This is a genomic window from Colwellia sp. MB3u-4 (genome assembly GCF_014077065.1).
Taxonomy (GTDB): Bacteria; Pseudomonadota; Gammaproteobacteria; order Enterobacterales; family Alteromonadaceae; genus Cognaticolwellia.
In genome coordinates, this window is sequence record NZ_JACGVE010000045.1 from 115344 (window position 1) to 173014 (window position 57671).

Annotated in this window: 54 protein-coding genes and 1 pseudogene (1 of these 55 only partly in view); 19 read left to right on the forward strand and 36 right to left on the reverse strand. The window is 37.4% G+C overall.

The genetic code is table 11. From position 1 onward, the window contains the following. Positions 1-41: 41 nt before the first annotated feature. From phaP to H4J61_RS01755, 3 genes are all read right to left on the reverse strand, one after another. Positions 42-596, reverse strand: a complete 555-nt coding sequence (phaP, locus tag H4J61_RS01745) for a TIGR01841 family phasin (RefSeq protein WP_182183110.1) — start codon at positions 594-596, stop codon at positions 42-44. 104 nt (positions 597-700) lie between these two features. Further along, positions 701-1165, reverse strand: a complete 465-nt coding sequence (gene phaR / locus H4J61_RS01750; RefSeq protein WP_310649792.1) for a polyhydroxyalkanoate synthesis repressor PhaR — start codon at positions 1163-1165, stop codon at positions 701-703. Positions 1166-1329: 164 nt separating this feature from the next. After that, complete coding sequence (locus tag H4J61_RS01755; protein ID WP_182135971.1) at positions 1330-3093, reverse strand: alpha/beta hydrolase; 1764 nt, start codon at positions 3091-3093, stop codon at positions 1330-1332. A gap of 309 nt (positions 3094-3402) precedes the next feature. On the opposite strand from H4J61_RS01755, the gene H4J61_RS01760 reads away from it, so the two are divergent. Further along, positions 3403-4620, forward strand: a complete 1218-nt coding sequence (locus H4J61_RS01760) for a polyhydroxyalkanoate depolymerase (RefSeq protein ID WP_182183112.1) — start codon at positions 3403-3405, stop codon at positions 4618-4620. A 306-nt stretch (positions 4621-4926) separates the two neighbouring features. Here the strand turns inward: H4J61_RS01760 and H4J61_RS01765 are convergent, their stop codons facing one another. Further along, a complete protein-coding gene (locus H4J61_RS01765; RefSeq protein WP_182135973.1) occupies positions 4927-5703 on the reverse strand; it encodes a 3-hydroxybutyrate dehydrogenase in 777 nt (258 codons plus the stop codon). Between the two features lie 479 nt (positions 5704-6182). Between H4J61_RS01765 and phbB the strand changes: the two genes are divergently transcribed. Both phbB and bktB read left to right on the forward strand, forming a co-directional pair. Next, the gene (phbB, locus tag H4J61_RS01770; RefSeq protein WP_182135974.1) at positions 6183-6905 is read left to right on the forward strand and encodes an acetoacetyl-CoA reductase; all 723 of its coding nucleotides are present in this window, start codon (positions 6183-6185) and stop codon (positions 6903-6905) included. A gap of 397 nt (positions 6906-7302) precedes the next feature. After that, a complete protein-coding gene (gene bktB, locus H4J61_RS01775) occupies positions 7303-8487 on the forward strand; it encodes a beta-ketothiolase BktB (RefSeq protein WP_182183115.1) in 1185 nt (394 codons plus the stop codon). Between the two features lie 358 nt (positions 8488-8845). Here the strand turns inward: bktB and H4J61_RS01780 are convergent, their stop codons facing one another. The 13 genes from H4J61_RS01780 to H4J61_RS01840 all read right to left on the reverse strand — a co-directional run bounded on the left by H4J61_RS01780 (position 8846) and on the right by H4J61_RS01840 (position 25249). Beyond that, entirely contained in the window at positions 8846-9646 is an 801-nt protein-coding gene (locus tag H4J61_RS01780; RefSeq protein ID WP_182183117.1) for a sterol desaturase family protein, read from the reverse strand. Further along, on the reverse strand, positions 9647-10324 hold the full coding sequence (locus tag H4J61_RS01785) for a CDP-alcohol phosphatidyltransferase family protein (RefSeq protein WP_182183120.1): 678 nt from the start codon (positions 10322-10324) through the stop codon (positions 9647-9649). Between the two features lie 11 nt (positions 10325-10335). Next, complete coding sequence (locus H4J61_RS01790) at positions 10336-10998, reverse strand: ATP-binding cassette domain-containing protein (protein ID WP_182183122.1); 663 nt, start codon at positions 10996-10998, stop codon at positions 10336-10338. Continuing rightward, positions 10995-12806, reverse strand: coding sequence for an ABC transporter permease (locus H4J61_RS01795; protein WP_182183125.1), 1812 nt, complete (start codon positions 12804-12806; stop codon positions 10995-10997). The genes H4J61_RS01790 and H4J61_RS01795 overlap by 4 nt, the downstream gene beginning before the upstream one ends. 3 nt (positions 12807-12809) lie before the next feature. Then, positions 12810-14171: an ABC transporter substrate-binding protein gene (locus H4J61_RS01800; protein ID WP_404852054.1), complete on the reverse strand. Its 1362-nt coding sequence runs from the start codon at positions 14169-14171 to the stop codon at positions 12810-12812. Between the two features lie 148 nt (positions 14172-14319). After that, a complete protein-coding gene (locus tag H4J61_RS01805; protein WP_182183127.1) occupies positions 14320-15153 on the reverse strand; it encodes a DUF547 domain-containing protein in 834 nt (277 codons plus the stop codon). Positions 15154-15158: 5 nt separating this feature from the next. Next, positions 15159-17336, reverse strand: coding sequence for an FAD-dependent oxidoreductase (locus H4J61_RS01810; protein WP_182183129.1), 2178 nt, complete (start codon positions 17334-17336; stop codon positions 15159-15161). A gap of 11 nt (positions 17337-17347) precedes the next feature. Beyond that, positions 17348-19693 (reverse strand): TonB-dependent siderophore receptor, encoded by a 2346-nt coding sequence (locus H4J61_RS01815; protein WP_182183131.1) that lies wholly within the window; start codon positions 19691-19693, stop codon positions 17348-17350. Between the two features lie 407 nt (positions 19694-20100). Continuing rightward, positions 20101-20268 carry a hypothetical protein gene (locus H4J61_RS01820; protein WP_182183134.1) on the reverse strand — a complete coding sequence of 56 codons (168 nt, stop codon included), beginning with the start codon at positions 20266-20268 and terminating at the stop codon, positions 20101-20103. Positions 20269-20417: 149 nt separating this feature from the next. Further along, positions 20418-21464, reverse strand: coding sequence for an OmpA family protein (locus H4J61_RS01825; RefSeq protein WP_182183136.1), 1047 nt, complete (start codon positions 21462-21464; stop codon positions 20418-20420). A 444-nt stretch (positions 21465-21908) separates the two neighbouring features. Next, the gene (locus tag H4J61_RS01830; protein WP_182183290.1) at positions 21909-22241 is read right to left on the reverse strand and encodes a YdbL family protein; all 333 of its coding nucleotides are present in this window, start codon (positions 22239-22241) and stop codon (positions 21909-21911) included. Between the two features lie 54 nt (positions 22242-22295). Next, entirely contained in the window at positions 22296-22478 is a 183-nt protein-coding gene (locus H4J61_RS01835) for a YnbE family lipoprotein (protein WP_182135985.1), read from the reverse strand. Between the two features lie 2 nt (positions 22479-22480). Further along, a complete protein-coding gene (locus tag H4J61_RS01840) occupies positions 22481-25249 on the reverse strand; it encodes a YdbH domain-containing protein (RefSeq protein ID WP_182183139.1) in 2769 nt (922 codons plus the stop codon). Between the two features lie 397 nt (positions 25250-25646). On the opposite strand from H4J61_RS01840, the gene H4J61_RS01845 reads away from it, so the two are divergent. Beyond that, positions 25647-26324 carry an alpha/beta hydrolase gene (locus H4J61_RS01845; RefSeq protein ID WP_182183141.1) on the forward strand — a complete coding sequence of 226 codons (678 nt, stop codon included), beginning with the start codon at positions 25647-25649 and terminating at the stop codon, positions 26322-26324. Between the two features lie 26 nt (positions 26325-26350). Then, positions 26351-26521 (forward strand): hypothetical protein, encoded by a 171-nt coding sequence (locus tag H4J61_RS01850; protein ID WP_182135332.1) that lies wholly within the window; start codon positions 26351-26353, stop codon positions 26519-26521. Between the two features lie 387 nt (positions 26522-26908). On the opposite strand, the gene H4J61_RS01855 is transcribed toward H4J61_RS01850, so the two are convergent. Further along, the gene (locus H4J61_RS01855) at positions 26909-27502 is read right to left on the reverse strand and encodes a DUF938 domain-containing protein (protein WP_182183144.1); all 594 of its coding nucleotides are present in this window, start codon (positions 27500-27502) and stop codon (positions 26909-26911) included. A gap of 54 nt (positions 27503-27556) precedes the next feature. After that, positions 27557-28684, reverse strand: coding sequence for a GNAT family N-acetyltransferase (locus H4J61_RS01860; RefSeq protein ID WP_182183146.1), 1128 nt, complete (start codon positions 28682-28684; stop codon positions 27557-27559). 189 nt (positions 28685-28873) lie between these two features. Here H4J61_RS01860 and H4J61_RS01865 point away from each other — a divergent pair, with 189 nt between their 5' ends. The 6 genes from H4J61_RS01865 (at position 28874) to H4J61_RS01890 (ending at position 33996) form a co-directional block, all read left to right on the forward strand. Beyond that, positions 28874-29230 carry a DUF2750 domain-containing protein gene (locus H4J61_RS01865; protein ID WP_182237225.1) on the forward strand — a complete coding sequence of 119 codons (357 nt, stop codon included), beginning with the start codon at positions 28874-28876 and terminating at the stop codon, positions 29228-29230. A 641-nt stretch (positions 29231-29871) separates the two neighbouring features. Continuing rightward, the gene (locus H4J61_RS01870) at positions 29872-30474 is read left to right on the forward strand and encodes a DoxX family protein (RefSeq protein WP_182183149.1); all 603 of its coding nucleotides are present in this window, start codon (positions 29872-29874) and stop codon (positions 30472-30474) included. A 345-nt stretch (positions 30475-30819) separates the two neighbouring features. After that, positions 30820-32253 (forward strand): COG3014 family protein, encoded by a 1434-nt coding sequence (locus H4J61_RS01875; RefSeq protein ID WP_182183151.1) that lies wholly within the window; start codon positions 30820-30822, stop codon positions 32251-32253. A 24-nt stretch (positions 32254-32277) separates the two neighbouring features. Continuing rightward, complete coding sequence (locus tag H4J61_RS01880; protein WP_259363055.1) at positions 32278-32754, forward strand: YcfL family protein; 477 nt, start codon at positions 32278-32280, stop codon at positions 32752-32754. An 18-nt stretch (positions 32755-32772) separates the two neighbouring features. Then, positions 32773-33375 (forward strand): penicillin-binding protein activator LpoB, encoded by a 603-nt coding sequence (gene lpoB / locus H4J61_RS01885; RefSeq protein WP_182183154.1) that lies wholly within the window; start codon positions 32773-32775, stop codon positions 33373-33375. A gap of 153 nt (positions 33376-33528) precedes the next feature. Continuing rightward, a complete protein-coding gene (locus tag H4J61_RS01890) occupies positions 33529-33996 on the forward strand; it encodes a glycine zipper 2TM domain-containing protein (RefSeq protein WP_182183156.1) in 468 nt (155 codons plus the stop codon). Between the two features lie 250 nt (positions 33997-34246). On the opposite strand, the gene H4J61_RS01895 is transcribed toward H4J61_RS01890, so the two are convergent. From H4J61_RS01895 to H4J61_RS01925, 7 genes and pseudogenes are all read right to left on the reverse strand, one after another. Further along, complete coding sequence (locus H4J61_RS01895) at positions 34247-34702, reverse strand: GNAT family N-acetyltransferase (RefSeq protein WP_182183158.1); 456 nt, start codon at positions 34700-34702, stop codon at positions 34247-34249. 275 nt (positions 34703-34977) lie between these two features. Continuing rightward, positions 34978-35343 carry a cupin domain-containing protein gene (locus H4J61_RS01900; RefSeq protein WP_182183160.1) on the reverse strand — a complete coding sequence of 122 codons (366 nt, stop codon included), beginning with the start codon at positions 35341-35343 and terminating at the stop codon, positions 34978-34980. A 310-nt stretch (positions 35344-35653) separates the two neighbouring features. Further along, a complete protein-coding gene (locus tag H4J61_RS01905; protein ID WP_182183162.1) occupies positions 35654-36001 on the reverse strand; it encodes a hypothetical protein in 348 nt (115 codons plus the stop codon). 1 nt (position 36002) lies between these two features. Continuing rightward, a pseudogene (locus H4J61_RS01910) lies at positions 36003-36446 on the reverse strand (DUF1304 domain-containing protein). Positions 36447-36856: 410 nt separating this feature from the next. Then, entirely contained in the window at positions 36857-37606 is a 750-nt protein-coding gene (locus H4J61_RS01915) for a type 1 glutamine amidotransferase domain-containing protein (RefSeq protein WP_182183165.1), read from the reverse strand. 107 nt (positions 37607-37713) lie between these two features. After that, positions 37714-38247, reverse strand: coding sequence for a Pycsar system effector family protein (locus tag H4J61_RS01920; RefSeq protein ID WP_182183167.1), 534 nt, complete (start codon positions 38245-38247; stop codon positions 37714-37716). 2 nt (positions 38248-38249) lie between these two features. Then, positions 38250-39197, reverse strand: coding sequence for an adenylate/guanylate cyclase domain-containing protein (locus tag H4J61_RS01925; RefSeq protein WP_182183169.1), 948 nt, complete (start codon positions 39195-39197; stop codon positions 38250-38252). A gap of 760 nt (positions 39198-39957) precedes the next feature. Between H4J61_RS01925 and H4J61_RS01930 the strand changes: the two genes are divergently transcribed. Further along, positions 39958-40137: a DUF6435 family protein gene (locus H4J61_RS01930; protein ID WP_182183172.1), complete on the forward strand. Its 180-nt coding sequence runs from the start codon at positions 39958-39960 to the stop codon at positions 40135-40137. 463 nt (positions 40138-40600) lie between these two features. Here H4J61_RS01930 and H4J61_RS01935 read toward each other — a convergent pair whose 3' ends face one another. Both H4J61_RS01935 and H4J61_RS01940 read right to left on the reverse strand, forming a co-directional pair. Further along, positions 40601-41383, reverse strand: a complete 783-nt coding sequence (locus H4J61_RS01935; RefSeq protein ID WP_182183174.1) for a ferredoxin--NADP reductase — start codon at positions 41381-41383, stop codon at positions 40601-40603. 537 nt (positions 41384-41920) lie between these two features. Continuing rightward, complete coding sequence (locus H4J61_RS01940) at positions 41921-42106, reverse strand: DUF6435 family protein (RefSeq protein ID WP_182137529.1); 186 nt, start codon at positions 42104-42106, stop codon at positions 41921-41923. Between the two features lie 366 nt (positions 42107-42472). Between H4J61_RS01940 and H4J61_RS01945 the strand changes: the two genes are divergently transcribed. Together H4J61_RS01945 and H4J61_RS01950 are read left to right on the forward strand one after the other, a co-directional pair. Beyond that, positions 42473-43105: a PolC-type DNA polymerase III gene (locus H4J61_RS01945; RefSeq protein WP_182183177.1), complete on the forward strand. Its 633-nt coding sequence runs from the start codon at positions 42473-42475 to the stop codon at positions 43103-43105. Between the two features lie 256 nt (positions 43106-43361). After that, a complete protein-coding gene (locus H4J61_RS01950; protein WP_182183179.1) occupies positions 43362-44405 on the forward strand; it encodes a zinc-binding dehydrogenase in 1044 nt (347 codons plus the stop codon). Here H4J61_RS01950 and H4J61_RS01955 read toward each other — a convergent pair. The 5 genes from H4J61_RS01955 to H4J61_RS01975 all read right to left on the reverse strand — a co-directional run bounded on the left by H4J61_RS01955 (position 44402) and on the right by H4J61_RS01975 (position 49175). Next, positions 44402-45130, reverse strand: a complete 729-nt coding sequence (locus H4J61_RS01955) for an ABC transporter substrate-binding protein (protein WP_182183182.1) — start codon at positions 45128-45130, stop codon at positions 44402-44404. The genes H4J61_RS01950 and H4J61_RS01955 overlap by 4 nt on opposite strands. Before the next feature lie 42 nt (positions 45131-45172). After that, the gene (ybaK, locus tag H4J61_RS01960) at positions 45173-45646 is read right to left on the reverse strand and encodes a Cys-tRNA(Pro) deacylase (RefSeq protein WP_182183185.1); all 474 of its coding nucleotides are present in this window, start codon (positions 45644-45646) and stop codon (positions 45173-45175) included. 100 nt (positions 45647-45746) lie between these two features. Further along, positions 45747-46337, reverse strand: coding sequence for a membrane integrity-associated transporter subunit PqiC (locus tag H4J61_RS01965; protein ID WP_182183188.1), 591 nt, complete (start codon positions 46335-46337; stop codon positions 45747-45749). Then, positions 46334-47995 (reverse strand): intermembrane transport protein PqiB, encoded by a 1662-nt coding sequence (pqiB, locus tag H4J61_RS01970; protein WP_182183190.1) that lies wholly within the window; start codon positions 47993-47995, stop codon positions 46334-46336. Before pqiB ends, H4J61_RS01965 begins: the two co-directional genes overlap by 4 nt. Next, positions 47985-49175: a paraquat-inducible protein A gene (locus H4J61_RS01975; protein ID WP_182183193.1), complete on the reverse strand. Its 1191-nt coding sequence runs from the start codon at positions 49173-49175 to the stop codon at positions 47985-47987. The genes pqiB and H4J61_RS01975 overlap by 11 nt, the downstream gene beginning before the upstream one ends. Positions 49176-49739: 564 nt before the next feature. Here H4J61_RS01975 and H4J61_RS01980 point away from each other — a divergent pair. Together H4J61_RS01980 and yeiP are read left to right on the forward strand one after the other, a co-directional pair. Continuing rightward, positions 49740-50657, forward strand: coding sequence for a M14 family metallocarboxypeptidase (locus tag H4J61_RS01980; protein ID WP_182183195.1), 918 nt, complete (start codon positions 49740-49742; stop codon positions 50655-50657). Positions 50658-50809: 152 nt separating this feature from the next. After that, positions 50810-51382: an elongation factor P-like protein YeiP gene (yeiP, locus tag H4J61_RS01985; RefSeq protein WP_182137537.1), complete on the forward strand. Its 573-nt coding sequence runs from the start codon at positions 50810-50812 to the stop codon at positions 51380-51382. Positions 51383-51462: 80 nt separating this feature from the next. Here yeiP and H4J61_RS01990 read toward each other — a convergent pair whose 3' ends face one another. From H4J61_RS01990 to H4J61_RS02000, 3 genes are all read right to left on the reverse strand, one after another. Beyond that, the gene (locus H4J61_RS01990; RefSeq protein WP_182137538.1) at positions 51463-52194 is read right to left on the reverse strand and encodes an EAL domain-containing protein; all 732 of its coding nucleotides are present in this window, start codon (positions 52192-52194) and stop codon (positions 51463-51465) included. 429 nt (positions 52195-52623) lie between these two features. Further along, positions 52624-54294, reverse strand: coding sequence for a gamma-glutamyltransferase (ggt, locus tag H4J61_RS01995; protein WP_182183198.1), 1671 nt, complete (start codon positions 54292-54294; stop codon positions 52624-52626). 477 nt (positions 54295-54771) lie between these two features. Beyond that, the gene (locus H4J61_RS02000; protein ID WP_182183200.1) at positions 54772-55287 is read right to left on the reverse strand and encodes an NUDIX hydrolase; all 516 of its coding nucleotides are present in this window, start codon (positions 55285-55287) and stop codon (positions 54772-54774) included. Between the two features lie 352 nt (positions 55288-55639). Here H4J61_RS02000 and H4J61_RS02005 point away from each other — a divergent pair, with 352 nt between their 5' ends. From H4J61_RS02005 to H4J61_RS02015, 3 genes are all read left to right on the forward strand, one after another. Further along, entirely contained in the window at positions 55640-55789 is a 150-nt protein-coding gene (locus H4J61_RS02005; RefSeq protein WP_182138021.1) for a hypothetical protein, read from the forward strand. Between the two features lie 412 nt (positions 55790-56201). Beyond that, positions 56202-56876 (forward strand): ABC transporter ATP-binding protein, encoded by a 675-nt coding sequence (locus tag H4J61_RS02010; protein WP_310650019.1) that lies wholly within the window; start codon positions 56202-56204, stop codon positions 56874-56876. A gap of 4 nt (positions 56877-56880) precedes the next feature. Further along, positions 56881-57671, forward strand: the beginning of a protein-coding gene (locus H4J61_RS02015; protein WP_182183205.1) for an FtsX-like permease family protein. Its footprint extends 1624 nt past the window's final position; the window shows 791 of its 2415 coding nt (coding positions 1-791); the start codon lies at positions 56881-56883; the stop codon falls past the right edge of the window.

The following is a 57671-nucleotide window of genomic DNA, read 5'->3' on the forward strand; positions in this document are numbered from 1 at the left end:
TTTGATTCAGTTTAAATCTATAGCGTTAATACAAGTTTTAGTTATTTTTTAGATATAATGTTAACTTCAGTTTTTGGCGTAGCTTTAACTTCAGCTTTTGGCGTAGCCTTAACTTCAGCTTTTGGTGTGGTTTTTACTTTAGCTTTTTTTGGTGCGGCTTTAGTTGTTGTTAGTGCTGATGTTTGTACTGCAGTCTGTTTCGCTGGCTGAGTTTTATTTTTATTGAGCACTTCTGGAGCAACGGCGACATTTTCCACTAAAGTTTCATTCACTTTAGTGGAAAATACGGCAAAAGAATCATTAAGAATTTCTTCTGCATCTTTTTGCGCATGGGTGAGTGTTTCAGAGGTTTGTTTTATGGCATCAGTTAATTCATTTTGCACATAGGCACTAAATTTTGCTTGTTCGGCAACAAAAATGTTTATGTCTGGTGTTGTCATTATCTTTTGACTAAATGACATACTGTCATTAAACAAACTGGTAATGAGCAAGCCTTGTTGATGTGCAATAGCATTTGCTGTTGATATATTTAATTTGACCAACTTATCAATTGGGTCTGATGAGGTTTGAAATAAATCTGTAAATTGATTAAACATAAACTTCTCCTTAATTTTTGCTGATAAGCAGCATCATTTGGTGAGAATTTAACCAATATTTAAGTTTTTAGTCAATTATTATTTTGTTGCGGTGCAACATTTTGTTACTGTTTATCTGTTGGCTTCTGGAATTTAGTCCAAATATTCATATTTTGTTCGACAATACTGCTAAATAAACCAAAAGGAGAGTTTTTATTAATGTCATTGCTCAGTTTTAAAATATCATCCTGATGTTCAATAAAAGCAGCAAGACTTTGTTCAAGAAATTGTTGTAAATAATCTTGGTTATCATTGCCATAAAAACATATTAAGCGCTTCAATAAGGTATTGGTTAACAGCGATTGTCGCTCACTTGTTTCTTCTTCACTTATAATTTGAACTAAAATACTACGAGTTTTATCTTCACTTGTTTTCGAGTCAACTATTTTAAACTCTTGATTCGATATAACTAATTCTCTAATATAATCCAAATTTACATAATGACTCTTTGTAGTGTCATACAGACGACGGTTTGGATATCTTTTAATTGTGATCAAGGGTAATAATCTCAGTCGGTTATTAATTTTCACTTACGATAAGTTACTAAAAATTTAGTGTAAGTGCTATTGGTGTTCAGTATAACAGATATACTCTCTAGAAAAAAAGCGACCTTTCTGGTCGCTTTTTAGTTTAACTTTCAGCTGTGCTATCAGGTTAACAAGATAACGCAGAAAAGAGGGGGGTTATAGCGATACTAATTACGCTTTTTAACGTAACTGCCGGGAGCCGCTTCTATACTTACATGTTTTTTAGATCCTTGTTTACGTGCGGTTACTTGCTGACCTGATTGAGGAGCAACCCAATTTTCCCAATCTGTCCACCAAGACCCTTCATTTTTTGTCGCGCCTTCAAACCAATGCTCTGCAGAGTCAGAAAGTTCGTCATTAACCCAATGTGGATATTTGCCATGATCGACAGAGTTAACCACACCGGCTAAGTGACCAGAGCCAGCTAAAACAAACCTTGTTGGTCCAGAAAGCACTTTAGCTCCTTTGTATGATGCTTGCCACAACACTATGTGATCGGCAATGGTGGCTAAGAAATAACTGGGTGTTTTAATTTTACTGAGTTCTATAGCAACACCCTCAATTTCAACGGCACCATCTTTTATCAAGTTATTTTCTTGATAGGTATGCTTGATATAAAAATCAAAGGTTTCTGCTGGTAAATTTGAAGAGTCGCTGTTCCAGTATAAAAGATCGAACGGCGCAGGGTCTTTGCCCTTTAGGTAGTTATTGACAAAATATGACCAAAATAGGCTGTTTTCACGTAACATGCTAAACGCTAAACCAAGCACGCGGCCATCTAAGATGCCTTTCTCTTTAATATTTTTTTTCAAGAAAGGTAATACTTCCTCAGACAGATAAACGCCTATTTCACCCGGTTCTTCAAAATCTAATAATGTGGTTAAAAAGGTTAACGAGTTTATTCGAGTATCACCTTTTGCCAATAAGTATGACTGGGTTGTTGCTAATAATGTGCCGCCAATGCAATAACCAACCACATTGATTTTGCTTGATTTTGTGACTTCTTCAATCACATCGAGTGCGGCAATTGGCCCTTCTTTCATATAGTCATTAAAGCCTTTATGAGAAAGTTTTGCGTCTGGATTTACCCATGAAATGATAAATACCGTATGCCCCTGACTTACTGCCCATTTTATCAGTGATTTTTTCTCGTCCATGTCTAAGACATAATACTTATTAACACAAGGTGGAATAAACAATAGTGGGACTTCATTAACTTTTTTAGTACTGGCTTTGTACTGAATCAATTGAATTAAGTCATTTTGGTAAATGACATCACCAGGGGTATAGGCTAAGTTTTCACCTAAAGTAAACGCATCAGGGTCTGTTTGGGTGATCTTAAGTGCATCGGCAGGACTTTGTTGTAAGTCTTGGATAAAGTTTTGTAACCCCTTGATCAGGTTCTCGCCTTTAGACTCTAAAATGTCTCGACAAACTTCTGGATTGGTTAATGCATTATTGGTTGGAGAAACAGAATTGATATATTGTCGAGTATAGAATTTAACTTGCTCTTCGGCTTTGGCATCCTCGAAATGTAAACTGTTAACCATTTCTTGCATCATGTTAGAATTTAATAGATAAGACTGTTTTAAATAGTTATAAACAGGGTTTTCAGACCATTCGCTGTCTTTAAACCTTCGATCATTATGCTGCTCTGACACCACAGGCTCAACTTTTGTACCCATTAATGCTTTAGTCGCACTCTGCCAAAGCTCAGCTTGCTGATTCATAAAAGACATTTGTTTATTAAATAACATGGCAGTATCAACTTTTACCCCTTTAGATAAAAGTTGAGATAATTTTTCTGAATCCATCATTGAATTTAAACTTTTTTTATCAGGATCATGTAAAACTTGTTTGACCAGACTATTAAATACCTCTGTGTATTGCCCTAAAAAATCAATTACTTCCTTCTGTTGACTTGATTCCATAATATATCCCTTTAAATTATATGATTACAATTTATCTGCGGTTAAAAAACACAAAGTAAAAGTATTTTTAACAAATTATCAACAAACAAGTTACAAACAATATTAATAAGATACAAACATATTTGCTTATTATTTATGTTAACCGTGTCTTCAAACGTAAATTTAAGCTACATAATGCGTGTTTATAATGAGTGAACATTTAAGATATATTTATTTTTGATGCGGTGCAGCAAAATATTATTGACCAATACAGATTTGCTATGTACACTCATTTTATATATAAATGCTGCACCGCAGGATAAACAACAGATGATGTATCAAACTTACGATTTATATACTCGCTCAGCCGAAATGATGAATGGTTTTATTGCCTTGAGTCAGCAATTCATAACTCACCCGTTTAACCCTTATGCAAAGACCTTGTTAGGAAAAAGCATTAGTGCGGGACTTGATAGTGCCTATCACTACACTAAAATTTATGACAAACAAGCTTATGATGTTAAAACAACTTTAATTGATGGCAAATCTATTGGTGTTACCGAACAAGTCATTCTAAAAAAACCTTTTTGTAATTTAATTCATTTCGCACAAGATACCAATGTTAAGCAACCCAAACTATTTTTAGTGGCGCCGCTTTCAGGTCATCATGGCACTTTATTAAAAGCTACAATAGAGCGTTTAGTTGCAGACCATGATGTTTACATTACTGATTGGCTAGATGCTAAACATGTGCCTTTATCCGAAGGAAATTTTGGTTTTGATGACTATGTAAGTTACCTCATTGATTTTATGCATGAGATAGGTGAAAACACGCACGTATTAGCCGTTTGTCAACCTACGGTTCAGGCGTTAATAGCAACAGCGGTAATGGCTAAAGCGAAAGATCCTTGCAGCCCTAAATCACTTACATTGATGGCGGGTCCTATTGATACTAGTATTAATCCTAACGAGCTTAATAGATATGCTAATAGTAAAGATTTAAGTTGGTTTGAAAATAACGTTATTATGACCGTGCCTAATCGCTTTCCAGGTGCTGGCAGAAAAGTATATCCTGGCTTTATTCAATTAGCCTCTTTTCTGTCGATGAATATAGAAAGCCATATAAAGAAACATACTGATTATATTAGCCATGTTTTTCATGGCAAAGAAGAAAAGAGAGCAAGTCACCGTGATTTTTATGATGAATACCTAGCGGTATTAGATCTTAATGGTGAGTTTTATTTAGAAACCATTGACCGAGTTTTTATTAATCAAGACCTAGCCAATGGTAAAATGACTTACCGAGGTGAACTAGTTGATTTGTCGTCAATAACTCATACTCCTTTGCATACCATTGAAGGGCGAAATGATGATATTTGTTCTTTAGGTCAAACTGAAGCCGCACAATCTTTGTGTGCTAATATTTCAGCACAAGATAAACTGCATGAAATTTTTGATGGTGTCGGTCATTTTGGCACCTTCAGTGGCTCAGCTTTTCGCAATAGAATCGCGCCTAGTATCACAAAATTTATTAAAAAATATAACTAACGGTTGTATTAGAGCAATAGTTTACTGACTAACTTAAAAGTAGGTTTGATCAAACCTACTTTCTCATCACTTGTACGCCCGTAGCCATTAAATTGTATGTTTTAGCGCTTGAGTTAATCTAATTCAATGTGCTGTAATGTAAAAAGGGTTCTTCTGTTACAACTTGGCCCAAGGATAAATTATATAGTGTAAATACAGCTTCGATGGGCTTAAAATTACTATGCTTGACTCAAATCAGGTTAATTAATACCAAAAATCTGTACTCTTGATGGTAACGGATATAGGTAACGAATTGAGATAACTCGACTACCTTGCTACCCAACCACCATCTAATACCATAGTTTGTCCGGTCATATTTTTAGCTAGATCACTGGCTAAATAAGTCACTGAAGCACATATTTCTTCTATATCAATAAATGCTTTTTTTGGCATAGGGGCCAACATAATATTGTTAACAACTTCTTCTTCACTAATGCCATGTTCTTTTGCTGTATCAGCAATTTGTTTCTCAACGAGTGGCGTTTTTACATAGGCAGGACAAATAGTATTAATAGTAATATCTTGCTCGCCAGTTTCTAACGCAATCACTTTAGAAAAACCAATAATGCCGTGCTTGGCAGCAACATAGGCACTTTTGTATGGCGACGCGACTAAACCATGTAAAGAGCCAATATTAATAATGCGACCAAAATTATTAGCTCTCATCAAAGGTAATACCGCTTTGGTCATCATTGCGGGTCCGACTAATAATACATTAGTAATTAATTGCCATTTATCAGCTGGAAAATCTTCTAATTTAGCAACATATTGAATGCCGGCATTATTGACTAAAACATCGATACGGTTATTAAATTCATTGGCATGCGCAATAACATTATCAATATCAGCTTGAACCGTCACATCAAGCTTAAAGGCTAAGGCATCTCCTCCTGACTGGTTAATACCTTGAGCAACCTCTTGTGCCACAACTAAATTAATATCGCTAATAAGGATTTTATAACCTTGCTTAGCTAAATTTTTTGCTATTCCTAAGCCAATACCACTGACAGAACCCGTTACCAAAGCTGTTTTCTTTTGAGTCATGTTTTACTTCCCTTTATTGATTGCGTCAAATAACAACAGAATATAATGATACGCCGATAATGTTAACAAAACCATTTCATTGTTGAGTGATAGTTGAACTAATTGCGGTTTTATACAGCACATTCACAAAACGTTAATGTGTAGACATTATAGTAAAATAACACCGATTATTTTGGCGCAATTAATAACCAGTAAAAATTTGTTTTAGAACAATAAAGAACCACTAAAAAGTTGTTTTAAACACAAACACTGACTAAAGTTATTTAACAAGCTAGTAACATAACAGAAAGTGAAAAATGTAAAATATATAGCATTAAAAAAATTAACATAAAGAAATTAACATCGATTTTTTCAAACGTTAGTATGCTAGTTGTACGATAGGTGTTGGTATATTGCTCACGTTTAAAATGAAAACAGTGTTAATAAACGGATTACAAACCTCTATAGAGTCACTATAAAATACAACAAGGAGTACAAATATGGGACGCATTGCATTAGTAACAGGTGGAACACGTGGTATAGGCGAGTCTATTAGCATAATGCTAAAAGAACATGGTTACACTGTTATCGCGAATTATGCTGGCAATGATCAAGCAGCTCAAGAATTCACAGAGCGAACAGGTATTAAGTCGTTTAAATTTGACGTCAGCGATTTTGAAAGTGTAAGTAAAAGTATTCATGATATAGAGTCTGAAATCGGGTCAATCGACATTCTTGTAAATAATGCCGGTATTACTAGGGATGGCACCATGCACAGAATGGATTTTGAGCAATGGAATAAAGTTATTCAAACCAATTTATCTTCTTGTTTTAATACTTCTCGCGCTGTTATTGAAGGTATGAGAGCGCGCTCATTTGGACGTATTGTTAATATAGGATCGGTTAATGGCCAGGCAGGTCAATATGGTCAAGTGAACTATGCAGCCGCTAAATCTGGTATCCATGGTTTTACCAAAGCATTAGCGCAAGAAGGCGCTGCAAAAGGCATTACCGTCAATGCGATTGCCCCAGGTTATGTTGAAACGGATATGGTTCGAGCAGTTCCTGCTGATGTTTTAGAAAAAATTGTTAGAACAATACCGGTAGGGCGATTAGGTCAACCAGAAGATATCGCACGTTCTGTATTATTTTTAGTGGCCGATGAAGCTGGTTTTGTTACTGGCTCGACCTTATCCATTAATGGTGGTCAGCACATGTACTAATTATATACCTGCTTAACTTTAAGATGCAGATTTCAGTATGTGACAAGGGTTAGGTACACAGGTGCAGCCTAAAAAACCTGTGTAATACTTGATAAGGGTGCAGCCGTTATCTTTATATCGTAACTTGATCTGACTTGCTAGCTTAACGCTAAAACTGCATTTTGAAGTGGAAAGGGCATAGAAAACATCATGTTATAACTTTTATATTATTAAAGTAGATAAACAATTATCTACTTTTTGTTTTGCATGTATAGCACTTTTGTCTAACTCTTTAGACTTTCTTTATTTACTTATATTTACTTATATTTACTTATTTGCAAAAAATTATTCGAGTTTTACATTGAGTGCTGAAATCAACATACATATGAATCCGTTAAATTAGCGAGGAAAAATTATTATGAGTGTAAATAGTGTTGTAGTGTTAAGTGCCGTGCGTTCTGCTGTTGGTACTTTTGCGGGCGGTTTAAAAGACATAGAGCCGGCTGAGTTGGCAGGACAAGTATTAGCCGAAAGTATTAAAAAATCAGGAGTAGACGCGGAGCAATATGAATCAGTGATAGTGGGTAATACTATACCCACTGAATCCCGCTTTCCCTATGTTGCGCGAGTAGCCTCTATTCAAGCCGGCATGTCTTTAAACTCTACTGCAATGGCACTTAATCGCTTATGCAGCTCTGGCTTGCAAGCAGTGGTGAGTTCGGCCCAAGGTATTATGTTAGGTGATCATCAGTTGGCGATTGGCGGTGGTGTTGAAAATATGTCACGTGGGGGATATTTGTCACCGGCTATGCGTGCCGGTGCGCGTATGGGGGACAGTGCCATGATTGATATGATGGTGTCGACATTAACTGACCCATTCGGCGTTGGTCACATGGGGATTACTGCTGAAAACCTAGCGACTAAATGGCATTTAAGCCGTGAAGCACAAGATGCTTACGCTGCAGAATCACACGCTCGTGCCGCTAAAGCGGTAGAAGCGGGTTATTTTAAAAGCCAGATTGTGCCAATAGAGCTTAAGAGCCGCCGTGGCAGCACTTTCTTTGAAACTGATGAGCATATAAAAGCAGGCACAACGGCAGAATTTTTAGCCGGAATGCGTCCAGCATTTAAAAAAGACGGTAGCGTAACCGCAGGTAACGCCTCCGGTATAAACGATGCTGCATCCTTCTTAACGCTAGCGAGTGAAAACTATGCAAGCCATAATAATTTATCGCCAATTGCACGCATGGTTTCTTATGCAGTTGCCGGTGTTCCTAACGATGTTATGGGCGAAGGTCCTATTCCAGCCTCTAAAGCGGCATTGGCTAAAGCCGGCTTGTCTATTACTGATATGGACGTTATTGAATCCAACGAAGCTTTTGCAGCACAAGCATTAACCGTTGCTAAAGGACTTGATTTAGACCCATTAAAAACTAATCCAAATGGTGGCGCAATTGCTTTAGGTCACCCTATTGGTGCTTCAGGAGCAGTAATTGCCACTAAAGCTATTCACGAGTTACATCGTGTAGGTGGCAAGTACGCACTTGTTACTATGTGCATTGGTGGCGGACAAGGTATTGCCGTTATATTTGAACGTTTATAAATTTAACCTGAACGTTTAATCGTATTAATGGGGCAACATTGTGTTGCCCCCCTTTTTATGTAAAGCGTTTATTGTGTAGCGTGACGGTTTAGATAATCGTGGTTGATTTCCAGCCACATCAGTTTTTTGGTCGCTTAAAACAAGAATGAATGCAATGGAAAAATGACCAAGCACGCTTTGAAGTACAGCAATACACATTGAATTAGATAGTGAATTAGATAGTGATGTTCTATAGTCGTTGCCGCTTTCATCATTTGGGTTACAAAGCCCAAAAAATGATGAAAGCGAAATGATGAAATTGAAAAAAGTCGCTTAACTAGCTTGTCTAAATTTAGTTGAGCCGATTACCTTGTTGAGTTTATTTAGATTTATTTACCTTATTAAAAGGCATTTTTAATAAGGTAAATAAGCTGGCATTTTTTTTATTGGCGGGAAAACTTTTAAGACCTATAGCTAAATCCTCATCACTTTTTTGTGCCTGTGACTTATAACTAGCAAATATTCTATCCCACCAACTAACACTAAACCCATAATTGCTATTAGTTTCTTCTACTACTTGGCTATGATGAATACGGTGTAATTCTTGCGTAATAAGTATGGTTCGTAATGGTCGCTCTAACCAAGGGGGTAATCGAATGTTGGCATGATTGAATAGCGAAAAGCCATTGAGCGCTACTTCAAAAATAATCACCGCAAGTGCAGGTACGCCAAGTACAATAACCGCTGCGCCTTTAAGTAATATACTTAACACTATTTCAATGGGATGAAAGCGCAAACCCGTACTGGCATCGGTATGACTGTCGGCATGATGAACTTTATGAACACGCCATAGTATCGGCACAAGATGAAAAAGGCGATGTTGCCAATAAATCATTAAATCTAATAATAACAAACTCAAAGCAATACTCAGCCAATTTGGTAAGTTAATGACATTGAATAGGCCAATACCTTGTGCTGAGCTATACAAAGCAATACCGATAACACCAATAGGTACTAATAACCTAGCAACGACTGACGATAAAATTAACAAAGAAAAGTTACCTAACCAACGAACACCTTTAGTCAGTTTGCTTTTACGCGCAGGAAAGCAGCTTTCTAGCACTAACATAGTGATAAAAATGGCAAAGAAGATACTTAATCGTAAACTGGTATCTGACATTTATTGCCCCTCGGTTAACTTATCTTTAGCATTATTTTTCGCCGTCTTAGTTGGCTTTTTTAAGCTGTGTTCTTTCAACGTATGATAGCCGCCATAAACCCGTGTAACAATTGTTATTGCCGCTAATGAAGCAAAGCCATAGGCAAGTTCAGCAAAATATTGTGGCCATAAACAAAATGCGACAAAAATAAGAATGGTCTCGGTGCCTTCGGTTAAGCCATTTAAATAATAAAAACTTTTGTAAGCAAATTGAGGTTTGTCCAAGTTGAGTTTTTCGGCCGGAATAGCAAAAGCTAAAAAGCTCGATCCAGTCCCCATAAATACCGCTAACAATACTGCGGCGGCTAAAGAATTTTGCTCGGGGTTAGCCAATGCAAAACCTAGTGGTATCGCAGCATAGAATAAAAAGTCGAGGCAAATATCTAAAAAGCCACCTGCGCTGGTGCTGTTGTTTTGATGCCGTGCTAGTGCGCCATCTAAGCCATCAAATAGCCGGTTTAGTACAATGGCAGCTAAAGCTAAATTCCATAAGTTTAAGGCTAAAAAAGGCACAGCTAACAAACCTATTATAAAACCGACTAGGGTCAGTTGATCTGCGGTTACTTGGCGTTTATCTAACAAACTAACCACAGGCTGTAACAAAGGCTTTATCAAAGGCGTAATATATTTATCTAGCATAAGTCTGTTTCTTAAATGTCTTGTTGTGGTGTCTTTAAGTGCAACACTTTGCCATTAGCCGCTATGGCGTCCGACTCATCATGTGTCACCATAATAACAGGTAATTGGTGTTGTCTAATTTGTTCAAAGACTAACTGTCGAGTTTCTTGGCGTAACTGACTATCTAATTTACTAAATGGCTCATCCAATAATATGGCTTTAGGTTGACTCAATAATACCCGTAATAACGCCACGCGTGCTTGCTGTCCGCCAGATAAACTCTCAGGTTGGCGATTTTCTAAACCAGCTAAACCCACATCAGACAGTGCCTGACTAATTTTTATTGCGCGTGTTTTGCTATCGCCTTTAGGCATCGCAAAAGCAATATTACCAGCAACAGATAAATGCGAAAATAACAAAGCGTCTTGAAACAATAATCCGATATTACGCCGATAACTGGCGACTTTGGTAATATTAGCGCCGTTGAGATAAAGCTGACCATCGGCTTGAAATTCTTTGGGCAACATACCGGTTAGCCAATTTAACAAGGTTGATTTTCCACTGCCTGACGGCCCCATTATGGTCAGTACGTCACCACCTTTTATCGTTTCGTTAAGTGCTAGTAAAGGTGTTTGCTGGCGCATTATGGTTAAATTTTTTATCTGTAAACTGTTTATCTCAAAAGAACTGCTCATCGGTTAACCTTAGTGATATAACGTGTTGTTTTGTTATTGTGCTTTACTTGAGCCTTTTGTCTGTTTTTTCGCCTCGATATCAGCCAAATGAGTGAAAAAGCGATGGCGGGTAAAAGCATCTGTATTAGCGCATAAACCGCACTTGTGCGGCGACTAGCGCCGTTGGCTAAGCTTACCGCTTCGGTGGTCACGGTATTAAGCCGCCCACCACCGACTAATAATGTTGGTAAATATTGGCTAAAACTAATGGCAAGTCCTAATGCGCTGGCCATCATTATAGGCATTAATAATTGTGGCAAACTCAGCTGTAAAAATATTTTAAGCGGCGATGCACCTAAGCTTGCTGCTACTTGTGCATAACGCGAATCAAGCAGGCGATAACTGGTGGCTAAAGATAAAAATACATATGGTAAAACAAACAGTAAATGTGCCAAGGCAACATTGATAAAGGTTGCTTTACTATGAACTGCTTCTTGTAGCCAGACTAAGCCAAATAAAAAAGCAATGCTGGGGATCATTAATGGCAAATAAATAATCACACTACTAAAGCGTGAGAGCTGGGCCCCGTTTTGTTTTTCAAATTCTAAGGTCAGCAAGGTTAAAATGAGGGCAATGCTAGTCGCGACCAAGCCAATGGAGAGTGAGTTTATTATCGGTGTTTGTACTTGTAGCAAAGCCGATTGCCAATGCATTATTACCCATTGTTCAGGCAGTGCTAACGGAAACTGCCAGTAGCCGGCAAATGACCAAAACACCATACCAATCAAAGCCAAGGCAATAAAGCTGATTAACAACAGGGTAAAAATATTGATGATTTTAGACCAGAAAACATCACCGTATGTGCGCTGACCGTTACTTAAGCTTTTACTGCTTATAGCTTGGCTTAGTTTTTCTAATAGCCACCAAGTGAATAGCACCGAAAGCGTAACGAACAATTGTAATATTGCCCCAGCGGAGGCTTTTATTCGCAAGCTTAAATCGACATCATGAAACCAGTTCATAATGGCCACAGCTAATGTCGGTGGTGTATTTGGCCCCAATATTAAAGGCATTTCTACACTGGCGCTGGCGTATGCGAGTATGGCTAACATGGGTAAACGCATTAACGGATAAATGTTAGGTAGTACGGCCTTGAAAAACGCCGTTATCGGATAATAGCCTAAGCTAAGTGCAACACGATATTGCGCCCGTAACTTGATATTAAGCTCGGGTTGAGCAATAGCGCCCAAAGTCATTAATAATAAAAAAGGCAGCTCTTTTAGCGTTAAACCCATAATAATGCTAATACCGTAAGGGTCATGGGGCAGTAACCAATCTGTCGGACTTTGCCAACCGGTTAACCAAGGTGACAGTAGGCGAGCAATCATGCCTGAAGGTGTGATCAAAAAGGCAATAGCTATTGCGGCCGCGGCATGGGGTATCACTAAAATAGGCCCTAACAAACGTTGAATACGTACTAACCACGGGCTATCAAAATAATTGGCTAACAGTAAAAGTGTCATAACAAAAGCTAATAAACCACTGACAATACTGCTGAAAAAACTCAAGCCGATCATTTGAGCTATGCCGGGTGTTTGTACTAGTTGCTGAAAGCCTTGTAAGCCAAACTGAGTTCTGTCTAAAGCCGGTAACCAACCAAAGGCCGGTAAAAGCACACCTAATAAACCACCCAGCACAGGTAAAATTAATATCGCTATTAATAATTTAGGGCTGAATTTTACCACGGTACTAAAAAGTGTGTCGATCAGCTTGGTCTCATCTTTTAGAGGACGGTTGTTTAAGGAATTGCTGGTCAGCTTATGGCTCATTTGTTATTGCGCTCCATAACGTTTTAACCATTCACGGGTTAATAATATTGACCAACTGGGATGGGGCTCACTTAATGCTGTGATTTTACTGCTAACAGGTAAGGCGCTTGGGTGTTGCTGCTCAATACTAAACAATAATTGCTCTTGCTGACTTAATTTCGGCACATCGAGAACCGTGCTGTCGCCCCATATTTTAGCTTGTTGTTTTTTAGCCTGTGCTTCAACACTGAGCATAAAATTGGCGACCACTTTTGCGGCATCACTATTCGCGGCATTATAAGGAATAGCGATAAAATGAATATTACTTAAACTACCATCTTGCATGACGAAGCTACGAGTATTTTTGGGTAAGTTATAGCGCTCAACCGCTGCCGGTACTTGCGCAGCAGAGAAGGTAAAACCTAAGTTTATCTCACCGTCACCAACCAGTCTTTGTAATGCTGTGCCACTGGCAACAAAATATCGCCCTTGATGCCACAAATACGGATGCAGTTTATCTAAAAATGTCCATAAAACGGGTAGCAATGTAGCTTGGCTTTGTGTTGTTACTGCTTGATATAGACCTGACTTTACTTGCGCTGGCTGATGCTGATTAAGTGTGATTAGGGCATATTTTAAAAAGCTTAATGATAAAAAATCAGGCGGTTTTGGGTAAGTAAAGCGACCAGGGTTTTGCTCAGCCCAAGTTAATAATTGGCTAATGTTTTTTGGCGCATGGCGAATACTATCTTGATATGCGTTTATTGGCTTATTGATATTAGTTGAAGGTGTGTAATAAAAGGTTAGCGAAGCTTGTCCCCAAGGCGCTTCCATACCTTGCGTTGGCAAACCAAAATCACGGGTCATTGCCTCATTCTCTCTGGGGTTTGTTAGCCAAAAGTTAGGTAATTGTGAAACCCAGCCTTGCGCTAATAGTTGATACTTCGCCATTGATGCAAAATTTTCGCCGTTGATCCAAACTAAATCAACTTGTCCTTGCTGATGATTATTTGCTGACTTTTCTGCTAAAACACGACTAACAGCTTCGCTGGTGTCGGTTAGTTTTACATGCTGTAAGTCAATGTTATATTCTTGCTTTACTCGCTTAGCAAGCCATTGAATATAGCTATTAATTTGCGGGTCACCGCCCCAAGCATGAAAATAAACTGAGGTTTTTTTTCCTAATGTTTCTCCCGTACTCCACTTTGTTTGTATCGGTGAGTTGTTTGATATTAATACATTGTTCACTTTAGCGACTGAGCTTGTTTCAGGGGCCGCTGCAAAGGCTGTGTTGGCATAACTTAATGAGCTTATAGTAAATAGCATGGTAAACAGCAGGGTGAACCCAGCTAAAAACCTTAACCTAGGTAACCAAACAGCGGGCATAACTGCTTTAACCCTTGAGGTTTTTGATACTGATGCCATAAAGTTATTGGCTTGTTGATACGATAACAATATGACCGCTTGATGTGGAAAATGAGTGGCAAAAAGAGTCGAGAAACGACCCCTTTCACCATTCAAAAAACACTTCGATTTACCTAGCGGCATTGAGTGCCCAATCATAATTTAAGAAATTCGTTGCCATATCTTCCGACTTTAAACCTGCTTGTTGCGCTGGTGTTAAGTTCAATGCTTCACGGTAGAGCAATACGAAAGCAGATAGAGAATTACTGCCACGAAAGCCTTGTGTGAAGTCATCGCCATACCATTTGAAAATAGCGGAAAGCTCCATTGCATCTTCAGTAAAACGATTACGGTTCTTATCGGTTAAAAAACGTATCGTTTGCTCACTTAATTGTTGCTCTAGTTTGTCAGCGCTATAAGCTTCTTCACGCAAAGCAGGGCAGCCAATGCTGGCGCAATTAACCGCAAAATGAATACGCGGGTCGCCATATTTATTATCGCCACGAATTAATTCATGCTCAATGTTGTCTAAGCTGCGCGTTTCACCTAACAAAGGAATAAATTGCTTACTCCACGGCGAACTAAAGAAGCTACCAAGGTCTTTTATCGACTTTATATCAGGGTAAGCCGTTAGAATTAGTTCAACTGTCCAAGCATTGTAAGCATTGATCAAAAATGACAATTGCTTAGGGGCAGGCCATTGCTCAAATGTTTGTTTATCAATCTTACCAAGGGCAGTTAAATAAGCCGTTAGCTTTACATGATCAGTTTTCATGCCGGCATAATTTACTTGGCTTGAATGACCATCATTAATTGGCGAAACGTGCTGAGTTAATAAAGCCTGCCATGGTTGGTGCAAGATCTCTTGTGCCGTACTAACGGCGCTAAAAACTGTGCTTAACAGTAACAATACAGCTAACGGCAAAGATTTAGCCCTTGAGATGGCTTTGTTTAAGTTAATCATGGGTATTAACCTCTTCTCCAGGTGTGGAATTTCTCTAACCAGCTTAAAACGGTTTCTGGTGCATGGTTACGTTTCCACTCACCTGCTGCATATTTATTGCCTTCAGCCCACGTTGGATAGCTGTGAATCGTGCCTAAAATTTTATTTAAGCCTAAGCCATGCTTCATTGCTAATACAAATTCAGCGAGTAAATCACCGGCATGCTCAGCAACAATCGTCACACCGAGTATTTTATCTTTGCCTTTTGGCGTAATAACTTTAATAAAACCATTGGCCGCACCGTCAGTGATCGCGCGGTCTAACTCGGCAAAATCATATCGGGTAATTTCATAGTCAATGTCTTGTTCAATAGCCTCTTGTTCATTAATACCGACACGTGCCACTTCTGGATCAATAAAGGTTGTCCATGGAATAACGCGGTAATCGACTTTAAACTTTTTAAAGGTACCAAACAATGCATTAACTGCGGCATACCAGCCTTGATGTGCTGCAACATGGGTAAACTGATAAGGACCAACAATATCTCCTGCGGCAAATATATTAGGGTATAAAGTTTCTAAATATTCATTGGTTTGAATGGTGCGGTTAGTTTCTATTCCTAATGTTTCAAGGCCGTAACCTTCTAAGCGAGCAGCGCGGCCAACAGCACATAATAACTGGTCGTATTCAATGGCTATTTCTTCTTCTTGATCTGTACCTTGTTCGTGCTTAAGGTTTTTCACCATGATGAATTTTTTACCGTCACGTTGTTCACAACGTAAAGCTTGGTGAGAAGTTAAAATATTTACGCCACTTTTTTGTAATGACTGACTAGCAAATTCAGAGACTTCAAGGTCTTCTCTGATCATGATGCGTTCAGCCATTTCAATTTGTATCACTTGTGAGCCTAAACGAGCGAAACTTTGTGCAAGTTCACTGCCAATAGGTCCGCCGCCTAATACCACTAATTTTTTCGGTGCGCTATCAAGTTTGGCAAATTCTGTCCATAAAATATCACTAGTAACATAACCACTGGTTTCAATACCCGGTAGCGGTGGTACAAATGGACGAGCACCAGTGGCAATAACAATACTGCGAGCGGTTAATGTTTGCATGGTGCCATCGTTAAGTTTAATTTCTACAGTCCACGGATTAATTAATTTCCCGTAGCCTTTAATAACTTCTACACCTAAGTCAGTGTAACGTTCAACACTGTCGTGTGGCGCAATATCGGCAATCACTTGGTGAACACGTGCCATGACTTTCTTAAAAGAAAACTCTGGGGTCGCGTTCTCTAAACCATAGTGTTCACCCTGTTTAATTTGATCGACTATTTTTGCACTTTTTATGATTGCCTTACTTGGAACACAACCATAATTTAAACAGTCGCCGCCCATTTCACCTGCTTCAATTAACGTTACTTTTGCTTTTACAGCCGCGGCGATATAACTGGTGACTAAACCACCAGCGCCGGCACCGATAACAATTAAGTTACGATCAAAGCTTTTAGGTTTTTGCCATTTTTTATAGACTTGACGTTGTTTTATTTTGTTAATGATAGTTGTAGCAATAAGGGGTAAAAGACCGAGTAACACAAAAGAGAGAATAAGCTTAGGTGATAATATACCAGACAAGCTCTCTATTTCAGCTAATTGCGTACCGGCGTTAACATAAACCATGGTGCCTAAAAACATGCCTATTTGGCTGACCCAATAAAATGTCCAGGCTTTAATACCGGTAACCGCCATTAATAAATTAACTAAAAAGAAAGGAAAAACAGGCACTAAACGTAAGGTGAACAGATAAAATGGCCCTTCTTTTTTTACACCAGCATCAATGGCTTTTAAGCGTTCAGGAAATTTAGCCTTAATGGTATCGCGCAGTAGATAACGTGAGACCAAGAAGGCTAATAGTGCACCAAAGCTAGAGGCAAATGAGGCAATAACCAAGCCTTGGGCTAAGCCAAACAAAGCGCCTGAAGCCAAGGTTAAAATGGCAGCGCCAGGTAATGACAGCGCAGCGACCAAAACGTAAAGGGTAAAAAAGCCCCCAATAACCAATAATGGCGATTGTTCGCGCCACTGGCCAAATTGCGCCATTGAGGCTTTTAATCCCTCTAAAGTAAGTAACCTATTGAGATCAAAATGAAAAAACAATGCCACCAGTGTAATGGCGATAACGAATAATAGTATCTTCTTAAACATAAAAATTGTCCTTAAAAACTGTGCTGTATTGTGAACTTGGCATTAATAGGTAATTCAGGAAAAACTAAGGTTGAACCAAAATATCCGCCTTCAAAGACTGGCCGCCAATTCTTTTGATTCGTGACATTATTGATATCGAAACGCAATTTAGTCTGCTCGCCAATTCGGTAACTGGTGTTAAGACCTAAGGTGTATTGATCGCGTATGTTTACGGTTGCTAAAAAATCTAGTGGGTAACTTGAGGTATATAATGCCGCAAAGCCTGCTTGCCAAGATTCTGTAATATAAAGGCCACCATTAATACTTAATGATTGCTCTGGTATGCCTTGTACACGCCTATTAGAACGAGGAAAAGCGGTGAAGTTTGGTGCACCTACGCTAGTACCTTGAATAATGTCGGGACGAGAATTATCAAAGGCATCAGCAATTTTCGACGAACTTTGACTACTGGCAGAATTGTCATAACGAGCATCAAGATAACTGTAACCTATGTTAAACCAATAGGGCGCAGCATCATAAAACACTTGCAGTTCAACACCTTTGGTTTTTATGCCGGTGTTACTGCCGTCACGATTACGTAAGCTACGACTTTGATTAAACAATGCTCCGTCAATATACCAAGCGCTGTTGTTGGGTATATATTTAATGCCCACTTCATTTAGCGTGTTTTCAGTGGCAAAGTTCTGTGTATTAATTAAGTTATCAGCGCCTAATGAATTACCACCGGCCATACTATTTGAAGTTGCTTCGTTATAACTCGTTGCAGCATAAATAGTTAAATCAGTATTAAGCTTGTAATTAACGCTGGCTTGGCCTGAATGTAAGGTTTTATTAATACTATCTTGTGCCGCTTTCTGCCCAGTAGGTGCAATAGGATCTCGTGCTTTTACATCATAAAAATCAATACGATAACCAAAGTTTGTTCTTAAACGATCGCTCCATTGACTGTCTTGTTGAATGGCAAAGCCCGTTTGCCAGCTAGTAGAGTCGGTAGTATCTGATAACGAATAGTCACCAAGGTTGTCATTATTGACATCATACTGACCACCGGGTGAAACAAATAGACCGGGGCGCAGCTCCACAAGTCTAGCTTGTTGTTCTACCGTTAGGGGAATGCGGCGGCTCTCAACAGGGCCAGTTAAATCAATAGGGTCGTCAGCTTCTGTGGTAAATTGGCTATAACCGCGCACTTTATTATAACGGACATCAAAGGCGACAATGGTTTGTTGCTGATTATTCCAATCATGACTTAGCTCAAGTCGGTTTTGCGCGGTATCAGCAGCATCTATGATCTCAACAAAGCTATTCTGAGCAATTTCGTCACGGGTTAAATGTTGATAATACGTGCTATTTTTTAATTGTGTTTGGCTGCTTAGTTCGCGGGTGTAGATGCTGTGCAATAAAAAAGTGTTAGCTTCGTTTTCATTATCAGGATCGGTTAATACCCTACTACGACTAAGTTGTACTTGTCCGGTTGGCGAAATTACTGCTCCAGCGCCGGGTATAAGGCTACCATTAGCTTGTACGCCCTGGCCGGTAATATATAAGCCGCTGTCGATTAGCGCTTGTGTTGGCCTATTAATGCCAGCATTGTCGGTAAATTCAACTTGGTATAATTCAAGGTTAATATCCCACGTGCTTTGGCTATCAGGCAATAAACGAAAGGCGGCGTAAAAGCTGTCACTTTTAAAGCTTGAGTAATCGTAAAAGCTACCATTATCAATATGCTCTGCGCTGATTCTAAAACCACTCTCACCCTCAATAATTGGCGCACCTATATCCAGTTGTGCACTGTATTGATCCCAGCGACCTGCGCTAAGTTTTACTTTTGCAGCACTTTTTTCAGTCGATGCGCGTTTAGATTGTAAATTAACAAAACCACCATTACGTTGGCTACTGCCAAATAATACCGGTGGCGCACCTTTTATTACATCAAGCTGATCAACAGAATTAAAAGAAAGTGGTACACCAAAGCCGTTATTACCGGCTTGTCGGCGCATGCCATCCTGAAAAAGCTCGCCTAACTGACCACGTAAAGTCGGTAAGCTTGGCGCACCAAAACCACTGGCTGAGTAACTGTTTGGCGTTACGGCTAAAATATCCTGCAAGTCAGTTATGTTTAATTGTTCCATCATAGCGCTAGTAATAGGCGTCATAGAACGTGCAATGTCAGCCAAGCCTAAATCATCGCCAAATGGCCCATTGATTTTGGTGTTTTTGGGCGAAAAACCATGATTAATAATGCGTTGACCTGCAACTTCAATAACTTCAACATCAGTTTCCTTAGCTTCTTCAGCACTAGCTATTTGAGCGTGAAAAATAAAGTGCATACTAAGGGCTATTAAACTGTATTTCATTTGAGAGTACCTAATTTTTTGTTATTAATCATGCTTGATTATGAACTTATTAAAAATGTTATGTCAGTCTAGACCGAGATTAAAAATAATAAATTTCAGGCTTTTAATTTATATTGGCTTTTAATCTTAGTCATTAGTCAAAATAGCGTTTTAAAATTTCTTATCGATCGATTAAAAAAGGATCGATTAAAAAGACATAAGCTATAAAACGAAGTTAAGGTACTAATGAAGGCAATAACGATAGTGAAAATATTGGCAATATTACTTAGGTTTTTTTTAGAGTATTGATGAGCTAAATTGAAAGAGCTGTAGTTGATGTTAGAAATTTACTGATGGTTAACCCATTTATAGTTTTTGAGGATTTAAATATAAACCAGATTTGGCCCAGTAAAAAATCAAAATACGCATTAATCTTTGTCTTCAACAGCAGTGTTGAGCTTGATGGGTGTTACAGCAGGAGGCGATATTATTTTTTCTTCTGTTTGTCTACGTACGGGGTAAGATGATGAATTAGCGTTAGTTTGAATATTTTTGTTAATAAAGTCTAGGGTAGACTTATGCACTTTCTTCAACATATACTTTTGATCTTAATAAATATACAGCCAAACCATCAAAAGTAGCAAAATTATACTTATTGAAGTGACTTGGCTATAGGCTTACATGTCGTGGTTAATTTGAGAACAAAGTGATTAAAATAACTTTGTTCTCAGTCATAAGTGAAAAACTAGCCTTTAGTGACGACTTCTTTTACGCTTGTGGCAATTTTTGCAACAACACGACGATTTAACTTATGGGCAGCAATGGTATTATCTGTTGATAATAATTGAGTTTGACCATAGCCTTTAGCCGTTAATCGACTAGCGTCAATATTGAACTTGTTTACCAGGATGCTTTTTACTGATTCTGCACGTTTTTTCGACAACATTAAGTTGTAGTCGGCAGTACCTGTAATTGAACTGTGTCCTTCAATTTCAACTGATGTATTAGTATATTCTTTCATAAAATCAGCTAATCTTTGAATATCATCAACTAATGCCGGCTTAACAATAGAGCTGTTATTAGCAAAGGCAATATTAAGCTTAATTTCAACGGCATGTTCTGAATATAAAGTACAGCCCATAGAATCTACTTTCACGGTCACAGGTGTGTCAGCACAGCGATCAATGTTGTCGTTAACACCATCGTTGTCACTGTCTAAAACTTTTGCTACAACAGCGGGTACTGCTGCTACTGTAGGTTTGATGCTTACCGGTGCTTGCTTAACATCGCCAAAGGCATATTTAAGGCCTAATTTTACACCCTGATCGATATAACCATAATCAACATCTTTATAAATAGCGGCTTCACTGTAAAAAGATAAACGGTCGTTAACCTCAAAGTTATAACCGGCACCAATATTTACTGCATTGTAGCTTCTCACGTTACTAAAGCGTTTTACGCCAGCAAACATATATAAATCGCTATCTTCTAGTTTGTAAATAGCGTCAACGCCTCCACGAGTACCATAATCTTTATCAGTACCGTTGTTTACGTCATAGCGAGTTCTTGCAATTTCAACGCGCACATTCCAGTAGTCATTAATAATTTTTTGTAAATCGATACCGATAGATTTACCAGCCTCAATTTGGTCCCAATCCATTCTTGCTTCTTTGTTAGTACTCGACTTTATGTAATCGCCAAAGACGCCAAGCTCCCATGTTTTATCAATAGTTTCAGCAGCTAGTGGTGAGCTAATAAGGGCTGCGAGTAGAGAAATTTTAAATGCTTTCATTGGTAATTCCTTGTTTAGGTCTAAATAATCTTAATAAATTCTGTTTTGTATAACTTTTGTATAACGAAGATGATTAAAGAAAGTCATAAATTAATTTCTCAGCTAAGTTTCTAATACGTATTTTGACAATTATTTTTATAAAACGCTACATATTACCTCGTTTATTTTGATTAAGATCAACTGAGAATCTTGATATATTTTAGTTGTAAGTAATTAATTCTACTGAGAACTAGCAAAGAACTAGCGAGAGCTAATGCCTAAATGATAATTGAAAATAAAAGTAGGGTGATTTTTATGTTACAGGCGGCTGCTAGGTATATTAAGTTAAAGTGACAGCGCCGAATTGAGTTGAACTGAGATTAAGAAGAGGGGCTTATTTCCCCCTCTTTACATGGCTATTATTTTGACTTTGTAAGCAACTTTGTAAGTGATTTTGTTACAAGGTTATTTTTTTACCCACTGCCCAGCAGCATTTTGAATAAAATGACCAGTCTGAGTTTTATTTAAGGCTTTTTCAGCGGCTAGTGCGGTGACTTGCGCCATGGTGATGTTATTTTTACGCGCTAGGTTAAGGTAAATGCTTTTACGCTTTTCGTTAACACTCGTCACTAAGCTTTGCGCTTCAACGTTCTCTACTACTAAGCCTAAGTAACCGTTTTGCATTTCGCCAATCAAGCCTTGTTGCTTGGCGTCGTCTAGTGAAATAGCCCATGCGGAAAATGTCATGGTTACAGCTAGCAGCGCACAAGTTAATTTTTTAACTATGTTGTTGGTCATGTTACTAGTTAATTTATTAGATAATCTATTAGATAAGTTATTCATAATTACTCCTTAAAATACGTCGCTATCGGCACTAAAAATGTCATCAAGTTGTTTATCGACTTTTACCCTGATTTCATGATCAATTTTTAAATTTAAATTAATCGTGATCGGTTCTTTGGCGCTAACTTCTATTTTATGTGTACAGCCACTGATTATAAAAATAGCTAACACTGTGGTTAGTATTTTACTCATACTTACTCCTTATTTTTTTGTAAACCTTTGATAATACGTTCTTCAAATTGTTCGGTAATTGACATTGACTCAAGCAAGCCTAATAAGTCATAGCTTAAATTCAAGTTCAGATTCACATCGTTGTCGATGTCTGGATTTCGGCCTTTAATCACCGTTTTTAATAACATATAGCCGTCATCTGCCATTGAAATATCAGAAGACAACTGATGATAGTGCAAGTTCTGCAGGGCATCAAACGCTAACTTTAACTGGCTGTTATTCGCTTTTAGCTCAGCTACCGCCGGATTATTCATCACCTGAATAAGGCCATTAGTCACATTATGCAGTTCGCCTTTTCCCATTGTATATTTTTCGCCATCATAACTAATAGGCAACTGGCCTGATATGTTGCCGGTTACTACAATACCTTGCTTTTTGTCTAGCGCCAACACTTGCTCTAAGTCTATACTAGTTAACTGAACGTCAACTGAATGGCCATGCTCAAGTGGCCATTGAATGTTTGGAATGGCAAAGCTACCGCCTAATATATCACCTTTGATTTTTGTCGCTGATATTGTAAAGTCTTTTTCATAACTCAAAGCGGTGTTAACGGAGAGTTTAGATACCGGTGTTGGGATATCTATCAATGCAATCGTTAGGTTTTCTTTTTGATCTTTAGATACATCATGCAGCGTGGTTAACTTACCCGCTAAAAATTGTAAGTTTTGCTGCCAATTAAGCTCTTGTAGCCAAATGCCATTTACTTCACCGCTGACTGATTTCATTGCTATTGATATGGCGAGTGCTGTTTTTTCAAAATCTGTTAAATCAGTTACCTGACCTTTTACGCTGTAGCTCAATGTGCCTTCAACTAAGGCTATTTTTGTTGGTAATTCAAGATTTAGAGCAAGCAGGTCAGTTAACTGTAACGCTTCAGCCGTTAATGCGATGTTAGGTTTATCTACTGCGCCCGATATTGTTAAATTTCCTAGCGCTACATTATCGGCAGTGGCTGTAGCATTTATTTCAATGTTATTTAAATTACCGGCAACAGTGCTGCTTAGCGCTAATTTTTTGACTGCAATCATTTTACCCACACGCAATTTTTCAGCCTGACTTTGCACTTTTACATTTAAGTTAATGGCACGCTTATCTTGTATTTGCGCCTTATTGTTAACTTGTACAGGGTTTTGACCTTGCATAGCGGTTTGTTGTTGAATCGGGTGGTGTATTTCTACACTGCCTTGTACTTTCGTGGTTAACTGTTTAATCGAGAATAGCTTTTTATTCGTTGTTTTTTGGTTTGTCGACATGGCGATCTTGTTGCTAATAAACGATGAGTTTTCATCAAGGTTTATGATTGTTTGCGCGTGGTTTTGGCTAATAGACCCTTGCAGCTTGACTATAACCGATGCATAAGTGAAATTATTAATGCTTGAGACTAACAGTGGGCTATCAAGTTTAAAATTTAGTTTTGCCAATAATGGACTTTCTTTTGCTGGGTCTTCTGTTACTGAATTATTGTTGCGACTTGGGTCAACGTTGAGATAATGCTTTAGGTTAAAGGCCATATTATCTAAGTTCAGTTGATGCACTTGCTGAGCACTTTCTGCCTTTATGGCTATGCCAGATAACGACAGCTGTTGATCGTTTAGGTTAAAAGTTAATTTGCCCTTTGGCTGAAAGGTTAATTGCTCAACGGGGTTGTCTTTTAGTAGCGTGATGAGTAAAGGCGATAGCGCGTTGTTGTTTAAGTAATCAATCAGGTGAGGCTGACTATATTGCAGCTGCAAGCTGTTGTTATGTTGAAATTCAACTTCAAGTTCAGCAGGGCTTTTAAACGCTTTATCTTCTTTTTTTGAGGTTTTTTTTCTTAAGTTAGACGTGCTTAAATTAGCCGTGTTTAAGTTGATTTTGCTGTGCAGATTAAGCGTGCCCAAGAGTTCAAAGGGTCCACTCGCTTCAATACCTTGAGCAGCGGCAAGTGAAAAATCTTTTAATTGCCAGTCTAAGGTTAATTGTCCTGCTTGATAATTTAATAAGCTATAAAATTCACCGCTAGTGTTAAGCGAGCCTAAAGATTTTACTATTGCCGGCGCTAGCGGTAGTTTATGTGCGAATAAAAACTGTTTTAAAGGGGTTAACTGACCCGATATTTTTAAGGCCAAGGGGGCTTTTTTATGCGGGTTAGTCGATAAATCAACAGATAATAAAACGCTATGCTGAAGATCTTTTAATGAAAACCCTAGGGTATTTTCACTAACTGAAAGTTGGCCTGTATAAGGTGCTTTTTTTGTGGCATTACTGCTATTTATTGTACTGCTATTTTCCGGCGAAAAAGGTGAATAACTTAACGCTGCCACCTGAATATTAAAAGGTAACTTAAGCTGTTCAAGTTGCGTTAAATAAGTATTTAGCTGTTCTGTTAACCTTTCTGGGTTATTTTTTTTCGGGCTACTTTTGAATAGAGTAAGCAAGTCTGCTGTGCCTTTGACCGTTATTGAAGCAATATCGATGCGTTGAATTTTTTGCTCAGCAGCTAATGAAAAGGTGATTGCCATATTTTCAATATTGATATCTGCTTGCGGTGTTTGCAGGCATAAGTGACTTATCGCCAGTTCTAAATCTGTGGTGAAGTGAAAGTCTAGACAGGTTATTTTTACGTCATATAACGCCAATTCATCATTACTAAAGTTTTTTACAATAGCAACGCGAGCAAAATAGACCAAAAAGAGGGTAGTTATAATGACGCTTAGTACAATAGCAATTAAGCTTTTTTTGGGGACTATCATTTGTGGATATTTATTCCTTCGTCCATGGGCTTTCTGGCTTTGTTTAATCCGTTTTGTACCACTACTTTATGGCTGTTGAGTCATAGGATCAATCAAAATCATGGATTTAAATACCTAGCTACAAAAGAGCTCACGAAAAAATTATGATTTTCTCACTCATGAGAATATTTTAATTATACCAATTTCACTAATTAGGTGGTCTACTTTATACGCAGGGAAAATGGCCAAATATAAGGCATTTATTTTAATAACTAGTTGTTCTAATTATTAAATAAATAACGCAGTAGTTGGTTATTTTAACCAGTAAAAATGATCAGATAATTAGTGAGATTGGTATTACGCTATAGAAGCGTTATGATATTGGCATTTTTCACGTAAAGACTATAAAGAGAGACGCATGTCAGCTGTTCCATTAGAACGTATTACCATAGAACCTACTTCACCCGCCACAGCCTGTGTTATCTGGTTACATGGCTTAGGAGACTCAGGTGCAGGATTTTCGCCTATTGTGCCAGAACTAAGTTTGCCTAAAAATCACGCGGTACGCTTTGTGTTTCCACATGCGCCAGAGCAAGCCGTGACTATTAACCAAGGCCATGTCATGCGTTCATGGTATGACATAAAAAGTATGGATTTACATAACCGTGCTGATATGGACGGTGTGCTTAAATCTGAAGTCAAAATTCAAGCATTAATTGCCGAGCAAGTTACAGCGGGTATACCGGCAAAGAATATTATTTTAGCGGGCTTTAGCCAAGGCGGCGTGATGAGCCTGTTTACCGGTTTGCGTTACCCTGAAAAGCTTGCAGGTATTATGGCGTTATCATGCTATTTACCTAACGCTGATGCATTACCCGAGCAACTAAGTGCGGCAAATAGCGATACAGCAATTTTGCAACAACACGGCGATAATGACGATGTTGTGCCTTTAAGTGCAGGTAAAATGGCTAATACCTTACTTAATGCGAAAAATTACCCAGTAAAATGGCAAACTTATCCGATGGCGCATAGTGTTCATCCAACACAAATCCGTGATATTGCCACATGGTTAGTGGCACGTTTAAATCTAGCGTAAAGCTAAGTCATCGAAGGGGAGATAACATGCCAGAAGTTAAGGTTAAACTTGTTTTTGAGAAAGAAAACAAAAATAGTATCCGTTTTAAAGAAGTAGCTGAGCCAGGTAAGGCTGAAGCTATGGGCAGTATCTATTTACAAAAGTGGCTTGTGGGTGATGCTAAATCAATTGAAATTTCGGTGAAAGTTCCAGACTAGTGATTTTGAATTAATTTGTTTTCAGCTGACTATTGCTAAGTTATTTCGACGAGACACCAAGCTTTGTAGTTAAAAGATAGCATTTATGAAAAATGATGAAGACTTAGAGCATCCTGCGTAGTGGTCAAGTAAAACTGACCACTAATTTATATTCTAGTCAGTATCTTTTCTCTGACTCATTTTGTATTCCTCTACTGTTTTGAGCTCAAAACCCATAGGTAAAAGTCTTTGCAGCTCAAGCGCTGTAGTTTTTATTGCGCTTAGCCTATCCATGGTCAGTTTGTCCATAACTAGCTCAACGTAGTGTATTTTTAACCATAACGGGTTTAACAACAATATTTTTAACAATCATGGTTTTAATACTAATCCCCTTAGCAGATAAATGAATTAACCCAGCTTTTGAAAGACTAATAAGCGATTGTTTGCTGGCATAGCATGATCATTTTCTAGCGATAAACCCACACTATCCGCTAAGGCCATTATCGCCTCAATATCGCGAATAGCACTTTGGCTATCACGCTCTTTGAGCCAGATATCAAAACCGGCATTACTCTCGCTTGTGTACTGGCCTTGATAATTAAATGGCCCATAAACACAACATTTACCCTGTTGATTTAAATGTTGTGATACACCACTAAAAAATGCTTGCACTAATGGCCAGCTAATAATGTGCAAGGTATTTGCTGTGTATATGGCGTCAATTTTTTCAATTGGCCAAGGATGGTTGAGATCAAGTTCAATTGGGTGAAGTAAGTTACCTGCAGGATATTCTCTTAACCATTGGCTAATACCTTGATGATTTAACAATATATCGCTGGTCTGCCAACTTAACCATGGCATGTTGGGTGCAAAAAACACCGCATGTTGGCCAGAGCCTGAACCGACCTCTAACACAGTTTTACTGGCACTAAAGCTATCAGCTAGCGCAGCTAAAATGGCGACTTTATTGTTCTCACAGGCTTGGGAGAAGGGTTTGTTCATGGTTGTTTACTCAATTTTTCACTCAGTTTTTTATTCATATGATTATTAGCGTGACTAACCGTTTTCATTGTTTAACTTATAAGGTAGTAGTGTTTGGCACTGCGCTTGATAAGTACGCATTTGTTGTTGTTCTTGCAAACAAAAGGCTTTGATAGCAGGTTTGAAGCCTGCATGTTTGATCCAATGATATGACGTGGTTAGCTTAGGTTCAAAGCCTCGGGCTATTTTGTGTTCACCTTGGGTGCCTGGGTGAAATAAGCTCAGTTTATTTTCAATACAAAACTCTATGCCTTGGTAGTAACACAATTCAAAATGTAAATTGTTATAACTCTTCGTGCAACCCCAATAGCGACCATATAAATGCTTGTCGTCAAAAAATAACCAAGCACAAGCGATGTCTTCGCCATTACAGTTAGCGATGATCAGCAAGATATGCTCAGGTAACTTTTCTACTATTGACTTAAAAAAATTAAACGATAAATGTGGTGTATGTCCACGTTTTAAATAAGTTAGCTGATAAGTTAAATAGAAAAACTCAAGTTCTTTTTCACTAATATCTTTACCGGTAACGCGTCTAATCTCAATGTTTTGTTGCGCCATTGAAAGACGCTCTTTGCGAGTGTTTTTTCTTTTTCTGGCGGTGAAGCGTGAGAGGAAATCGTCAAAGTCACGGTAGTTATAGTTTAGCCAATGAAATTGCACTGTGTTACGTTGGTAAACATCATCAGACTTTTGCTGTGTTGGTAAGCAATATAATAAGTGCCAGCTATTTAAGTTTTTATGTTGGCAATGGTGTGTTAATACCTCGAAAACATCAGCAAGGCCAACATGGTTGGATAATAATTTATGGCTAGTTACCGGTGTAAAAGGCGTAGTAGCGACTAATTTAGGGTAGTAGGGCATATTATGCTTTTCATAGGCTTCGGCCCATGCCCAATCAAAAACATATTCTCCCCATGAATGAGATTTAACGTACATGGGCAGAATAGCGTTAATTTCATTTTTATCGTTATCACGCAATTGTAAGTGATGAGGTTGCCAACCTTGAGCACCACTAACCGAGCCACTCGTTTCTAAACACTGGAGAAATTGATAATTTGAAAACACCGATGGCTGTCGATTTAGCCGTTGCCAGTCTTGTTCAGCTATAGCTGAAATATTATTTACGATTTCAATTTTCAATGATTATTCTGTTACTTAAGTTACTCATCTCTGCAGCTTAACAGATGGTTAATTTAATAGGTATAAAGCTTTTTAAGTAACGAATGTGTGGCAATTCCTGAGCAATATTTACCTGTAACAACAAATTCATATCTTTAGATTTAATTCACTTGGTATAATGTTAAAAACGTAATTAGGGTAATGAAACCAATGAGCATTGAAAAAACACTGAAGTCATTTTTAAATCAAGTTAAAGAAACACAAATAATTTGGGCGTTACAAGATAAAAACAGCGAAGATTGGGTGGTACTTGATTCAATTAACTTTGAAAACACTGAAGTTATGCCACTTTGGTCAACACAAGCACTGGCCAAAAGTCATTGTATTGAAGAGTGGGCTGATTATATACCTGCGGCTATTACGTTAGCTGATTGGATGGAATTTTGGATTGAAGACTTACTCGAAGATGGCGTTATTATCGGTATCAATTGGCAAGAAAATGATGAATGTTTGGAGTTAGAACTGCCTGAGTTTACTCAAGCACTGGCAGCAGTTGAAACGTTATAACTAGCCAAGCCAAACGGTTACCATGTTAACCTTATAGCGCCTACTATCGCGTTAGTGAACACACATATTGCCAGACCAATGCAGCTTATGCTTGCAATATGTTGTGTTCATAGCTCCCTCCAGGCAAATATCTAGCGGTTATTATTGCCCGTTATTTATTGTTAAGTCCTAAATTCTCCTAAACGGCAACTTGTCTTTTCGACAAAATAATAAAAAAGTATTTTTTTATTTAATGAATTTATTAATTTCAGCGGTTTAAATGTCATTTATTCTCTTTTTAGGCAATGGATAAAATCACCTAGACAGAAAGTGTCATGCTATTTTTTACATTTAATTTCAGTCTGTTACATTAAATTAATAAGGGATTAGATAGCTATTTTAAATAATTATTAAAGCCTTGGCGGTATGTGGAACCGATAAACTTCATTTATATTTCAAAAAATTATTAGCTATATTTTAATCCTACCGTCACTAAAAATAATGAAATAGCTTTACAACTTATCGGGTCAAATTATGCAGTTACCTGTGATGTAGAGATAAAGCTGTCGAACTAATGTTGTAGAACCAATTAATTATTTTGGCAATAAATGGGTAATGTAAAATAAAGTTAAACATTACGCTTAAAAAAATAGGAATAAAGCATGATTAAAGCAATATTGGAAAAAAGTTATGACATATTAAATTCAACAAAAAAATTGGATTTTCTTGCGCCATTATTTTTGCGTTTGTATTTGGTGCCTATTTTTTGGATGGCGGGTACCACTAAAATAGAGGGTTTTGATAATATTGTGCAATGGTTTGGTAATGACGATTGGGGCTTAGGTTTACCCTTTCCTTATATTATGGCCATTTTAGCCGTAGGTGCTGAAGTTATTGGTGCTATTGCCTTATTACTTGGCTTAGGCGTGCGCCTAATGGCTGTGCCTTTGATGTTTACTATGTTGATAGCGATGACATCTGTGCACGGACAATATGGCTGGCAAGCGATTGCAGATGCTAATGCACCATTTGCTAACGAGCGAGTAGAGGCAAGCGTTGAGAAAAAAGAAATGATTGTTTCTATTTTGCAAGAACACGGTAACTACGAGTGGCTTACCAGCAGCGGTAATATTAGTATTTTAAATAATGGCATTGAGTTCGCAGCGACTTATTTCATTATGCTATTGGCACTGTTTTTTATCGGTGGCGGGCGCTATGTCAGCCTTGATTACTGGTTTAAACGAAAAGTATTACCAAACGCATAAATATCTTACAAAGGTAACAATATAAAAATACAACAATAATCGGAGAACATAATGAACAAGATACCAAAACTAAATTTTAAGATACAGCCGTTGCACTAGCTGTTGCAGGTCTACAATAATGCGTTACTTAGGATGCAGTTTTTTTAGAGTGTTGATATAAATTGCTTACCTCTTTTTACACTTTAACAACAAAGTAAGTATTGCTACCTCTCTCAAATAAGACTACTTTTACTTGCAACTAAAGTAGTTAATAACCTTCATAAACTCGTTCATATATAATGAGATAAATATATAGTGAGACAAATACCGGTAGTAAGTAAATGTTATGGAAATAAATTAACTCTTATGATCAATTTCCTCCCTAAGCGCATGGTTGTCAGTAGTGTTGTCAGCATTATTATCACAACTTTATCTGGTTGTGCATCATTTGAGCTCACTGATCTTTTTCAAGGCTATAACAGCCAAATGAAACCCGTGAAAGCGGCCCAACGCCAAGGTGAATTTGTTAAAGCGCAAAACCTACTAGGTGAACGTGCTCAAAGTAATAACAGTTACGTTTTAAATTTACTTGAAAGAGGGCGCTTAGAATTTTTAGCCGCCGATTGGCAAGCTAGCCAAAAAAGCTTTGCTCAAGCCTATGTTGAGATTGAAGAACAAGGCAACAAGGCAAAAATTCAAATCAGTAAAGGTTTTGAAAATTTAAGCGCAGTTGTCAGTAACGACAATGCGACCTCTTATCAAGTGCCTTATTATGAACAAAGTATGTTGCATAGTTATCAGGCGCTAAATTACTTATTTCAACATGATTTAGTTGGCGCATTAGTTGAAGTACGTCGCGCAAATTTAGTGCAAGAGAAGGCACTTAAAGCTTATAAAAACGAAATCTATCAAGCGCAAAAGGAGCTTAACAACTCAGGCATGACCACAGATAGCCTATATAGTGGTTATCCAAGTATGGCAAGTGCGATTGGTCAAGTGAAAAATGGTTTTCAAAATGCCTTTACCTTTTATCTTTCTGGCATCTTGTATGAAGCCAGTGGCGAGCTAAATGACGCTTACATAGATTATAAGCGTGCAATAGAAATATCCCCAGAGAACCATTATTTGCAACAAGATGTTTTACGCTTAGCCGCTAAGTTAGGTATGCAAGACGACTTAGCGAGCTTGCAACAACGCTTTGGAAAATATCAAGCACAAACGTCAAAAGAGCAAGGGCAAGTCGTTGTGTTTATTGAGCAAGATATTGTCAATAGTAAGCAAGATATTGGCTTAAATCTGCCAATAGGTCGAAGCAACAGCGGCTTAAAGTTTTTCAGTTTTTCTTTACCTGTGTATGAAGGGGCTTTACCAAAGCACAGTAAACTTACCTTTAAAAACCAAGACCAAAGCTATTTGTCGAATGAAATTGTGCGTATTCAATCGTTAGCCGCGAAAGACTTACAAGATCAATTACCCGCACTGCTGACCCGACAAGTCGTTCGCGTTGTTGCGAAAGAACAAATGCGACAAAAACTGAGTCGAGAGGCTGGTGATGTCGGTAATATTTTAGCCAGTATTTACAATATTGCCTCAGAAAGAGCAGATACTCGAAGTTGGTCAACCTTGCCCGATCAAGTGGATATTGTGCGGATGAATTTACCCGCTGGTAAGCAAGTATTACAAGTGCAGCTAAACGGACAACAAAAAAACATTGAAGTTGACGTGCAGCCAAATAGAATCACCTTAATTAATTTTTCTGCTATCGGTAGCTATACTGGTTATCAAACGATAAATTTATAAATAACTAATGCATTAGGAGGGAGTATGTTCAATAGCAAAAATATGGCTAGCATGGGCCAAAATATCACTGGCTGTTTAGCAGTGATATTAGTGAGCGTTTTTATTACCGCTGGCTGTGCGAATAATAAGCCTCCTGTGACCTCTGGCACAGGCACCAGTGCCATGACCCAAGGTGATGACTTTAGTAAACACCTTGAAGTACAAAACGCTGATTTAGCGAAAAAACTCGTGATTAGCGACGTTAAATCGCGCAAAAATAATGGCTTGTTACAAGTCAACTTAACCTTGACTAGCCGTTATGAAAAATCACAAAAATTACAATATCATTTCAATTGGTTTGACGAAGCAGGCTTTGTTATTGAAGCCGGAAAAACACCCTGGATACCATTGGAATTACATGGTAAACAATCCACCACTTTACCCGGATTAGCGCCGAATATTAATGTCAGTACATTTAATGTTTATGTTCGTGCAATCCCTGAAAAAGCATATAAATATTAATCGTTAAGGAATAGCATTATGAATAAATTAGCACTGGTAACAACACTCGGCTTAACCCTAGTATTCGCCGCGGGTTGTGCTAATAAAGCAGTGGTTCGCTACGGCGATGCCACCGCGGTAGAAACTACCGATATTAACTTTGGTTCAACCGACTTACAAAAGGTTGCTAGCCAAATGACTGACTCGTTATTATTATCACCAGTAGTAGGCACATTAACGCAAAATACCCGCCCAGTAATGTTTGTTGAACGCTTAAAAAATAAAACCAGTGAGCATATTGATACCGAGTCAATCACCGACTCTATTTCTACTAAGCTTTTACGCTCTGGCAAGTTCCGTTTTGTAGATATGGGTCGAGTAGAAGCGGCACGTGAGCAATTAAATTTTCAACATGACGGTGGCATGGTTGACCCAAACACAGCGTCACAGTTTGGCCGTCAAATTGGCGCGCAATATATGTTATACGGTAACTTATCGAGTATCGTTAAAAGCAACCAAGATAAGTCTGACATTTACTATAAATTCACTTTACGTTTAATGGATCTTGAAAGTGGTTTAGTTGAATGGGCCGATGAAACTGAAATTCGTAAAACGAAAGCTAAAGAATCAGTGGGTTGGTAAGCGCTAAAGTGAGATGGTTTTAGAGACCTTGAGCGTGCTGCTTAAAAAATAGATAGTGTGGTAAAAAGCAGCAGGTTCATAGAGGCTATACTTCAAGTGCTATTTATTACACGCTATTTATTACCTTATATTTAATAAATAAAGGAGAGCAAAATGAAAACAATCACGCTAGCGTTAATTTTCTGGTCGGCATTCATCCCTTTCGCTAATGCTGATTATGAGCGTAATAAAGCTGTGCCAGTTGAAAAAGTTTTATTTGGTCAGGTATTATCGGTACGAAATATTACCGAACAGGAGTTGATTCAAGATAAAAACCAAGGCTGGAAAACCTTTGGTGGTGCGTTAATTGGTGGCGCAATAGGCAATCAATTTGGTAGCGGTAGTGGCCGCGGCGTAGCAACAATATTAGGCGCTATTATTGGTGGTTCAATCAGCCATGATAGAAACCCTAAATATCAAGAAAAAACCCTACTGTTAGTCGAGTTAATGATCAAGGTTAATAACGGTGATGAATACATGGTGATACAAGACCTAGACCATCGTATGCTATTTCAGCCAAAAGACCCGGTTCGCATGATTTATCTCGCCAATGGCACAGTACGTATTGATAAACAAATGTAAGCTTGCTGGTTAAGCGGGTATAAAAGCTCTAAATCAAAACCTAGATGTAATGCTAAGCTTCGGCTTATAGTTAGTGCGAATGTGAGGGAAATACTCACAGCATTATAAATCTTGTAAAGTAATAAATAAATTTTATTTATATATTAATAATTTAGCAAGAAATACCTAGTTGACTTAATATCATGGGATAAAATATTGAGCGAAGAGAAAACACCATAGGTATTTTTCCATTTGAAGGGTTTATAGTTCATCACTCAAGTACCATGGAGTAATATACTATACCGTCTTTATTTTTTTTAGCGCCATTTAAACGGAAACCAAAACGCTGATAAACTGGAATTGCCATAGTTGAAGACTTTACCCAGTAGTTACCATTGCCGCCTTGGGCTAAACAGACTTTATCGGCCGCTGACCATAATTGGCTAGCAATGTTTAACTTTCTAGCTGCAGGGTCGACAAAAAGCTGGCTTAACTTCTCTCTTCTATAAATTGCAATTATTCCAACCATCTTGTGTCCCTTGATAAAACACAGCATCAAATATTCATCGTTCATAATACGATCTTTTATCGCCGCTAATTCGAGTGTTGCTTTAAAATATTTAACACCTGCTTTATTAAAGTCGGCGTTACTTTCAGGCTTTACTGCCCGTAAAATTAGCGACTGAATTGTTTCAGTATCACTGATTTTAGCTTCACGTACAGTCATTATAATCCTTTTTAATAGCTTTTTTGTACATACGTTGTATTTTATTGAAAACGCCAAAACTGAATTTCGGGTTATTAAATTTCTCTAATAATATGATGTTAACGCGATAGTTTCAGTGGTATAAAAACTAGTACCTAGTACAGTCCATGAGAGAAAACAAATAAATAGCTCGGTGAGAATACTGATTTTTATCCATAGAAATACCCATATCACAATAAGAGGTTAAAATTAGTGAGGAATGAGCAGTAACCAGTAGCATTAATTTTAGCTGCGCTTCAAACCCAGAGATCATTTTTAGCCGTAAGGTCACCACCCGTATCGCCGGTATTAACAATACCTTTGGGTTCCACAATCATAATTTTACACTCGCTGCTAGCAGAGGGTTTATGCTCTACACCTTTTGGAATAACAAACATTTCACCTGACTCTAGTGAAACCATACCATCACGAAATTCAATAGTAAGGCAGCCTTCAATAACAATAAACACTTCGTCAGTTTCCGGGTGATCGTGCCAAACAAATTCACCTGCTACTTTAACTAATTTAAATTGGTATTCATTCATTTCAGCAATGACACGAGGTGACCAATGCTCAGAGAATTTTGTGAATTTTTCGTTGAAATTAATAGGTGAAAATTTCATATTGACTCCATGGTTGCTCGTGCAGCTAACCATATATTATGTTGTAAACGTTTGACTAACTTTTATTGATTTGAATGGTTAACAACTGACCTGAAATTTATTTTATGTTACATCTTTCGTTTTTATATTTTATATTTAATTTTTACCCGTACCACATTATTTCGACCTTATTAGAACTGTCTCTTTGGATAAAGTAAACACTGCTAATATACACTTATGCCATATTTGAGACATTTGCTTTTAAAGACACTTAACACTTCAAATTAGGTTTTGTATTGGTAACGCGGCAACATTGTTTTGTTAAGTAATTTCAGTGCCCTGAACCTTCTGTAGTGATGCTGACGTATATATATCCATCATTTGGTGACTGTGCATTCCCTACAATTGTTGTTGCTCGCCACTGTGTAATCAGGAATATAAATACAGCCAAAGGCTTAAGGGATGGTAGCGGATTAATGTTTTTCTTAATCCATTCTCTCTGGTCGATATCAGGTTCTTGACCCGTGTATTGCTCATACTGGCTTACAGCGTGAACAAGCTCTCTATTTTCCTCAATGTTTAACTCAAACAAAATATTTCCGTGCTTGAGAAATAAACTTTTATAATCGGCATTAGCTACTTTGATGTCAGAGTGCTTTATTATCAGTGGATCGACCATATTATTTACTTAACGCCGTAATAAGTGGTGAGTAATAGTTGGCTATAATTGAGCGAAGCGAAACGATCCAACTGTTACGAATCCGACTTGATTGCCTGTTATGTGCTTTATTAAAAAATAACACTGCTAATATTGCCGGTAAACCCTGAATAGTCCATATTGATTTCTTAACTATAAATCTGCCATATATTGCTGCAACAATTACACATAATAAAAAGAACACCTATATTTGTTGTCCTAATAAATCGTCTGAATGTAATAGCCCCCAAAAAAGTCCGGCGGCCAAAAAACCATTATATAGCCCTTGATTGGCAGCCATAACTTTTAGTAATTCCCCTTCTTCTTTAGGAATACTAAAAATATTAAGAGTCCGAGGTCTATGCCAGAGAAACATCTCTAAGACCACCGCAACAAGCATAACTAAGATTAAAGATATGTAATGCATGGGTCCCTCTCTATGTGAAATTTTAAGACAGTTTACTAAAATATTATTACGTTTATGATTTTTGAAATACGGCTAACCAATATGATGAGCGCCTTGTTAGCAGTACTTTACACGAACTTTTTATAATTTAATGACTTGAGGTAATTGGACAAACGACTCTTAACTTGTGGAGTTAAGCCTAAACTAATTAGAAATGTTGAAAAAATAGAAATAAACATGATGCTTTTAATTATTTTAGCGCCAGTTAGCAACGCGATAAGTATTAATAAAGCAACATAACCTAAACCTATTAGTCCCAAGAAAAGACAAATCCCTTTAATATCATTATTCATAGTAATTCCTTAACTGAATATAAAATTTTATTCTAACCCGAAAACTTAAATATGTACTCATAATCACGAGTACTGCTACTACTTGTTTAATATTATCATCTCTTTAGCGACAAGAGCCGCAGAAGGTAAAAACATTGTTGAAACAATTCGTTGATCGATGACAACTTCGTGTTTATCTTTTAAGGTTTGCTTATTTTGGGCGATGGCACCATTTTTATTTAACTGACTTTCAACAAAAAAGGGTAATAAAGAACCTTGTTTTGCCCATGATTTAGACTTTTCTGTTGAATCTGGAAAGCCAGCAACTTTTTTACCTTTGACGAGAAACTCTCCCGTAGATAAAACAACATTAGCAAAAGCACCTGCTCCATGTCCGCCTCCCCCAATAATTCCACCCGATTCGTATATTTTTGCAATTATCGATTGTATTTCTTTATTATTAGCAACATCAAATAAAGGGCCGTAACCACCTCCAATATATACTCCCCAATAATTACTCGACTCTATTTGCTTTGGGGTGAAAGAGTTATTTGTTTTGTCTATGAAACCTTCATATTTTATGGTGTAGCTACTGATACCTAGAGGATCCATCATAAATTCAACTTTTCCTCCATCAGGTGAAACAAAATCGACTTCGAAACCATGACTTACAAATATATGATCAGGCGGCGCTACCTCCCATAAGTTATTACGCGCATCATGTTTTTCAGGATCCTCCATATCAATCATATTTGATGCAATAATTAATATCTTTTTAGCCGGTTCAGCATTTGTACTAACTGAGATAAATAATATTGTTGTGAGAAAAAAAGATAAGAAATACTTCATTATTGTCTTTAATAAATAATTATCTTATTGGTTTAGATGTATAAAATTTAGAAAAAATTTAATTTTATCATGATAGGTATTTTTCCTTTTAATGTTCTTGCTAGTGCTCATTCTCGCACCCAATGCAAAACAAGCGCTCCTAGAGGGGTCAGAACACCTGCTAAGAACAAAAATACAGCACTACTAAACACCCTGTACTTAATAAACGATATCTTAGAGTTATTTACAATTTGATCACAAAAAGCCAACTCTAATTGGCATTCTTTATGCGAGTCCAACTGACTATATCGATTAAATAACTCAAGGTACGTTCTTTTGCTGTACTTGCAAGCATGGCCAAAAAACAGGGGGTTATCTCCTTCTTCTTTATTTGGCATTTTTATCCAAAAAGGTGGGGCTACCCTTGGTATAAAAGAAGTAAGTGATATAACTATCGCAGCAGAAACAAATATGGTGAAGGACGCTACATACAATGTAACTAAGACACTTTCTATTGAGAAGGACGAATAAAGCCTAAGCACTCCAAAAATTGTTGCACACCCAACGGCGACTAAAGCTCCATTTTTGGCTTCTGCGAACTTTAGCCAATCAACTATTTGTTTTAATGTACTTTCAAGCACGTCTATTCTTTCTTTGTCCATAGCTAAATATTTTCCACCGCAGTTTTAATCACATCACCACCGTAAATGTCATCACTATAATCCCTTACTTTAATGGACTTCTTTGAAAACCACCCATTCTTTATAGAATCCGCATTTGGATTAGCTGACTTATAACCATCATAAACAGCTTTAGTCATTAATATTGGACTGTGAGATTCACTGTGAGGGATAGTGGTTTTAAAGAAGGCATAAAAATGTTCATCTTTATGCCTTAGCATTCTCGAGCTTGTTTCTTCAAGGTCATCAATAAACTGTTCATAGGGCTTAGATTGCCAATGCCAATCCTTTATATTTGGATAATAATTACCTTGATGAATCGCAGGGATTGAATAGTTTTCAGTTTTATTTGCGAGATCTGTAAGCCGTGACGCTGTATTGGCTGGTTTCCCAAGCCATACTAGGCTGCGGTAAAATTCTTTTTCATCACCTTGCCTAATAGCACCAGACTTAGTTATGAGCATCTTACCGTAATCAATGCCTATCCCAGCACTAAACTCAAATGACTTAATTCTATTATTCAGAATATGCTTACAAACGCTATTCATTAGAATTGCTGTATCTACAGCTTTTGTAAAACAGTCTTGCTTATCAAATACAACCATCACCCTATCACCAATAATATTCCTGACGTGACCTCCGTAATAACGAGCACATGCCAGCATTGTTCTTACGAAGCTGGAATACATCTTAGCTAGAGTTTTAGGTTTTCTCTCAGCGCTAATTTTTGCTGAACCTCGAATATCGACGTATAAAACACAGCTTTCAAGGCGTTTACACTTCTTCTTTTGCGTATCGAGATTATCGTAAGTTATGTTGGTGTCTGAGAATGATGGAACGACGTTAGTTTCTATAATCTCAACTTCAAAATCAGATGAATTTACAGCTTGAACCTCTTCATCTAGCTCTCTCAAAAAATCTACTAATGACACAAAACTTCCTCAATAACCATAATAGCTTATTATGTATACGACTCAGTAACACACGCACCATAAGTAACATTTAATTAACATTAATATCTCATACTTTCAAAGCATTAGAAACTAGTAATACTCAATCACATGTATATTAGGGTATATTACTAAGACCTCTCAGTAATACACCCCGAGTAAAAATAAATAAAAAACATTAAATTCAAGTGGTTAAGTGGATTTACTTAGTGTTTATTATAATTAATGGTGTGTTACTAAGACGTCTTAGTAACACACCTCTAAAAATCATACTGACTTCCATATAAAAAGGCATTACATCGTATACGCTAGTAGTTAATTCATTAGAAAATATAGGGTAATGTTTTTAGCTGGAATGTCAGAAATGCGCACAAAGTGATCTTATTTAATAGTGGTAAACCTAACGTTATTCAGTGGTCACAGTAGATGTCATTAAGAGGCAGTGTTGGATGATAACGACTGGCAGTTTTGATGTAATTGGGTGCCACAACTGATGTCATTTTCCAATAAGGGCTCATAGCTTGCTCCTTAGAATAAGTAGCTATTTTTGAATATATTTTTAGAGCGCTTGCAATGGTCTTTAGTTTTATCGATTTCCCTCATGAAAAAGTAGATCACTTACTTAATCAAATGGGTATAAAAATAATTTTTGATATGTTTTATTAAAAAAGTGTAATTAATAAAAACTTAAATGGGTTTTCAACCGTATAATAAATAACACCTCATTAAATAATAAGTTTTTATGTTTTCAATATTTAAGTCAGACCCATTAAAAAAATTAAACAAACGTTATGAAGCTAAACTTGAAGAAGCCATGCATTTACAGAGAAAAGGTGATATCAAAGGCTACTCAATGGTTACTGCTGAAGCTGAAAAAATAGCGGTTGAAATAAAAGCGTTAGAAAGTGCGGCAAAATCCTAACCAGACGCCAATGAAATGATCCACTTTTTCTATGAGGAAAAATAGATAAATACCAGACATAAAATTTTGTCAGTCGTTATGCTACTTATAAACTCTATTCTGTTGGTTGCATTGTCAATTTGAAAGAAACACTTTAATTGACATAGGTAACGATTAATTGACTGATTACTGACTTATTTACGGTTGTTTATTGCATGATGGTTATAAGATTTTTTTTTACTGTAAAGGTATTATTTGTGTCAACAACGGTTCTTCTCTTCTTTTTTCATGAAAAACCTTTGTTGCTCGTGAGTCCTAATTTGTATTCATTACACCACCTAGCATTAGATGATGTAAACGAAGCTACAATTTGCCTATTTTTACCCGCTAAAATACAGAAAATGGCGATTTGCTAGCTACTTAAATACTTCATTAATAAAGCTGATTTTTAGCCTTGTTAAGGCTAAGTAGTATTATTGAAGTACTATTTTTCAACAAAAGCTCTTTCAACAACGTAGTCGCCTTGCACGCCTTTTTTACGACTTTCCTGAAAACCTCTTTCATCTAACATGGCACAGGTGTCTTTTAGCATAGCAGGACTACCACATAGCATCACGCGGTCAAACTCAGGATCAAGGTCAGGTATGCCAATATCAAGACAGAGCTTGCCTGTTTTTATTAAATCAGTAATGCGTCCTTCATTTTTATAGCTCTCACGAGTCACACTGGGATAGTAGATTAGCTGTTCAGTAATCATCTCACCAAGATATTCATGATGAGGCAGATCTGTGGTTATTATTTTGTGGTAAGCCAATTCATTCACGTACCTTACGCCATGAAATAAAATCACTTTGTCAAAACGCTGATAAGTTTCTGGATCTTTGATAATACTTAAAAAGGGCGCCAAGCCTGTTCCTGTGCCGATCAAGAATAGGTTTCGACCATCTCGTAAGTCATCTATAACCAAAGTTCCGGTTGGTTTACTGCCGATAATGACTTCATCGCCAATAGCTAAATGTTGTAACTTGGAGGTAAAAGCGCCTCCTTCAACTTTAATGCTGAAAAATTCCAAATAATCTTCATGGTTTGCACTGGCGAGACTGTAGGCGCGTAAAATGGGTCGAGTATTTTCTTGTGCTAAGCCAATGATGATATATTCACCATTCCTAAAGCGGAGTCCTTGACTACGAGTGGTTTTAAAAGAAAAAAGACTATCGTTCCAATGAACAACATCGATGACTTTTTCGGGATTAAATTTTTTTTGCATGGTTTATCCTGTAAGGAATTTTTTGACTAAATAAAAAATAAGCTTTTTTGACCAAGTATGAAAACAGATGATTGATGACAGTGTTATTTATGTTGACATCAATTAAAGACCCGCTAAATATCTGGATAAAATTTAGCGCCTCTTTGCTAAAATCGCAGGCTTAACTTAATTTTACATAAGTATAAAATATGTGAGATTTTTTAAGGAAAAAATGATTAAAGGAGCAATACGCTTGGATAACAAATCGACTTAGCATACCAAAATAACTTTTTTAGTGTGTCTAGTTAACATTTTATACGATATTTAAACCGTTACAGATCATTCGCTGCCACCAACATTCGTGTAAGGGTAGGCTGTTTTATTCAATAACTGTTTTAGCTTAATAGAACTATTTTACGCTATAAAATACCATCAAGCGTTTTAATCATCAGGTTCAAATAGTTGCTTACGTAGATGGGAATTATCTACTACTGAAAGAAAATATTAACTAAAAATACTGAGCCAAATAGTGATGTAGAGCGAGAGGTACTGAAGTCGTTAAGCTTTAAGCTTTGCTGGCTTTTCTAATGCTTGTATTTTTTTTCTAATATTTAGCGCTTCTTCAGTAAACATAGAAAAATCATTAATGTTGCCATTTTTTTGCGCACAAATAGCGCTTTCAAGTTTGTCTTCATAACTTTTGTTTAACTTTTTAGTTGGGTCTTGCTTAAACAATGAAAACATAAAGTTCAACCTTGGTTAAGTTAGTTGTTTTTATATACGGATGTAAAAGGGTTTTGGTTTTATCTATGCGAAATTAAAAGATAAAAAATTAGAGTTGGCCTGAGTAATACGCTATTTGTAACGTTACTTTTTACTATAAAATAATTTATCTTCAATGCGTTAGATAAGGGTGATTTAGAAAAATAAACATTAAATTGGTTAAGTTCATTCGAGGTTTTATTTTACCGCTTGAATTTAAACATAATACATCCTTGTCTCGTGTGGCTGATGTGTAGCGCACTAAATTATGAGATAATTTCATTAACGTCATAGTATTAAATCAATTCAGGTTAATCCAATGGGTATTAACCGACAAAGGAAGCGTTTGTGTTAGCTAACTCAATAGTTGTGCTCGATTTTGAAACCACGGGTTTATCGCCAGCTCAAGGAGAACGTGCGATTGAAATCGGCGCTGTTAAACTTGAAAATGGCATAGTGACCGACCGGTTTCAAGCTTTGATGAATCCAGGTCGACGCATTAATAGTTTTATTGAAAACTATACCGGTATTAGTAATAGAATGCTGGCGGTTGCATCGCCTTGTGCAAAAGTGATGACTGATTTTGCGAGCTTTATCGGCGAGAGTAATTTATTAGCGCACAACGCCTCTTTTGATGCTCGCTTTCTTGAGGCTGAATTTGCTCGTTTGGGTCGTCAGGTTTTAGGCGAGTTTACTTGTTCGTTATTAATATCACGCCGTATTTATCAAGATGCGCCAAATCATAAATTGGGCACCTTAATTAATTATAAAAACATTGCCGCCGATGGGAGTTTTCACCGGGCGTTATTTGACGCAGAAATGACCGCAGAACTCTGGTTGATTATGTTAAATGATATTAGCGAACGCTACGGATTAGAAAATATTCCCTTTAGTTTAATCAAGCAATTAGCTAAAACGCCTAAAGCGCAAATCAACAAGTTACTGACTAATTACGCCAGTAAAATAACTAAAGCCGTTTAGGCTTAATATACCTAACCATACTTACTGGCTAACGGCTTTAATCTTAATCGGTTTGGCCAAATAACGGTGTTAATCTCTATTACAAAGATTAACGTTTGTTGTTTATCTTAGATAAATGTTGAAAATGACCCCGCTTAACGCGAACGCCAAAGTATAAATTAAGCTTATTTAGTATTAACTTATTCTAAGGTATGCTGTTTATATATTGAAAGTATAATGTACATAATTTAACCATACAAAAAACTAGGGATTTACTTTGGCTGAAAAGATAATAAAAGCGGTAAAAGGTTTTGCTTTAGTACTAAGTGATGATGAAAAATTAACACCTTCACAAAGAATAACAGGCATTGAAAAAACACTACCAGCACTCAAGCCTGGGCAAGTATTAGTTAAAATGTTGGCTACACCGGTTAATCCCTCTGATTTAATGTACTTATTGGGTAAATACGGTTTAACTGCGCAAGAGGGTGACTTTGTTGGCTTTGAAGGTTGTGGCATTGTAGAAGCCGCCAATGCCGGACTTTACGGTAAGTGGTTAACGGGCAGGCGCGTTGCTTTATCAGCACAACCCGGTATTGACGGCGTGTGGTCTGAATATGCCATTACACAAGCAAATTTATGTTTGCCGGTTCGAAAAGCATTAAGCGACGAGCAAGCGGCAACGATTATAGTTAACCCTTGTACTTCTGTTTGCCTAGTAGAGCGAGCTATAGCACTGGGCAGTAAAGCCATTGTGATTAATGCCGGGGCAAGCCAAGTGGGTAAGGGCGCTATTCGTTATGCAAAACTTAAAGGGATTAAAACCATAGCGACAGTGCGCAGTGCAGCGAATGTTGAGGTTTTGCAAGCGTTAGGGGCCGATTGCGTGTTATTAACATCAGACGATAATTTTGATCAATCACTGAAGCATTGGGCGAAAAAACTCAAGGCAAAAGTATTGTTGGATTCTGTTGCCGCCGATGATACCCCTAGAGTTTTAAACGCCATGCCTAATAGTTCTACGGCCTTGGTTTATGGTCGACTAACCGAAACTCAAGATGTGCTGGGTGGCTTGTTTAGTGTGGCTGATGTGATCTTTCGCGATATGCGAATAGAGGGCTTTTGGTTGGCAAAATACATTGGTGACGCTTCACCATTACAGGTATTAGCCTTAAGTTCGAAAGTACAAAAATTGTTTGCTCAAGGGATTTTTAAGACTGATATTTATGCCCGAGTTGGTTTTGATGACTTTGCCCAAGCATTAGACCATTACGCAGAACATAAAAGTGATGGCAAGGTAATATTATTACCTAATAATTAAAAATTATATTTTTCTATCAGCTTTTGATAATCAGCAGTCGTTTTATATTTTTTCATGGCTTGATTGAATGCATGTACATCATCAGCATTTTTAAAAGCCATGCTATAAGAGTTTATTGGAAAAATATGGTGAACTTTAATATCACTTTCTCTTTCATTTATATTGAGTTTATTTAAGTAGTATAAAAATATTTTCAAATCCATTACGACTACTTCTACACGGCCTAAAAATAGTAACTCTAGCTGTTTTTCTTGATCTACCACTTGAATGAAAATTGGACTATCAGTAACCGCCTCAGCAAACTCTACTCCTAATATTTTGTGGGCTATTTGAAATGACGCAATTGAGTAATGGCTTATATCTGCAATGCGATTAAGTGACACGGCATTTTCTTTTAACGAAATAGCCACGTTTTGATAATCGATGTAGTTTTTACTTAGGGTCTCTATATTAGGGAATATGTGTTTATTCGCCGTCATTACCGCATCAATATCGGGTAACGCGAGCATTTTTTCTGAACGGCCATAGGGGATGAAAATAAACTCTGGTGCTTTGCCTATCATGATTAATATTTGTTGAATTAATTCTAACTCGAAACCCGAATGATTTTCTTCAATAACATAAGGCGGCTTAGAAAGTCCAAGCACCACTTTAAAGGGTTGATTTGCCAAACAGTTAATGGAAATTAGGCTGAAAAAGATAAAGATAATAATATTTTTTGACATACAAAATTCTACCACGGGATTTTCTAAGCTTAAGCTTAGGCTTTATACTTCGCTAGTAATATCAGCGTAACTCGCTTGTAACGAGAGGATAATATTTTCCGGTGATAATTCTATCTCTAAACCACGCTTCCCACCACTAATAAAAATAGTGTTTAACGCTTCAGCACTGTGATCAAGCAGGGTTACTAATGGTTTTTTTTGCCCTAATGGACTAACGCCTCCAAGAACATAGCCGGTAGAGTTTTGTACTTTATTGGCATCAGCCATTTTAATTTTTTTAGCTTTAAGGCTTTTTGCCAGCTTTTTTAAACTGAGTTGCTTAACCACAGGAATAATAGCAACGGCTAAATAAGTATTATCTACATCAACCACTAGTGTTTTAAAAACCACTTCAGCGCTAACCTTGAGTTTATCAACTGCTTCAAGGCCGAATGATTTACAATTAGCATCATGCTGATAGTGATGTAATTGATAAGCGAGTGTTAATTTATTCAGTTGCTTAACAGCAGGTGTCATTTTAGTTAACTCTTCTTTAAAGTTTTGAATCGAATCTAACTGAATCTAATTGAATCTAACTTAAGCAATTCAAAGCCTAATTTATTTCACATAAGGCACTTTATTCAACCACTAAGCTATGGGTTATTTGCTGCGCCAATGAGGTGATCACTTTTCGCATTTGCTCGACAGCGTGCTCATAGCCATTTTCATTAAGCGCTACGGTTAGGGTAAAGTTATGCTCTTTTTCTGGGTTTTGCATGTCTTTACCTTGCAGCCAATAAGTACCTGAAAGTAGGGCTTGTGATTGATGAGTTGGATGAAATGCCGTGATGTTAATTACAACTGCTGTTACTTGGCTTTTTTCTGGCGTGACAATATAATGAAAATGACTATCAAGATTATTTAGGTCTTGCGCTAAGGCTTGTGTAAAGCTGTTCTGTAATGGCTCTGCCCACATATGAAAGTGCGAGTAGTGCAACTGGTGACTGGAAAGCTGTAAAACCAAACTAGGTTGTCTTAAATAATCAGGCAATGCTAACAAGGTAATACCAAAGTACGGACTATTTTTATTATGCTTGTTATCAGTGTTAACTGCGCTGGTTGTCGTTGGACTATTAAGTAAATAATATTGTGTTTTGTTAGCGGGGGCCGAGCTACAAGCGCCAAGCAGAATAATTGACACAAGAGCGACGATTAAAGTCTTTTTCATGGTTGTACTCCATTAAGTTTTGTCGGTATAGGCTCAGCGACTTCACCATTATTAAAGAGTAAGCTATTAGGTTTATGCTTGAGTTGATTCAACAAAGGTTTTAATTCGTTCATTGTTGCAGTGAGCGTATGTAACGTTGTGCGCAGTTCTTCATAGCCCTGAGAGCCAGATGACAAGTCTTTGGTTAAGGTATTGATACCTTGTAAGGCTTTACTGAGTTCGCTACTAATTTGTTGCTGCTCAACTTTACTCAATAAGCTATCAAGGCTATCACTTACCTCTTGAAACTCTTGCGCGGTTTGCGTCATTTCTAACATCATTTTATTGGCATTTTCACTCATATTATTGAGCGGCATATTATTGAGGTTATCCATAAACTGTTCCGCTTTTGCGGTAATTTGCGAAAAGTCATCACTACTGGTTGGAATAATTAGTAAATCTTCATATTTTTCTATTTCGCTGATGGGTTGATCTTTATTGTGTTGTAAATCAACGTATAGGCTGCCAGTTAAAATATTTCCTGTGCGCAAAACGGCTTTTAAACCATGCTCAATCCAGTAAATATTTTGTTTGGTCATAAGCGCTTTACCTTCATCATTATCGGGCAGGCCTATTCGACCTGGCTGTAAACTGATCAGCACGGGAATTTTAAAGTCTGCCTTGGTAAATTTGTTCTCACTTCGGCTTAATGCCATGTTGACTGATTGCACTTTACCTATTTGTATTCCTCGATACTCAACGGGTGCGCCAACAGACAGGCCTCTAATAGAGTCGCTGACCAGTACTACAAACTCGATAGATCGGCGGTATCTCTCGTCGTCAGCAGCTTCATAACTCTCGTAGATGTCAAAATATGAACGTTCACCAATTTTTTCACCAATGCTCATGCCTTTAGGAATACCGAAGGTGGCACCGTTGGTTAACATAGTTTCAAAATTGCCAGTTTTAACTGATATGCCATCGGCATTTAAATCAAGTTGCAAGCCACTAACATCCCAAAACTTAGTATTACTGGTGATAAGTTGATGATAAGGCGCTTTGATAAAAGCATTGTAATAAACAACGCGTTCTTCAAAATTAAAATAGATATCCTCAAACTGGCCAACGGTTAAGCCTTTATAAATAATGGGATCACCTTTTTTGTAAGCAAACTGGTCGTTGCTATTAAGGGTTATATGTAAGCCAGGAGTGCCTGAAGGCGTTAAGGGGGGCGAGTTTAAGGCATCAAAAACATAGCGTTCTTCATTACTTTTTCCGGGCGATATTTCAATGTACACGCCGGATATTAAGGTGCTGAGACCCGATACGCCGGTATGCGATATTTGTGGCGACACGACCCAAAATGTACTGTCGGCCAGTAAAAATTGTTCTGCTGATTTTTTTATCTTTGCCGTCACAATTACGCCATTACCGTTTTGATTCAGCTCAATGGCACTTACTTCTCCAATATCAACATTACGAGATTTTATTTTGGTTTTTTCAGCCTCCATGCCTTCAGCGGTAAGGAAATGTATGGTGACTTCTGTGCCTTCATTACTCCATTGATAATAAATCATCCAACAGCCAATAAAGATTGCAATGGCAGGAATAAACCAGATAGTTGATACGGTTTTAACTGGCTTTATTGTTGCGTCTGGTATTTGAGCATCATTCATCATTTTTTATATTTTTCCAAATTAATTGCGGTTCAAAACTCATTGCGGCGAGCATAGTGACAATAACTAAACCGGAAAACGCTAAGGTAGCAGCTCCAGGTGTTATGCTCATAGCCGGGCCAAGCTGAATTAAGCTAGCCAGAATAATAACGACAAAAACATCTACCATTGACCAACGACCGACAAATTCAGCCATACGATACCATTTTATTCTTTCTAAGCTTAATCTATCACTTTGTTTTTGAACACTATAATTTAACCAAGCCAGTACTAATATTTTAGCGACAGGTATAACAACACTGGCAATAAAAATAATGGCAGCGATAGGGTAGGAGCCTAAGTTCCACAGTAAAATAACCCCACCAATAATTGTGCTGGGATTGTCTTGGCCCCAAAAGTGCGTAGTCATGATCGGGAGTGTATTGGCCGGTATGTACAATACCACTGCGGTGAGCAGTAGCGCCCAAGTTTTTTGCACACTTAGTGCCTGTTTTATTGGGTCTTCTTGGGCTACTTTAGTGTGACTTTGGTGTATTTCGATATTATGTGCTTTTTCAACTTTAGCCAGTAATTGGTATAACTCGCGCTTATCGATATGTAAAACTACCAGTGTCATCGACAATGTAAATAAAATAAAAGCATAAAAAGACAAGCCTAATGTAATATCAGCCATAGAAATAATTTTGATTAAACTAACCAAAGTGCCAATCAGGAATATTTCCACCATACTCCAAGGCAGTAACTTAAAAACCAAGGCCAATACTCGACCGCCATACTTAGGATATAAGCCTTTATTTAGTGGGATAAGCAAATAAATAAGTGACAACAAAACGACAGTTGGGATGGCAAATATAGTGAGAAACTCAATGAGTGCTAAAAGTTGATAATTATTATCAATTAAGACTATAAAACTTGTAATGGCGTTAAAGTGGTTTTCTAAGCCATTGGTACTAAAGGACAAGAATGTAAAAGGTAATGAAGCTAATAAAAATATTAATGCGCTAATAGCAAAAGCAATAATTCTTTCATTAGCATTGCGATGAATGGCGCTTAATTTATAGCCACAACGCGGGCATTGTGCTTTTTGACTTTCTTTTAATACAGGTAATTTGACGGTCAGCGCGCACTCATAGCACTGAATTTCAACTGGATGTATTTCGCTGTTTTGCAAAGTTTTTGGCATTGTAAATGCCGTCCTCAAGGTCAATTTTTTACATGAGCTTAAATTAGCATATATTATAGCAATCGAACTAAATAATTTTGATGAATATTATTGAGATACGGCTAATGTTTTCCACCTTTAACCTGCTATTTTAGTTAGATTGGTTTCATCACTACAAATGAGTAAGGCTTGTACTTATAGAGATTGTTTTTTATTTGTCGAGAAAGTTATCAATTAGTGCGACTTTAAAGCGATATTTATTGGCTGCAATGGTGACCGCTTCAGCGTAAAGCTGATGGCAAGAACGTAATAGGGTGAGTGATCATATTTTGATATAAAGTGTGTAACTATTAATCGACACCAGCCTTGGTTTATTTCTATCATTGCTATGATGAAAAAATGATACAGTTGCATTTTCATTAAACGCGCAGTGTCTTGCTATTGAAAGATTGATTTCAAGTGGCAATAATACCGAATATATTAGCCTGATGAGGATAAGACAATTAAATTTTTTAGCTATATTTGATTGTTAATATGCCAAGGGTTAATACAATTTATAACTGTGAAAACTTATTAGGTAACAATATGAATATAGAAGCAGCATACCCTATTGGTGAGCTTGGCAAAAAGTGGACCGATGGCGATAAGGAAATATGGTTTCAACAACAGCAGAAAAAGCGCAGCTACTTTGAAGAGGTTGTTACTAAATTAGAGGGTTTAAGCGAGAGCTATACTATCGAGCAGTATGGGAACTTACTTTATGATGAAGAAATTTATCCATTATATGCTTTAAAATCGTCAAATTGGTTAGCAGATAAACCGGCTATTTTAATCACGGGTGGCGTACATGGTTATGAAACCAGTGGTGTTCAGGGTGCCATTCGTTTTCTACAAACCGCTGCACAGCCATTTCAAGACGCGTTTAACTTTGTGGTTTTACCCTGTATTAGTCCGTGGGGTTATGAAACCATTAATCGTTGGAACCCTTTGACGGTTGATCCTAATCGTTCATTTTACGAGAATAGCCAGGCACAAGAGTCATCAGCAGTGATGCAGTATATGAAAACCCTAGGTATTGAGTTTTTGGCGCATATAGACCTGCATGAAACCACAGATACTGATAACAGTGAATTTAGGCCAGCACTTTCTGCAAGAGATGCTATTGAACAGAAAAATTGGAACATACCCGACGGTTTTTATTTAGTTGGCGATAGCGGTAAACCCCAAGCGAATTTTCAAAAAGCTATTATTGCGTCGGTAGAAAAAGTCACCCATATTGCTCCTGCGGATAGCGAAGATAAATTAATCGGCGTACCTTTAGCGCAAGCTGGCGTGATTAACTATGCTGCTCGAGACTTAGGTTTATGTATGGGCTTAACTGACGCGCCCTACGTTACCACCACTGAAGCTTATCCTGATAGTCCACTGGTTGATGATGAAAATTGCATTATTGCTCAGGTGGCGGTAATTAGTGGCGCATTAAATTATTTAATGACGCTATAAAGCTGTTCATGCTCGTTAAGTTGGCAATTCATTAGTTCAATGGCTATTATTGGTGCTTTAACATATATATGACTAGCAATTAACCAATATTTTCTTGCATAATAAGCTATACATGCTATTTTCTTGCATAAATTTAATGAGGATGGTTTTTCATGCCAAAAGCTAGTGATATAAAAAAGAATGCCGCGATAGAATATAACGGTAAAGTAATGATTGTTAGAGATATTGAGCGTTCAGTACCTCAAGGTCGTGCCGGTGGTAGTTTATACAGAATGCGTATGTACGATGTGGTAACAGGCGGTAAAGTTGATGAAACCTTTAAAGCTGACGACACACTTAATTTTGCCGATTTAACGCGTCGTCCAGCGATTTTTTCTTATATCGATGGTGAAGAGTATGTCTTTATGGATAACGAAGACTACACACCTTATAACTTAAGCAAAGCGTCAATCGCAGATGAAGCTTTATTCATTAATGAAGATACGCAAGGTTTATTAGTGATTATTGTTGATGGTGTACCTGTTGCTATTGATTTACCAGCAAGTGTTGAATTAGTGATTACAGAAACTGATCCGTCAATTAAAGGTGGTTCTGCCACGGCTCGTACTAAGCCGGCAATTTTATCAACAGGCTTAACGGTGCAAGTGCCAGAGCATGTGTCAACGGGTGATAAAATTAAAATTAATACCGAAGATCGTAAGTTTATGGGCCGCGCTGATAAATAATACCTTCACATTTAAGCCAACGATTAAGATCGTTGGCTTTTTATTTTCTAATATTTATTTATAACGTTTATTTACGACTTTTATTTATGGTAATGAAACCATTTTTTAAATAAGAAACCTTGTACGTAATCAGCTTTTATTTTTCGCGCAAAAATAATATCACTTTCAGTTTCTATCCCTTCAAGTATGATTTTTTTCCCCGCACTATGGGCATAGTTAATTAGCGCTTCAACTAACAACATAAAGTGCTTATTGTGCTTTTCTGCGACTACATGTTTATCAAGCTTAATATAGTCGACCATTTGAATTACCGATGTTGATACCATCGAAAGTGGGTTGAAAACATCATCAATCGCGGTATTTATCCCGTTCTTTGCTAAGATATCTATCATGGCTAAACTTTTAATGCTGTCGTTAACTTCTGAATTATCTATCAATTCAACAACGATATTAGCATGGTTAAAACTTTTAAATAATTTCAAAAAAGGGTTGTTTTCGTTACCTTCACCAATAGAAAAATAAGAGTCTTGATCTAAATTAACAAATATATCGCTGTTCATTGGCGCGTAATTTAATTGCAGAAGTTTTTGTTGGTATTCCACTTGGAAGAGAGATAATGAACTGTCATGCAACGCCGCATAAATAATGTCTGGTGGGATATTGTTATTGTCTATATCGGTAAACCTAGCTAAACACTCATAGGCCATAATTTCTTTAGATTTTAAATCAACAATAGGTTGATATTCTACGCCATAGCGCTGGGATTCCATTAGTTCTATTAAACTCAGAGGAGATATTTGTCTATTATTCATTCACTATTACAAACAAACTACTTATTTGCGTATACCCTAGCTGATACAGGCACTTATTTTAAATGAGAATTATTTACATGTAAATGGTTGGGCTTAATGAGTGATTGATATTCAGTACTAATCTAGAGCGGATATAAGTTGCTATGTAAAGTATGTGAAACACTGAAAGCTGTTGTTGGTTTTATTTATGGTGAAATGTTAAGCCATTAGTACCTTGCTACCTTAATCAAGTCGACTTAATGTGAGATGAATTTTTTAGTCAGTGCTTATTGATATTGTTGTAATCAGTCATCATGCTTTGCATTAATACCCAGTTATAAAAAATACCCAGTTATAAAAAATCCTTTCATAACTAGGTGTTAATAAAACACTAGCGGTTGGGTGTTTGAGCTCCGAAGAGCTTGCCTTTATATTTTTTAGATTTTGCTGTTATTGCTCAATAACAATTGATTTACCTCGACCACCAGACTCTGCTGCAGCATCTAATTGTTGCTCGTTGGCAATGATCAGCTGTACCGCGCCAAATCGACGTTCGCTCAGGGTATAGCCCATCTTTTTAAGTACTGACTTTTCTTGCTCAGCAATACCAGGGTAATGTTGAATAACATCCTTTGGTAATAATTGATGATGGAATCTTGGGGCATTTGCCGCTTGTTCAGCATTCATGTCAAATTCAATCACATTAAGCATAGACTGATAAACCGAACTAATGATGGTGGTACCGCCGGGAGAGCCGGTCACTAATTTAACTTTGTTGTCTTTTAACAAGATAGTGGGGGTCATAGACGACAGCATACGCTTATTAGCTTGAATTTCATTTGCTTCGCCACCGACGGCGCCATAAATATTTGCCACACCGGCTTTAACGCTAAAGTCATCCATTTCATCATTTAAAATAAAACCAGCGCCTTCAACAATAACACCACTACCAAAGGTATAATTAATGGTTGTTGTATTTGATACGGCATTACCCCATTTATCGATAATGGAAAAATGTGTGGTGTCTGGGCTCTCTTTTAAGCCAGGTTTAATGGTGTTAGTAACCGAAATAGCATCAGCTGAAATACCCGCGATACGTGTTTTTAAGTAACTATCAGCCAGTAATTTTTCTTGCGGGACATCAAAAAAATCAGGATCGCCTAAGTATTCTGCACGGTCAGCAAAAACACGCTTCCCGATTTCTGCTAAGCGATGCATATAAGCTGCTGAATTATGTGCTAATGGCGCTTTATTATTTGAGAGTAAATCATACATATTTAGCCACTGTAAAATAGCAATACCGCCAGAACTTGGTGGTGGGGCCGTTAGCACTTGGTGACCACGCCAGGTTTTTTCTAGTGGTTTACGCCATGTTGCACGATAATTATCTAAATCGTCATAACCAATGATGCCACCGTTCTTTGTCATGAAATCAGTAATTATTTTTGCGGTTTCACCTTGATAAAAACCATTACGGCCATTATCTGCAATGCGCTTTAGTGTTTTTGCTAAATTAGCTTGTTTAAACAAAGTACCGGTTTTAGCGCTGGCAAAGTGCTCAGCAAAATTAACCTTTATACCTTCTTGTTTGAAGCTGTTAATACGCCATACAATGTTTTTTGCTAGGTTTTCATGAACAATAAACCCTTGTTCAGCTAAGGCTACCGCGGGCATGACTAAAGACTTCCAAGGGAGTGAGCCATATTTTTTATGGGCTTGCCACATGCCATCTACCGTGCCAGGTACACCAGAAGATAAAACACCGTATAAAGACTGATATGGAATAACATCGCCATGCTCATCTAAATACATATCACGATGGGCTTTTAAGGGGGCAACTTCACGATAATCTAAAAAGTCTGCTTTATTATCCTTATAAATCACCATAAAACCGCCACCACCGACATTACCGGCTTCGGGCTGGGTTACCGCTAAAACAAATTGTGCCGCAATAGCCGCGTCAATGGCATTACCTCCTTGTGAAAGTATTTTTGCTGAAACCTCGGCACTAAAACTATCAGGCATTGCCACTGCAGCTTGTTGTGTTGCTTGGACCTCAAAGGCTGAGGAAGATAATGAATAAATTAATAAGGCGATTGAGAGCGTTAATGGTTTTATCATGAAAATTAGCACTGTTGCATTTATATTTGCTGATAGATTAACGCGTTAACAAGAAATGTACAGTGGCAAGTATCACTTAATCGATTATCAGCTAAAATCTCAGGTTGAGCTCATGTTTATCTAAGGTTAAGTTAAGGTTATGGATAAGTTGAGTGAGAACAATGACCGTTTTTATTGTTATTAACAAAAACTAAGGTGTTGTTAATGAACGAGGTAAACGGGTATTTGAGGATTAATTATTTGCTGTTTCTAAGCAAAAAATGAGTTCAACTATGCAACGTAAGCTAAGCGACGCAGCGAAAAAAAATCTTACCTAAAGCTAAGCGACGCAGCGAAAAAAAACTTAGCTTTAGGTAAGTAGTAGTGAAGCTTAATTATCATAGCTTGAGAAAACAGCAAGAAATAAACCGTATTGTCACCGCAGTGCTCAAAAAGTATCAGCGTTGCTCTGGCCAAGTAAAATAGCCATCCGGGGTGCTAAAGTAATTCAGCAACAATACGTTTTAATAAAAAGGTTTCTCGTTCGATGGATAAGCCTTTTTTTTCACTATTTTTTATCACCATTTCATTGTGTAAAATAGCGGTGTGGATGTTCATCCAAAGGGGTTGCATACCATTTTGCAATTCATGAGGCTCAAATTCTGGCGCTAGTAGCTCTTGATCTATTTCGCAGGTATAGCAATAAGACAGCATATGAATCACATCATAATCATTTTTATCCCAATTACGATACTCTTCATAATACCCAAATTCTTGAATATTATTGACATTTTGTGCCCCAGTTTCTTCACGTAATTCACGAATAAGGCCAGAAATATTATCTTCCCCTTCATCAATACCGCCTCCTGGTAAAGTGTAATCGTGATAACGCTTGGTATATAGCAGTAAAATATTCTCACCGTTCAAGACAATGGCGCGAGTCGCTTTACGGGTGAAACGATGTGCAATATTTGGATGTAAATCTAATGCTTGAGTTGATTTTAATAAGCGCATGATAAATTTTTTTGTTAAATTTTTATCATTTATGGGGATAGATAGCGCTTAAATCAATAGTAAGTTGAATACAGCTTACAGAATTTTCATGTAAGGCTGCTTATGTAATCTTGAGTGAAAGTTTAGATGAAAGCTTTCTAAATAAGGTGTCTTTAATACTTTAGGCGTTTTTTTATATTTATTCAGGCTTTGCTATGCTTAATTAGGTTTCGTTCTTATGTTATTTTGTTTCGTTTTGATTGGGAAGAGCATGCTTAGCTTTCGATGTGAAATTTAATTTACGTTTAATACGGGAAAAATGAAACTTGTTGTGTAATAATACAAGCGTGGTAACGTTAATTAGGAGAGCCTCATGGTTCATGAAGAAGCAGTCAATGTAATAGAGCTTAGCGTCAACGCTATGGTAATGCCAAAAACTATTGAGCAGCAGTTAACTGACGCCAATGATGAAATTGCAGATCTAAAAATGCAAATTGTTTGGTTAGAGCGCTCTTACGAATAAAACAGTCATTATTCTATCAAGGCCAGTGTGATATTTCACACTGGCCTTTTTTATATCCTAAAGTAATGCTCAAGTATGCTGTTGGAATGATATTAAGCTGTTTTGTGGCGTTCAGTTATAAAAAGAACCATGGGTTAAAAGTTAAAAAATAGCGCTCAGTACTCAGTGACTTATTGGCATTTGAGCTATAGCTGGCTATCTAAATACTATAAATATCGCTTTACTGATAATATAACACTGACTTACTGATCCAAATACATAGTGACGAAAGTATAACAATTTAGAATTTAGAATTTACAATTTACAATTTACAAGTTATAGCATCTACTCAGTATTTTATAGCAAGTAATCGTGGGCAAACCCTGACAAATGGCTTAGCATTTATTTGTCATCAGCAACGGCGTTAAAAGGAATGAGTTTGTCTTTAAAAATAACAGCATTAAGTCATGAAGTTACCGATGGTGATAACCATCGTTATTTGTTTACTGATTTATCATTATCTGTTGCTCCTGGTGAATGTGTGGCATTAATGGGCGAGAGTGGCAGCGGTAAAACCACGTTACTAAATTTAATTGCTGGATTAGAGCCTATTCAGCAAGGGGAAATTGCGATTGCCAATTTATCCTTATCTAACGCCTCAGATAAACAGCTAAGTCGCTTACGAAAACAGTACCTAGGTATTATTTTTCAGCAGTTTAATTTATTAAGCAGTTTGTCAGTACAAGACAACATTGAATTTAGCGCCAAGTTAGCAGGTCGTTTTGATGAAAATCATGGTTTAACTTTGGCTAAAGAACTTGGCATATCGTCACTTCTTGCTAAATTTCCTGCGACACTTTCCGGTGGTGAAATGCAACGCGTAGCGATTGCGCGGGCATTAAATGCAAAACCTCAGCTGTTATTAGCCGATGAGCCAACAGGTAATCTTGACAAAACCAACAGTGAACATGTCGTTGAGCAATTAGTCAATTTAGCGAAATCTAAAAATACAGCCTTACTCACGGTAACCCATAGCCTTGATGTAGCCCGCAGTATGGATAAAATTTATCGTCTTGTTGACGGCACATTAACCTTGTTTGAAGGTTAATGTGATGGTTAGTTCTAACGTAAAAAAAGTACACTCTGAATTTCTTTTAGTGCTAAAAGCCCACATTGGCGAATATATTAATAAGCCTTTACTCAACCTTGGTTTTATCTTTAGCTTAGCAATAGCAACCAGCACCTTATTGAGTATTTTGGTGCTAAATGACGCAAGTGAGCAGCAGTATCAATCTGCCAATAGTCGTTTAAAGTCGCCTGTTGCTTTTCATATTGTACCGGCGTCGGGGGAAACTATTTCAATAAGTGATTATACTCAGTTAAGAGCACAAGGCTTTTATCAACTCAATGCGACCCATGTTTTCAGTAAAATTTTAGCTAATGGCGAGAAAATAGCTTTTCGAGCGATAGATATTTTGCCGTTAGTACTTACCATGCCAGCAAGCTACACCAGTAAAGCTGTCAATATTGAACAAGGCTATGCAGACTCGCTTGGTTTGACTATTAAAAATAGTGTGCCAGTGTCGTTAACTGTCAACAACCATGACACGATAGCGGTGAATATCAATAATGTTGCAGATTGGGGCAATGTTGCTTTGCTTGATATTGCACTCGCGTGGCAGCTATTTCCAGACATTAAAGGCTTTAGCCATTTGATGGTAAGTGAGATGTCAGTCAGCGAAATTTCACGGCTTAAAGCGGCGTTACCTCCTTACCTGTCTATTCAAGAAACCTGGTCCATTACAGAACGTGAAGGCTTTGCCGACGCCTTACATCTTAATTTATCGGCATTAGCCATTTTGGGTTTTATTGTTAGCCTTTTTATTGCTTTTCAGGCAGCGAA

Bases quoted from the DNA above. Each gene is read 5' to 3' on its own strand.
- H4J61_RS01940 (WP_182137529.1), bottom strand. From the start codon at position 42,106: ATGTTTTCATTGTTTAAGCAAGACCCAACTAAAAAGTTAAACAAAAGT.
- pqiB (WP_182183190.1), bottom strand. From the start codon at position 47,995: ATGATGAATGATGCTCAAATACCAGACGCAACAATAAAGCCAGTTAAA.
- H4J61_RS01870 (WP_182183149.1), top strand. From the start codon at position 29,872: ATGATTAAAGCAATATTGGAAAAAAGTTATGACATATTAAATTCAACA.
- H4J61_RS01780 (WP_182183117.1), bottom strand. From the start codon at position 9,646: ATGTCAGATACCAGTTTACGATTAAGTATCTTCTTTGCCATTTTTATC.
- H4J61_RS01990 (WP_182137538.1), bottom strand. From the start codon at position 52,194: ATGAATAATAGACAAATATCTCCTCTGAGTTTAATAGAACTAATGGAA.
- H4J61_RS01880 (WP_259363055.1), top strand. From the start codon at position 32,278: ATGTTCAATAGCAAAAATATGGCTAGCATGGGCCAAAATATCACTGGC.
- H4J61_RS01805 (WP_182183127.1), bottom strand. From the start codon at position 15,153: ATGATTAACTTAAACAAAGCCATCTCAAGGGCTAAATCTTTGCCGTTA.
- H4J61_RS01855 (WP_182183144.1), bottom strand. From the start codon at position 27,502: ATGAACAAACCCTTCTCCCAAGCCTGTGAGAACAATAAAGTCGCCATT.
- phbB (WP_182135974.1), top strand. From the start codon at position 6,183: ATGGGACGCATTGCATTAGTAACAGGTGGAACACGTGGTATAGGCGAG.
- H4J61_RS01865 (WP_182237225.1), top strand. From the start codon at position 28,874: ATGAGCATTGAAAAAACACTGAAGTCATTTTTAAATCAAGTTAAAGAA.
- H4J61_RS01890 (WP_182183156.1), top strand. From the start codon at position 33,529: ATGAAAACAATCACGCTAGCGTTAATTTTCTGGTCGGCATTCATCCCT.
- H4J61_RS01875 (WP_182183151.1), top strand. From the start codon at position 30,820: ATGATCAATTTCCTCCCTAAGCGCATGGTTGTCAGTAGTGTTGTCAGC.
- H4J61_RS01955 (WP_182183182.1), bottom strand. From the start codon at position 45,130: ATGTCAAAAAATATTATTATCTTTATCTTTTTCAGCCTAATTTCCATT.
- H4J61_RS01935 (WP_182183174.1), bottom strand. From the start codon at position 41,383: ATGCAAAAAAAATTTAATCCCGAAAAAGTCATCGATGTTGTTCATTGG.
- H4J61_RS01895 (WP_182183158.1), bottom strand. From the start codon at position 34,702: ATGACTGTACGTGAAGCTAAAATCAGTGATACTGAAACAATTCAGTCG.
- H4J61_RS01830 (WP_182183290.1), bottom strand. From the start codon at position 22,241: ATGACCAACAACATAGTTAAAAAATTAACTTGTGCGCTGCTAGCTGTA.
- H4J61_RS01930 (WP_182183172.1), top strand. From the start codon at position 39,958: ATGTTTTCAATATTTAAGTCAGACCCATTAAAAAAATTAAACAAACGT.
- H4J61_RS01845 (WP_182183141.1), top strand. From the start codon at position 25,647: ATGTCAGCTGTTCCATTAGAACGTATTACCATAGAACCTACTTCACCC.
- H4J61_RS02005 (WP_182138021.1), top strand. From the start codon at position 55,640: ATGGTTCATGAAGAAGCAGTCAATGTAATAGAGCTTAGCGTCAACGCT.
- H4J61_RS01820 (WP_182183134.1), bottom strand. From the start codon at position 20,268: ATGTTGAAGAAAGTGCATAAGTCTACCCTAGACTTTATTAACAAAAAT.
- bktB (WP_182183115.1), top strand. From the start codon at position 7,303: ATGAGTGTAAATAGTGTTGTAGTGTTAAGTGCCGTGCGTTCTGCTGTT.
- H4J61_RS01760 (WP_182183112.1), top strand. From the start codon at position 3,403: ATGATGTATCAAACTTACGATTTATATACTCGCTCAGCCGAAATGATG.
- phaP (WP_182183110.1), bottom strand. From the start codon at position 596: ATGTTTAATCAATTTACAGATTTATTTCAAACCTCATCAGACCCAATT.
- yeiP (WP_182137537.1), top strand. From the start codon at position 50,810: ATGCCAAAAGCTAGTGATATAAAAAAGAATGCCGCGATAGAATATAAC.
- ggt (WP_182183198.1), bottom strand. From the start codon at position 54,294: ATGATAAAACCATTAACGCTCTCAATCGCCTTATTAATTTATTCATTA.
- H4J61_RS02010 (WP_310650019.1), top strand. From the start codon at position 56,202: ATGAGTTTGTCTTTAAAAATAACAGCATTAAGTCATGAAGTTACCGAT.
- H4J61_RS01980 (WP_182183195.1), top strand. From the start codon at position 49,740: ATGAATATAGAAGCAGCATACCCTATTGGTGAGCTTGGCAAAAAGTGG.
- H4J61_RS01900 (WP_182183160.1), bottom strand. From the start codon at position 35,343: ATGAAATTTTCACCTATTAATTTCAACGAAAAATTCACAAAATTCTCT.
- lpoB (WP_182183154.1), top strand. From the start codon at position 32,773: ATGAATAAATTAGCACTGGTAACAACACTCGGCTTAACCCTAGTATTC.
- H4J61_RS01965 (WP_182183188.1), bottom strand. From the start codon at position 46,337: ATGAAAAAGACTTTAATCGTCGCTCTTGTGTCAATTATTCTGCTTGGC.
- H4J61_RS01840 (WP_182183139.1), bottom strand. From the start codon at position 25,249: ATGATAGTCCCCAAAAAAAGCTTAATTGCTATTGTACTAAGCGTCATT.
- H4J61_RS01975 (WP_182183193.1), bottom strand. From the start codon at position 49,175: ATGCCAAAAACTTTGCAAAACAGCGAAATACATCCAGTTGAAATTCAG.
- H4J61_RS01915 (WP_182183165.1), bottom strand. From the start codon at position 37,606: ATGAAGTATTTCTTATCTTTTTTTCTCACAACAATATTATTTATCTCA.
- H4J61_RS01800 (WP_404852054.1), bottom strand. From the start codon at position 14,171: ATGCCCGCTGTTTGGTTACCTAGGTTAAGGTTTTTAGCTGGGTTCACC.
- H4J61_RS01755 (WP_182135971.1), bottom strand. From the start codon at position 3,093: ATGGAATCAAGTCAACAGAAGGAAGTAATTGATTTTTTAGGGCAATAC.
- H4J61_RS01785 (WP_182183120.1), bottom strand. From the start codon at position 10,324: ATGCTAGATAAATATATTACGCCTTTGATAAAGCCTTTGTTACAGCCT.
- H4J61_RS01825 (WP_182183136.1), bottom strand. From the start codon at position 21,464: ATGAAAGCATTTAAAATTTCTCTACTCGCAGCCCTTATTAGCTCACCA.
- H4J61_RS01815 (WP_182183131.1), bottom strand. From the start codon at position 19,693: ATGAAATACAGTTTAATAGCCCTTAGTATGCACTTTATTTTTCACGCT.
- H4J61_RS01850 (WP_182135332.1), top strand. From the start codon at position 26,351: ATGCCAGAAGTTAAGGTTAAACTTGTTTTTGAGAAAGAAAACAAAAAT.
- H4J61_RS01795 (WP_182183125.1), bottom strand. From the start codon at position 12,806: ATGAGCCATAAGCTGACCAGCAATTCCTTAAACAACCGTCCTCTAAAA.
- H4J61_RS01905 (WP_182183162.1), bottom strand. From the start codon at position 36,001: ATGGTCGATCCACTGATAATAAAGCACTCTGACATCAAAGTAGCTAAT.
- H4J61_RS02000 (WP_182183200.1), bottom strand. From the start codon at position 55,287: ATGCGCTTATTAAAATCAACTCAAGCATTAGATTTACATCCAAATATT.
- H4J61_RS01810 (WP_182183129.1), bottom strand. From the start codon at position 17,336: ATGTTTAAGAAGATACTATTATTCGTTATCGCCATTACACTGGTGGCA.
- H4J61_RS01920 (WP_182183167.1), bottom strand. From the start codon at position 38,247: ATGGACAAAGAAAGAATAGACGTGCTTGAAAGTACATTAAAACAAATA.
- H4J61_RS01765 (WP_182135973.1), bottom strand. From the start codon at position 5,703: ATGACTCAAAAGAAAACAGCTTTGGTAACGGGTTCTGTCAGTGGTATT.
- H4J61_RS01790 (WP_182183122.1), bottom strand. From the start codon at position 10,998: ATGAGCAGTTCTTTTGAGATAAACAGTTTACAGATAAAAAATTTAACC.
- ybaK (WP_182183185.1), bottom strand. From the start codon at position 45,646: ATGACACCTGCTGTTAAGCAACTGAATAAATTAACACTCGCTTATCAA.
- H4J61_RS01835 (WP_182135985.1), bottom strand. From the start codon at position 22,478: ATGAGTAAAATACTAACCACAGTGTTAGCTATTTTTATAATCAGTGGC.